This is a genomic window from Bacillus sp. PK6-013, from assembly GCF_054161445.1.
Map to the genome: position 1 here is coordinate 3,710,172 of NZ_CP096417.1, position 56,975 is coordinate 3,767,146.

59 protein-coding genes, 2 pseudogenes and 1 riboswitch (1 of these 62 only partly in view) are annotated in these 56,975 nt (G+C 46.9%); of the genes and pseudogenes, 18 read left to right on the forward strand and 43 right to left on the reverse strand.

The window, feature by feature from the left end; genetic code table 11:
- On the forward strand, positions 1-233 hold the end of the coding sequence (locus tag M1E03_RS18740; protein WP_020450267.1) for a TetR/AcrR family transcriptional regulator. Its footprint begins 325 nt before the window's first position; only the last 233 of its 558 coding nucleotides appear in the window; its start codon lies beyond the left edge, outside the window; the stop codon is at positions 231-233.
- Positions 234-274: 41 nt separating this feature from the next.
- Here the strand turns inward: M1E03_RS18740 and M1E03_RS18745 are convergent, their stop codons facing one another.
- From M1E03_RS18745 to M1E03_RS18805, 13 genes are all read right to left on the reverse strand, one after another.
- Positions 275-2,437, reverse strand: a complete 2,163-nt coding sequence (locus tag M1E03_RS18745; protein ID WP_026580592.1) for a Tex family protein — start codon at positions 2,435-2,437, stop codon at positions 275-277.
- A 77-nt stretch (positions 2,438-2,514) separates the two neighbouring features.
- Positions 2,515-3,114: a PP2C family serine/threonine-protein phosphatase gene (locus M1E03_RS18750; protein ID WP_023857857.1), complete on the reverse strand. Its 600-nt coding sequence runs from the start codon at positions 3,112-3,114 to the stop codon at positions 2,515-2,517.
- Positions 3,111-3,902, reverse strand: coding sequence for an RNA polymerase sigma factor SigB (gene sigB / locus M1E03_RS18755; RefSeq protein ID WP_026580590.1), 792 nt, complete (start codon positions 3,900-3,902; stop codon positions 3,111-3,113). Before sigB ends, M1E03_RS18750 begins: the two co-directional genes overlap by 4 nt.
- Positions 3,868-4,350, reverse strand: a complete 483-nt coding sequence (gene rsbW / locus M1E03_RS18760) for an anti-sigma B factor RsbW (RefSeq protein ID WP_020450263.1) — start codon at positions 4,348-4,350, stop codon at positions 3,868-3,870. Before rsbW ends, sigB begins: the two co-directional genes overlap by 35 nt.
- The gene (locus M1E03_RS18765) at positions 4,350-4,676 is read right to left on the reverse strand and encodes an anti-sigma factor antagonist (RefSeq protein WP_020450262.1); all 327 of its coding nucleotides are present in this window, start codon (positions 4,674-4,676) and stop codon (positions 4,350-4,352) included. The genes rsbW and M1E03_RS18765 overlap by 1 nt, the downstream gene beginning before the upstream one ends.
- 58 nt (positions 4,677-4,734) lie before the next feature.
- On the reverse strand, positions 4,735-5,742 hold the full coding sequence (locus tag M1E03_RS18770) for a PP2C family protein-serine/threonine phosphatase (RefSeq protein WP_020450261.1): 1,008 nt from the start codon (positions 5,740-5,742) through the stop codon (positions 4,735-4,737).
- Between the two features lie 10 nt (positions 5,743-5,752).
- Entirely contained in the window at positions 5,753-6,154 is a 402-nt protein-coding gene (locus M1E03_RS18775; RefSeq protein ID WP_023857861.1) for an anti-sigma regulatory factor, read from the reverse strand.
- 2 nt (positions 6,155-6,156) lie between these two features.
- Entirely contained in the window at positions 6,157-6,522 is a 366-nt protein-coding gene (locus tag M1E03_RS18780) for an STAS domain-containing protein (protein ID WP_031305225.1), read from the reverse strand.
- A 3-nt stretch (positions 6,523-6,525) separates the two neighbouring features.
- Complete coding sequence (locus tag M1E03_RS18785; RefSeq protein WP_095292561.1) at positions 6,526-7,353, reverse strand: RsbT co-antagonist protein RsbRA; 828 nt, start codon at positions 7,351-7,353, stop codon at positions 6,526-6,528.
- Positions 7,354-7,470: 117 nt separating this feature from the next.
- Positions 7,471-7,821 (reverse strand): type II toxin-antitoxin system endoribonuclease NdoA, encoded by a 351-nt coding sequence (gene ndoA / locus M1E03_RS18790; RefSeq protein WP_003179128.1) that lies wholly within the window; start codon positions 7,819-7,821, stop codon positions 7,471-7,473.
- Between the two features lie 4 nt (positions 7,822-7,825).
- The gene (locus M1E03_RS18795; protein WP_006638778.1) at positions 7,826-8,107 is read right to left on the reverse strand and encodes a CopG family ribbon-helix-helix protein; all 282 of its coding nucleotides are present in this window, start codon (positions 8,105-8,107) and stop codon (positions 7,826-7,828) included.
- Positions 8,108-8,218: 111 nt separating this feature from the next.
- Positions 8,219-9,388 carry an alanine racemase gene (alr, locus tag M1E03_RS18800; protein ID WP_048349920.1) on the reverse strand — a complete coding sequence of 390 codons (1,170 nt, stop codon included), beginning with the start codon at positions 9,386-9,388 and terminating at the stop codon, positions 8,219-8,221.
- 224 nt (positions 9,389-9,612) lie between these two features.
- Positions 9,613-10,572 (reverse strand): LolA family protein, encoded by a 960-nt coding sequence (locus M1E03_RS18805; protein WP_216921990.1) that lies wholly within the window; start codon positions 10,570-10,572, stop codon positions 9,613-9,615.
- Positions 10,573-10,915: 343 nt separating this feature from the next.
- Between M1E03_RS18805 and M1E03_RS18810 the strand changes: the two genes are divergently transcribed.
- Positions 10,916-11,515 carry a rhomboid family intramembrane serine protease gene (locus M1E03_RS18810; RefSeq protein WP_023857867.1) on the forward strand — a complete coding sequence of 200 codons (600 nt, stop codon included), beginning with the start codon at positions 10,916-10,918 and terminating at the stop codon, positions 11,513-11,515.
- Here the strand turns inward: M1E03_RS18810 and M1E03_RS18815 are convergent.
- The 6 genes from M1E03_RS18815 to M1E03_RS18840 form a co-directional block, all read right to left on the reverse strand.
- A complete protein-coding gene (locus tag M1E03_RS18815; protein ID WP_105979270.1) occupies positions 11,512-12,996 on the reverse strand; it encodes a PH domain-containing protein in 1,485 nt (494 codons plus the stop codon). The genes M1E03_RS18810 and M1E03_RS18815 overlap by 4 nt on opposite strands.
- Entirely contained in the window at positions 12,986-13,465 is a 480-nt protein-coding gene (locus tag M1E03_RS18820; RefSeq protein WP_328066487.1) for a PH domain-containing protein, read from the reverse strand. The genes M1E03_RS18815 and M1E03_RS18820 overlap by 11 nt, the downstream gene beginning before the upstream one ends.
- A 112-nt stretch (positions 13,466-13,577) precedes the next feature.
- Positions 13,578-15,041, reverse strand: coding sequence for a degradosome RNA helicase CshA (cshA, locus tag M1E03_RS18825; protein WP_023857870.1), 1,464 nt, complete (start codon positions 15,039-15,041; stop codon positions 13,578-13,580).
- Positions 15,042-15,387: 346 nt separating this feature from the next.
- Complete coding sequence (locus M1E03_RS18830) at positions 15,388-16,098, reverse strand: alpha/beta hydrolase (protein ID WP_023857871.1); 711 nt, start codon at positions 16,096-16,098, stop codon at positions 15,388-15,390.
- 65 nt (positions 16,099-16,163) lie between these two features.
- Positions 16,164-17,534 carry a UDP-N-acetylmuramoyl-tripeptide--D-alanyl-D-alanine ligase gene (locus tag M1E03_RS18835; protein ID WP_328038368.1) on the reverse strand — a complete coding sequence of 457 codons (1,371 nt, stop codon included), beginning with the start codon at positions 17,532-17,534 and terminating at the stop codon, positions 16,164-16,166.
- Between the two features lie 116 nt (positions 17,535-17,650).
- Positions 17,651-18,736, reverse strand: a complete 1,086-nt coding sequence (locus M1E03_RS18840; RefSeq protein ID WP_023857873.1) for a D-alanine--D-alanine ligase — start codon at positions 18,734-18,736, stop codon at positions 17,651-17,653.
- 160 nt (positions 18,737-18,896) lie between these two features.
- Here M1E03_RS18840 and M1E03_RS18845 point away from each other — a divergent pair, with 160 nt between their 5' ends.
- The 3 genes from M1E03_RS18845 (at position 18,897) to fbpB (ending at position 19,947) form a co-directional block, all read left to right on the forward strand.
- Complete coding sequence (locus tag M1E03_RS18845; protein WP_003179104.1) at positions 18,897-19,217, forward strand: thioredoxin family protein; 321 nt, start codon at positions 18,897-18,899, stop codon at positions 19,215-19,217.
- A gap of 413 nt (positions 19,218-19,630) precedes the next feature.
- Entirely contained in the window at positions 19,631-19,789 is a 159-nt protein-coding gene (fbpA, locus tag M1E03_RS18850; RefSeq protein ID WP_458110560.1) for a Fur-regulated basic protein FbpA, read from the forward strand.
- Between the two features lie 2 nt (positions 19,790-19,791).
- On the forward strand, positions 19,792-19,947 hold the full coding sequence (gene fbpB, locus M1E03_RS18855; protein ID WP_023857876.1) for a Fur-regulated basic protein FbpB: 156 nt from the start codon (positions 19,792-19,794) through the stop codon (positions 19,945-19,947).
- A gap of 36 nt (positions 19,948-19,983) precedes the next feature.
- Here fbpB and M1E03_RS18860 read toward each other — a convergent pair whose 3' ends face one another.
- The 9 genes and pseudogenes from M1E03_RS18860 to M1E03_RS18900 all read right to left on the reverse strand — a co-directional run.
- Complete coding sequence (locus M1E03_RS18860; RefSeq protein ID WP_023857877.1) at positions 19,984-21,132, reverse strand: acyl-CoA dehydrogenase family protein; 1,149 nt, start codon at positions 21,130-21,132, stop codon at positions 19,984-19,986.
- Between the two features lie 124 nt (positions 21,133-21,256).
- A complete protein-coding gene (locus tag M1E03_RS18865; protein ID WP_023857878.1) occupies positions 21,257-21,595 on the reverse strand; it encodes a hypothetical protein in 339 nt (112 codons plus the stop codon).
- 121 nt (positions 21,596-21,716) lie between these two features.
- Positions 21,717-22,484: an ABC transporter permease gene (locus M1E03_RS18870; RefSeq protein ID WP_023857879.1), complete on the reverse strand. Its 768-nt coding sequence runs from the start codon at positions 22,482-22,484 to the stop codon at positions 21,717-21,719.
- Positions 22,477-23,403, reverse strand: coding sequence for an ABC transporter ATP-binding protein (locus M1E03_RS18875; protein WP_023857880.1), 927 nt, complete (start codon positions 23,401-23,403; stop codon positions 22,477-22,479). The genes M1E03_RS18870 and M1E03_RS18875 overlap by 8 nt, the downstream gene beginning before the upstream one ends.
- A 69-nt stretch (positions 23,404-23,472) precedes the next feature.
- On the reverse strand, positions 23,473-24,717 hold the full coding sequence (locus tag M1E03_RS18880) for a dicarboxylate/amino acid:cation symporter (protein ID WP_023857881.1): 1,245 nt from the start codon (positions 24,715-24,717) through the stop codon (positions 23,473-23,475).
- A gap of 74 nt (positions 24,718-24,791) precedes the next feature.
- Positions 24,792-24,933: riboswitch (cyclic di-AMP (ydaO/yuaA leader) on the reverse strand.
- Positions 24,934-25,004: 71 nt separating this feature from the next.
- Positions 25,005-26,045, reverse strand: coding sequence for an AI-2E family transporter (locus tag M1E03_RS18885; protein WP_023857882.1), 1,041 nt, complete (start codon positions 26,043-26,045; stop codon positions 25,005-25,007).
- A 222-nt stretch (positions 26,046-26,267) separates the two neighbouring features.
- A complete protein-coding gene (gene gsiB, locus M1E03_RS18890) occupies positions 26,268-26,708 on the reverse strand; it encodes a glucose starvation-inducible protein GsiB (protein ID WP_023857883.1) in 441 nt (146 codons plus the stop codon).
- 101 nt (positions 26,709-26,809) lie between these two features.
- Positions 26,810-27,163: a YdbC family protein gene (locus M1E03_RS18895; RefSeq protein WP_306419670.1), complete on the reverse strand. Its 354-nt coding sequence runs from the start codon at positions 27,161-27,163 to the stop codon at positions 26,810-26,812.
- A gap of 6 nt (positions 27,164-27,169) precedes the next feature.
- A pseudogene (locus tag M1E03_RS18900) lies at positions 27,170-27,499 on the reverse strand (cupin domain-containing protein); the annotation flags it as partial.
- 128 nt (positions 27,500-27,627) lie between these two features.
- On the opposite strand from M1E03_RS18900, the gene M1E03_RS18905 reads away from it, so the two are divergent.
- Complete coding sequence (locus M1E03_RS18905) at positions 27,628-28,917, forward strand: Na+/H+ antiporter NhaC family protein (RefSeq protein WP_023857885.1); 1,290 nt, start codon at positions 27,628-27,630, stop codon at positions 28,915-28,917.
- Between the two features lie 43 nt (positions 28,918-28,960).
- Here M1E03_RS18905 and M1E03_RS18910 read toward each other — a convergent pair whose 3' ends face one another.
- Positions 28,961-29,782 (reverse strand): EcsC family protein, encoded by an 822-nt coding sequence (locus M1E03_RS18910; protein WP_161517536.1) that lies wholly within the window; start codon positions 29,780-29,782, stop codon positions 28,961-28,963.
- A 118-nt stretch (positions 29,783-29,900) separates the two neighbouring features.
- On the opposite strand from M1E03_RS18910, the gene M1E03_RS18915 reads away from it, so the two are divergent.
- A complete protein-coding gene (locus tag M1E03_RS18915; protein ID WP_020450238.1) occupies positions 29,901-30,347 on the forward strand; it encodes a DUF2188 domain-containing protein in 447 nt (148 codons plus the stop codon).
- On the opposite strand, the gene M1E03_RS18920 is transcribed toward M1E03_RS18915, so the two are convergent.
- The gene (locus tag M1E03_RS18920; RefSeq protein WP_224146453.1) at positions 30,344-31,558 is read right to left on the reverse strand and encodes a macrolide family glycosyltransferase; all 1,215 of its coding nucleotides are present in this window, start codon (positions 31,556-31,558) and stop codon (positions 30,344-30,346) included. The two genes, M1E03_RS18915 and M1E03_RS18920, sit on opposite strands and share 4 nt — an antisense overlap.
- A 306-nt stretch (positions 31,559-31,864) precedes the next feature.
- On the opposite strand from M1E03_RS18920, the gene aspA reads away from it, so the two are divergent.
- From aspA to M1E03_RS18945, 5 genes are all read left to right on the forward strand, one after another.
- A complete protein-coding gene (gene aspA / locus M1E03_RS18925) occupies positions 31,865-33,286 on the forward strand; it encodes an aspartate ammonia-lyase (protein WP_023857888.1) in 1,422 nt (473 codons plus the stop codon).
- Positions 33,287-33,380: 94 nt separating this feature from the next.
- Entirely contained in the window at positions 33,381-33,641 is a 261-nt protein-coding gene (locus tag M1E03_RS18930) for a GlsB/YeaQ/YmgE family stress response membrane protein (protein ID WP_020450235.1), read from the forward strand.
- A 182-nt stretch (positions 33,642-33,823) separates the two neighbouring features.
- Positions 33,824-35,104 (forward strand): Nramp family divalent metal transporter, encoded by a 1,281-nt coding sequence (locus M1E03_RS18935; protein ID WP_020450234.1) that lies wholly within the window; start codon positions 33,824-33,826, stop codon positions 35,102-35,104.
- Positions 35,105-35,157: 53 nt separating this feature from the next.
- Positions 35,158-35,709, forward strand: a complete 552-nt coding sequence (locus M1E03_RS18940; RefSeq protein ID WP_020450233.1) for a GNAT family N-acetyltransferase — start codon at positions 35,158-35,160, stop codon at positions 35,707-35,709.
- Between the two features lie 71 nt (positions 35,710-35,780).
- Positions 35,781-36,032 carry a hypothetical protein gene (locus M1E03_RS18945; RefSeq protein WP_020450232.1) on the forward strand — a complete coding sequence of 84 codons (252 nt, stop codon included), beginning with the start codon at positions 35,781-35,783 and terminating at the stop codon, positions 36,030-36,032.
- A gap of 119 nt (positions 36,033-36,151) precedes the next feature.
- Here M1E03_RS18945 and M1E03_RS18950 read toward each other — a convergent pair.
- A pseudogene (locus tag M1E03_RS18950) lies at positions 36,152-36,757 on the reverse strand (lytic polysaccharide monooxygenase auxiliary activity family 9 protein); the annotation flags it as partial.
- Positions 36,758-36,895: 138 nt separating this feature from the next.
- The gene (locus M1E03_RS18955; RefSeq protein WP_020450230.1) at positions 36,896-38,617 is read right to left on the reverse strand and encodes a pyruvate oxidase; all 1,722 of its coding nucleotides are present in this window, start codon (positions 38,615-38,617) and stop codon (positions 36,896-36,898) included.
- Positions 38,618-39,613: 996 nt separating this feature from the next.
- On the opposite strand from M1E03_RS18955, the gene M1E03_RS18960 reads away from it, so the two are divergent.
- Genes M1E03_RS18960 through M1E03_RS18970 form a run of 3 tightly spaced genes read left to right on the forward strand, consistent with a single transcriptional unit; the run spans position 39,614 to position 42,982 of the window.
- Positions 39,614-40,003: a chorismate mutase family protein gene (locus M1E03_RS18960; RefSeq protein WP_103750282.1), complete on the forward strand. Its 390-nt coding sequence runs from the start codon at positions 39,614-39,616 to the stop codon at positions 40,001-40,003.
- A complete protein-coding gene (gene pabB / locus M1E03_RS18965) occupies positions 39,972-42,068 on the forward strand; it encodes an aminodeoxychorismate synthase component I (RefSeq protein ID WP_105980727.1) in 2,097 nt (698 codons plus the stop codon). The genes M1E03_RS18960 and pabB overlap by 32 nt, the downstream gene beginning before the upstream one ends.
- On the forward strand, positions 42,065-42,982 hold the full coding sequence (locus M1E03_RS18970; protein ID WP_103750280.1) for a prephenate dehydrogenase dimerization domain-containing protein: 918 nt from the start codon (positions 42,065-42,067) through the stop codon (positions 42,980-42,982). Before pabB ends, M1E03_RS18970 begins: the two co-directional genes overlap by 4 nt.
- Positions 42,983-43,140: 158 nt before the next feature.
- Here the strand turns inward: M1E03_RS18970 and M1E03_RS18975 are convergent, their stop codons facing one another.
- Positions 43,141-45,324 (reverse strand): DNA topoisomerase III, encoded by a 2,184-nt coding sequence (locus tag M1E03_RS18975; RefSeq protein WP_023857894.1) that lies wholly within the window; start codon positions 45,322-45,324, stop codon positions 43,141-43,143.
- 70 nt (positions 45,325-45,394) lie between these two features.
- A complete protein-coding gene (locus M1E03_RS18980; RefSeq protein WP_023857895.1) occupies positions 45,395-45,823 on the reverse strand; it encodes an Lrp/AsnC family transcriptional regulator in 429 nt (142 codons plus the stop codon).
- A 117-nt stretch (positions 45,824-45,940) separates the two neighbouring features.
- Between M1E03_RS18980 and M1E03_RS18985 the strand changes: the two genes are divergently transcribed.
- Positions 45,941-46,351 (forward strand): carboxymuconolactone decarboxylase family protein, encoded by a 411-nt coding sequence (locus M1E03_RS18985; RefSeq protein WP_020450223.1) that lies wholly within the window; start codon positions 45,941-45,943, stop codon positions 46,349-46,351.
- An 84-nt stretch (positions 46,352-46,435) separates the two neighbouring features.
- Positions 46,436-46,729: a DUF3817 domain-containing protein gene (locus M1E03_RS18990; protein WP_031305229.1), complete on the forward strand. Its 294-nt coding sequence runs from the start codon at positions 46,436-46,438 to the stop codon at positions 46,727-46,729.
- A 31-nt stretch (positions 46,730-46,760) separates the two neighbouring features.
- On the opposite strand, the gene M1E03_RS18995 is transcribed toward M1E03_RS18990, so the two are convergent.
- The 3 genes from M1E03_RS18995 to M1E03_RS19005 all read right to left on the reverse strand — a co-directional run bounded on the left by M1E03_RS18995 (position 46,761) and on the right by M1E03_RS19005 (position 49,550).
- The gene (locus M1E03_RS18995) at positions 46,761-47,702 is read right to left on the reverse strand and encodes an LCP family protein (protein WP_023857897.1); all 942 of its coding nucleotides are present in this window, start codon (positions 47,700-47,702) and stop codon (positions 46,761-46,763) included.
- 164 nt (positions 47,703-47,866) lie between these two features.
- The gene (locus M1E03_RS19000) at positions 47,867-48,676 is read right to left on the reverse strand and encodes a lipid II flippase Amj family protein (RefSeq protein WP_023857898.1); all 810 of its coding nucleotides are present in this window, start codon (positions 48,674-48,676) and stop codon (positions 47,867-47,869) included.
- 451 nt (positions 48,677-49,127) lie between these two features.
- The gene (locus M1E03_RS19005) at positions 49,128-49,550 is read right to left on the reverse strand and encodes a pyridoxamine 5'-phosphate oxidase family protein (RefSeq protein ID WP_023857899.1); all 423 of its coding nucleotides are present in this window, start codon (positions 49,548-49,550) and stop codon (positions 49,128-49,130) included.
- An 84-nt stretch (positions 49,551-49,634) separates the two neighbouring features.
- Here M1E03_RS19005 and M1E03_RS19010 point away from each other — a divergent pair, with 84 nt between their 5' ends.
- Positions 49,635-50,018, forward strand: a complete 384-nt coding sequence (locus tag M1E03_RS19010; RefSeq protein ID WP_025810091.1) for a DUF2283 domain-containing protein — start codon at positions 49,635-49,637, stop codon at positions 50,016-50,018.
- A gap of 16 nt (positions 50,019-50,034) precedes the next feature.
- On the opposite strand, the gene M1E03_RS19015 is transcribed toward M1E03_RS19010, so the two are convergent.
- The 6 genes from M1E03_RS19015 to M1E03_RS19040 form a co-directional block, all read right to left on the reverse strand.
- Positions 50,035-50,538: a D-lyxose/D-mannose family sugar isomerase gene (locus tag M1E03_RS19015; RefSeq protein WP_020450216.1), complete on the reverse strand. Its 504-nt coding sequence runs from the start codon at positions 50,536-50,538 to the stop codon at positions 50,035-50,037.
- Between the two features lie 15 nt (positions 50,539-50,553).
- Positions 50,554-51,423, reverse strand: a complete 870-nt coding sequence (locus M1E03_RS19020; protein ID WP_023857901.1) for an SDR family oxidoreductase — start codon at positions 51,421-51,423, stop codon at positions 50,554-50,556.
- Between the two features lie 110 nt (positions 51,424-51,533).
- On the reverse strand, positions 51,534-53,612 hold the full coding sequence (locus M1E03_RS19025) for a BglG family transcription antiterminator (protein WP_039073225.1): 2,079 nt from the start codon (positions 53,610-53,612) through the stop codon (positions 51,534-51,536).
- 259 nt (positions 53,613-53,871) lie between these two features.
- On the reverse strand, positions 53,872-55,011 hold the full coding sequence (locus M1E03_RS19030; RefSeq protein WP_039073224.1) for a mannitol-1-phosphate 5-dehydrogenase: 1,140 nt from the start codon (positions 55,009-55,011) through the stop codon (positions 53,872-53,874).
- Complete coding sequence (locus M1E03_RS19035; protein ID WP_105980724.1) at positions 55,008-55,448, reverse strand: PTS sugar transporter subunit IIA; 441 nt, start codon at positions 55,446-55,448, stop codon at positions 55,008-55,010. Before M1E03_RS19035 ends, M1E03_RS19030 begins: the two co-directional genes overlap by 4 nt.
- A 66-nt stretch (positions 55,449-55,514) precedes the next feature.
- Positions 55,515-56,939: a PTS mannitol transporter subunit IICB gene (locus M1E03_RS19040; protein WP_095292536.1), complete on the reverse strand. Its 1,425-nt coding sequence runs from the start codon at positions 56,937-56,939 to the stop codon at positions 55,515-55,517.
- Between the last annotated feature and the right edge of the window lie 36 nt (positions 56,940-56,975).

The window sequence follows — 56,975 nt, forward strand, 5'->3', positions numbered from 1 at the left end:
GAAACATTTTGACCATCAATAAATTTAAAGACTTTTTCCAGAGGAAAATTTTTGAAGAATTGAGCATGATAGAGCAATCGGAAAACGAGGTTACATGCGATGAAATGGAAATATCATTTGTCGTCTCAGGAGTAGTCGGCGTTTTGGAGGAATGGATCAATGAAGGGATGGTTCAGACGCCGGCTCATGTGGCTGGCGTCATCCACCGCATTCTGTTAAAAATCGGAGTGTAAAAGATCAGCCCGCCGGAGAAACAAAGCTCCGGCAAGCTGGACTATCGATCCCTCACCATTGATAAGGATACCCTTCCTTTTGCAGCATCGACATCTTCCACCCATACGGTAACAATGTCCCCGACCGATACCACGTCAAGCGGATGCTTGACGAAGGAATGGCTGAGCTTGGAAATGTGGACGAGCCCGTCCTGTTTCACGCCGATGTCGACAAATGCCCCGAAGTCAACGACGTTCCGCACTGTCCCCTGCAGTTCCATCCCTTCTTTTAAGTCCTCCAATTGAAGCACATCGGTTTTTAAGAGCGGTTTAGGGACTTCATCCCTCGGATCGCGCTCAGGCCTTGTCAGCTGGGCGCAAATGTCTTTCAGAGTGATTTCCCCGATTCCAAGCTGTTCTGCTGCTTCGGAAATATTCAGTTCGTTGATTTTGTCCTGAAGCTCTCTTGTACCGATGTCGGCTGTTGATAGGCCGAGCTTTTTCAGAAGCTCTCTCGTCTCCTTATAGCTCTCAGGGTGGATGCCTGTGCGGTCGAGCGGTTCACCGCCGTCAGGCACCCTTAAAAAGCCGATGCATTGCTCATACGTTTTCGCGCCCAGGCGCGGAATGTCTTTCAGCTCTTTCCGGCTCGTGAATTTTCCGATTTCATCCCGCTTTTTGACGATGTTGGCCGCGACTGTTTTCGATAGTCCGGCTACATATTGCAAGAGCGCGGCTGACGCCGTATTCACGTTGACGCCGACTTGGTTGACGACGGTTTCCACCACGAAGCGGAGCGAGTCGTTTAGTTTTTTCTGGCTGACATCGTGCTGGTACTGGCCGACACCGACCGATTTGGGATCGATTTTGACAAGTTCGGCGAGCGGGTCCTGGAGTCTGCGTGCGATCGACACGGCGCTCCGTTCTTCAACCTGCAGATCCGGGAATTCTTCCCTCGCAAGCTCTGATGCCGAGTAGACGCTGGCTCCCGCTTCATTGACGATCAGATAGTACACCTTTCTGTCGATGTCCTTCAAAAGATCGGCGATAAATTGTTCCGTCTCTCTTGATGCCGTTCCGTTCCCGATGGCGATGACCTCAATTTGAAAATCTTCGATGATGCGTTTCACTTTTTCAATGGCCGCGCTTTTTTTATTGACGGGAGGGTGCGGATATATGACATCGATCTTGAGCATCTTTCCCGTCTCATCGACAACTGCAAGCTTGCAGCCTGTGCGGAATGCCGGATCGACGCCGAGAACGAGCTTTCCTTTCATCGGCGGCTGCAGCAGCAGCTTGCGCAGATTCTCGGCAAAAATGTGAATCGCTTGATCTTCCGCCTTTTCCGTCAATTCTTTTCTGATTTCTCTTTCGATGGACGGCTGAATGAGGCGCTTATAGCCGTCTTCGATTGCGCTTTTCAGCACATCTTGAGCACTTGTTTGCTTGTGTTGTAAAATTCGTTTTTCCAAGTAAGCTTGAATGCGGTCTGCCGGCGGCTCGACCGACACTCTCAAAATCTCCTCTTTTTCGCCGCGGTTAACCGCAAGCACGCGATGAGGAACGATTTTTTGAATCGGCTCTTCATATTCATAATACATTTCATAGATTTTCTTCTCATCGGCTTCGGCGTCTTTCACCGCGGATTTCAGCGTTCCTCTTTTAAAAGTCTCCTGCCGGATCCACTTTCTGTATTCCGGTTCGTCTGAGATCCGTTCAGCCAGTATGTTTTTTGCTCCTTCAAGCGCTTCTTCGGCGCTCATGACTTCCTTTTCTTCATTTATGTACTTGCGTGCTTCGGCTATTACGTCTTCGTTGCGCGGGAGCGCGATGATGAAATCAGCCAAAGGTTCAAGGCCTTTGCTTTTGGCGATCGTCGCCTTCGTTTTTCGTTTTTGTTTAAATGGTCTGTATAAGTCTTCAACTTCCTGGAGCTTGTCCGCTTTTTCGATATCGAGCTTCAGCTGTCCGGTCAGCTTACCCTGTTCGTCGATCAGCCGGATGACTTCGTCTTTCCGCTGATTTAAATGCTGGATGTATCCCCAGCGTTCGGAGATTGTTTGAATTTGGACTTCATCCATGGAGCCCGTTTGTTCTTTGCGGTATCTCGCGATAAAGGGAACGGTGTTTCCGTCCTCTAACAATTGAATGACACTCTCGACATGCTTTGACGCAAGCTCTGTTTCTTTTGCGATTTGTTTGACGATTAACGCTAAAGTATCCATTGTAGCCTCCAAAAGAATGTTGTCTTCTTAGTGTACCAAAACAAACAGAAAAACACCTATATCAAAGGGCAGCTTCTTTAAAAAAGCTGTCCGATGATATAGGTGAGATCGTCTTTTCCCATTAGTGTGTATGATTCAAGCTGATTCGATATATCTCCAGGTGTGTGGTGCTGTTTTAAATAAGACCGGAGAGCGGGTACTTCCAATCCGTCTGAATAAATGATGAATCTTGACCCTTTTTCATACGTGTAGGTGAATGTTTTGTATGTTTGCGGCTTTCCCGACATGTATCCCGTCACAGGGAGAGGGTGGATATATTTGTCCGAAGGAGCGTACAAGATAAAGCGGATATTGCCTACAGAGCTGTAAGCAATCGTTCTTGTTCGAAAGTCGGCTTTTAAAATCGCCACAGTTGCGCCGCGCTTATGTTTCAGCTCTTGATTGCACCGTTCCATCAAGCTTGCGACTTCTTCATGACCGTGCTCTTCGACAACTTCGCTGATAACCGCGGAGGATTCTTGTGCCATCGCACCGCTGCCAAGCCCGTCGGCCAGCGCGCACACCATAGTTTCGTCAGTCGCATGGAAATAAAAACTGTCTCCGCAGACGGCTTTTCCTTCTTTAGGAAGCTGATAAACAAGCGCTTGCATATGTTCATTCGACTCAGTCCAAATCATGGTTTAAGCTCCATAAACGGATCTTCAGCCAACGCTTCCCGCAGCTTTTTGACAGCTTTGCGCTGCAGACGTGAGACGTGCATTTGCGATATGCCCAGCATGTCACCGGTTTCTTTTTGGCTTTTGTTTTGAATGTAAGTCAGCTCAATGATTTGCTTTTCGCGGTCGGACAGTACGTGCAATACGCTTTCAAGCATCAGCTTTTGGTTCACCTTTTCATAGCCTTCCTCCTGCGAGCCGACGATGTCGAGGATCGTCACCGTGCTGCCGTCTGCATCCGCTTCAATGCTGTGGTCGACGGAAAGCGCCTGATAGCTTTTGCCCATCTCCATTGTTTCCAGCACTTCTTCTTCTGTGACGTCAAGAAACTCGGCAATCTCATCGACTTTTGGGGACCTTTGCGTTTCATTCGTTAAATGATCCACCGCCATTTTAATTCTCGGCCCGAGCTCCTTGATCCTTCTCGGGACGTGGACGCTCCAGGTTTTATCACGGAGAAACCGTTTGATTTCTCCGATAATGGTCGGAATCGCAAACGCTTCAAACGATTTTCCAACATCGGGATCATAGCGTTTGATGGCTCCAAGCAATCCGAGCATCCCAACCTGGCATAAATCTTCATGAAAGCTTTTTCCTTTTGAGTATTTTTTGGCGAGTGTTTCCACCAGATTTTTATATGTCTGAACAAGGGTCAGCTGAGCGTCTTCATCCTGGCGATCCTGATATTTTTTGATCAGCGTGTCGACTTCGGTTTTAGTTAGTTTCGTAGTTTTGGACGGTTGTGCCATCATCAACTCGCTCCCTGTTTAAGAACTTTGTCATCGAGACGGTTACGCCTGAGTCAATCTGGACACGCACTTCATCCATGAGCGTCTCCATTAAATATAAACCGAGCCCTCCTTCTGACAATTGATCTACCGTATGTTCAGGGGAATATGGCCCCAGCCCTTTCTGTTTATCGTGAATGTCAAAACTGTCTCCCTGATCTGCGACGATGATTTCGAGGCGGTCTTCAAACACGCCGAATCTGACGGAGACCTCTCCAGTTTTGTCTGCTTTATAAGCATGCTGCACAGCGTTTGTGCACGCTTCGCTGACCGCAATTTTCAAATCTTCGATGTCATCATAAGAATACCCCATCTTGCTTGCAATCCCCGACAGGGTTAAACGAATGATTCCTACGTATTCAGGTTTGGCAGGTGACTTCATTTCAATGTAATCAGCTGCTCTCTTCATTATAATCCACCCTCTGACTTTCCAGAAATATCAATGATGTCCTTTAAGCCTGTAATATCAAACAAACGGATCAAACGCTCTGACAGATTTTCAAGCACTAAAGAACCCCCAGTTCTGTTTACCGCTTTGTAAATGCCGACAAATACACCCAGCCCTGTACTGTCCATATATGAAACGTCTTTCAGAGAAACTTTGAGATCTTTTCCTTCTTCCGCGAGCGGCATCAGCTCATCCCGCAATGCCGGAGCCGTATGCACATCAATTTCGCCCGCCACTTTTACTTCTATCACATGATCATTTTTTTTCGTATCAACTGCCAAATTCACAATATCACCTCTGGTTCTCTTAATGAGCTACTGGTTTATTACCCAGCGAAGAGAAACTTTAAACCTTTCTTTTGAAAACAATGAGAGTAAAATCGTCATGAAGCTGAAAATCCTGAAGCTTGAGCAGATGTTCGTATATACAGTCAACCATTTGCTGAGCCGGTTTCTCCATATGTACAGTGATCAGGTTCTGCAAGTCAGACCGCTCCAAAAATCCGCTGTCTGTCCGGCATTCGGTTACACCATCTGAAAAAAGAACGATCATATCGCCAATATCCAGTTTTTGCTCGTACTGCTCATAGTCGTATTGTGATGAAATGCCAAGAACGAGGCCTTTTGCGTTTAAATCGTAAAATTTATTTTCCCTGCAAGAATAATAAAAGCCAGGTTCATGACCGGCAGATGAAAACGTAAATAGGTGTTTTTGGAGATGATAATTGCCATAAAACATTGTAATAAACATGCTAGGGTCCACATTTTGTTCGACGACCCTGTTCAGGTTTTTCAGCACCTGTGAAGGAGACGTGCCCGAATCCGGAAGAGAGTCCATCGCATATTTGATCATCGACATGCATAACGCGGCCGGTATTCCTTTTCCGATCACATCTGCAATGGCGATGTTAATCGATTCCTTGTCCCGTACAAAATGATAATAATCACCGCTCATTTGCTTAGCCGGAACACTGACCGCTCCGATTTCAAGCGCTTCAACTTTCGGGATCTTCGTCTCGAGCAGCGTTTGCTGGACATTTGCGGCAATTTCGATTTCCGATTTAATTTCCTGCTGAATTCCTCTTAATGTCTGATGTTCTTGATAGGCCAAACCGTATCCAATCATCACTTCAATTAAAAAATCGAGAGAATGGAACACATGGTCCGGAAGATCCGGATATAATTCAGACAGAACTTTTCGGTGTATGCTGATAATCTCTTCCGGCGGCACTTGATGTTCAATCGTTTTTCTGCTGAATTTCTGCCCCTGATAAAGGGATGTCTCTGTTAATTCAGATATATAACGGCTAAGCAGCTGTCGATAGCGCTGCTCAATCACTTCCCTGAAATCCATTCCTTCCCTCCTACCGCAGCCACTTTATGGCTTGTATATCCGTTCCATTTTCCGCGTCCGAATGCAATTCAAATTGGTCCATCAGACGCTTTACCCCCGGCAGGCCCGCTCCGAGGCCGCCTGAGGTTGAAAAACCGTCTTCCATCACTTTTTTGATGTCAGCGATTCCCGGCCCCTCATCCTCCGCTATGACTTTCAACCCCTTTTTACCTTCTTCCTGAACCTGTTCGATGCAGATTCGGCCTTTTCCGGCATACAAATAAATATTACGCGCCAGCTCTGAGATGGCTGTTGTGATTCTGGCCTGGTCCACTGTGCCGAACCCCAGTTCTTTGGCGACATTTCGCCCGAGCTGTCTGGCGGCCACTATGTCCCATTCTGTCAAAATCTTCACACAGGATTGGTCTGCCATATTTATTCCCCCAATTCCCGCTGCAATGTCTCGAGCCCCTTTTCGAGATCGAGCGCCGTCTCGATCTCGTCCAAAGAAATGCCGAGTTCAATCAATGTCACCGCAACAGCCGGCTGGATGCCAGTCAGAACGACTTTGGCGCCCATCAGTTTTGACATTGTAATAACATCGCCAAGTACTTTGGCGATGAATGAATCGATGATGTCCACCGAAGTCAGATCGATCACCACTCCGTTCGAACCGGTTTCATATATTTTGTTCAGCAGGTCCTCTTGAAATTTCAGAGCGGTTTGGTCATCGAGCTCCACTTGAATGGATACCAATAAACAGTTATATAGCTTCAAAATTGGAATGTTAGGTATCCTCAAAACTTATTCCTCCAATGAAACAATTTTTCTGTCTGTCATTTCTAATGCGGTTTGAATTCCTTTTTGCAGGGTATTTTTTGTAATAACCTGAGTTAAATCGATTCCCAAATTCACAATCGTCTGCGCGATTTCCGGGCGGATTCCAACGAGCAGGCATTTTGCGCCGACCAGTCTGACAGCTTCGGAAGCCTGCATGATGTGGTGTGCGACCATCGTATCGACGACAGGCACGCCCGTAATGTCAATGAGGACGACTTCGGACCGGTGTTTGACGACGCCGCTCAACAGGTTTTCCATAATCTTTTTGGCCCGCTCCGTGTCGATCGTGCCGACGAGAGGCATCACCGTAATATTTTCAAAAACCGGGATCAGCGGCGCCGAGAGCTCCTGTAATGCGACCTTTTGAAGAGCGACGGTTTTCTCCCAGGAGATCGCATACTGATTCAAGATTTCGCTGTTGATCGGTTCGATAAATTTATCGATTTCCCATATCAGATCATAGCATTGCTGATCTTCCGGGACGTCCTTGTTCATTTCATAGTACAGGTGCTTCCAAAAAGCTGATAATCCCGACGACAGAAGCTTCAGCGGAACGCCGAGCTGTACGGCTTTTGAAGAAAACTGGTAGATGGTGTCGATCGATTTTTCATTCCCGTCCCCGGACTCATTCATAAGGATATGAATGTATTCATTGCTGATCGTCTCATACATGTGTTCAGTCAGCTTCACGTTTGTCATGTTGCTGTTTAGTTCTTTCAGAATATCCGCCAAATTCACGGCGAGTACATTTTGGTTCTCCGAGATAAATTTTAACACTGCTTGATTCGACATGTTCATCCCCCTAACTACATCTGATAACATTTTTTGGACTAACAGTTCCATTATATCGTTTGTTATTTTTGAACACAAAAAAAGTTGCTCTTTCGCCTCGAGCAACTTTCATCAATATTAAAAATCAATGAGTGCCAAACTGATTTGTAAGGCTTCGTTGACCTTTTCCATCATTTCATCATCGAGATGGGTGATTTTGTCCGTTAATCTTTGCTTGTCAATCGTCCGAATTTGTTCGAGCAATATAACGGAATCTCTTTCAAAACCGTAGCGTTTCGCATCAATTTCGACGTGGGTAGGTAATTTTGCTTTCTGTATTTGGGCTGTTATGGCTGCAACAATAGCAGTTGGGCTGAAGCGATTGCCGATGTTGTTTTGAATCACTAAAACCGGGCGCACCCCGCCTTGTTCTGAGCCAACAACAGGAGATAGGTCAGCAAAATAAACATCGCCGCGTTTAACAATCAAATGATTATCCTCCGCTTACTAAGCGCTCTACTGTGTTTTCAGCCTCATACTCTGCAAATTGAGCCTCAGAAGAGATGTTCAAATTAATCTTGGCCATCTCCATATAACCGCGTCTCATCGATTCCCGAATTTGTCGATTTTTGCGCTCGCGCAAATACATTTTTGTGGCTTGGTAAATCAGTTCATTTCTGCTCCCGTTATCTTGCATGACGACACCATCCAGTTCTGATACTAAAGCTTCTGGCAAGCGAATCAATATTTCAGTTGTTGCGCTGGATTCAGACAAAAACATACACCTCCACCAAACTTACGGATACAACACTCTATCCATTCCATCCATAATGATATCATTATTCTTTTCGCAAGCAAAGTTGTTTTTCCGCTAATTCATCAATTTTCAGGATTGATCAGGCAAGATCGGATTCCTTATTTCCATTATACTCCCATTTTCCAAAAACATACGGGGCACCCTTGAACTTATCATACAGGTAATTTCATAATTGATCGTCTGCAAATGTTGGGCGATTTCGTCGACTGAAATCCATTCGTCTTTTTGCTTCCCGATCAAGGTAACCTTTGTGCCGACAGGGTATTCTTCGGCGAGGGAAATCATGAACTGGTCCATGCAGATTCTCCCTGCTATTTTTTGGCGTTTTCCGTCGATCAGCACTTCCGTCCCGGCCAGGCGCCTCAGCCATCCATCAGCATACCCGACGGGAACTGTCCCGATCCATTCGTCGCGTTTGGCCGTATATGTCGCCCCGTAGCTGACGCTCTCGCCTTTTTTAATTTTTTTCACATGGGTGAGTTCGGTATGAAGCGAAAACACTTCCCGCAGACGAAACGGCAGCTCGTCTTTTATTTCGGTTGACGGCGCCAAACCGTACATGCCGATGCCGAAGCGGACGGCATTAAAGAGCTGTTCCCTGAAGCGCAGACCCGCGGCGCTGTTTGACGAATGCACCATTAAACGGTCAAGCGGGAGAGGGCTGATCAATTCTTTAAAGCGGTCAAGCTGCATGTCGAAATAATCGGTGTCCTTTTCGTCCGCCGTCGCGAAATGAGTGAACACGCCCGTACAATTGAGTTTATCGCTCGATTCGGTCATCTCCATCATTTCTTTGATCTCTTCTTCCGTTTTGCAGCCAAGGCGGCCCATGCCCGTGTCGATCTTCAAATGATATTCAAGAGAAGCTTCGGTCTCACCGAGAAAACCGAGCACGTCTTTCAGCCAGCCGGCTGAGTAGCCCGTCACGGTAATGCGCTTTTCCGCGGCAATGCCGGCATATTCGGGCGGCACTGCGCCGAGGACAAGAATCGGTTCTTCAATCCCCTGCGCTCTCAGCGAAAGCGCTTCATCCAGTAAAGCCACAGCAAGAATGGACGCCCCTTCTGCAAGAGCCGCCTTCGCTACCTGTGCATCCCCGTGTCCGTAGGCATTCGCTTTAACGACGGCCATCAAGTGGACATGCTCGCCGATGTGCCGCTTCATATTGCGCACGTTTTCTTTTAAAGCCGTTAAATCGATTTCGGCCCATGTCTTTCTATAGAATGGTTTTAAGCTCATCATGACACTTCCTGTTCCTTGTTTCAATCGTCCTTCCCATCATACTAAAAAGTTCGGAGAAAGGGAAATTTTGTACGGGAACAACTGCCCAGAACAAGAGAAAAATTGCTGGCACGCTATACATTTTACGGAAAAACTGTCGAAAACATACGCTTGCGCCGGAAATATAAAAACAGCCTGCTTTCCGCTTCAGGGCGGAAAACAGGCTGCTGGATAGGCACAGTCTATTTTGAAGACTGGCCTTGCATGCTTTTGGCAACCATCAGAAGTTCATCTTGAGAAAGGTCTTCTGATGAGATGAAATAGTCGACTCCGTCATAAGTCCATGACAACGATTTATCCGTCAGTGCGCCGACCGTGAAGCCGAGGTCAACCGGCTCTCCGTTCATGGACACAGAAGTAGATGTTTTGGCGACGTGGGCTTTTTCCTGAATCAATGTAAAGGACTTTTCACCGCCGTATGTGATGACGATTCGTTTGCCGTCTTCAGTCGCCATTTCTTTCTCCTCAAGCTTTTTCACGCCCTGAGGCACATCGAGCGGCGTTTTGACGGCGAAAGAGTCTGACACGTCCGCGCTTGTCGCTACGTCAATTTGAGACAGCGTCATATTTTTCTTTTCATCAAATGCGTCTTTATCGAGCGGCTTATCGAATTCAAAGCTTGTAAACTCAACCTTTACCATCGGTTTGCGGTCCGTGTCCATCACCTTAACCGATGAAGGAGCCATGTTTTTTTTATGGAAAACGATTTCCTGGGTCGGCAGCATCTGATTATGCTGATAATTCGTCTTCGTTTCAAAAATGTATTTTGAATCCTTTGCGGAAAAAGAAGCTTCCCCATCATTTTTGACATCTTTTACGAGCGATTCGAATAAGTATACTTGGCTGCTGTTATTAGGCCAGTCGCTGTGGAAGCGGAAGCTTTTATTCAGCGACGGAGTCAAAACAAACACGCCGTTTTCATTGCGCAAGATCACCTGGCTCTGGTCTTTTTTCGGGTTTTCCAAATAGACCCGGTAAAGAGAAGGTTTTTTATGCCAGATTTCCACATTGTACTCCTGCGGTTCATTTCCCGTTTCAATCGTCATTTTCGCTTTTGCCTTATAGGACGTGTATTCTTTTGCCTTCTTGTCGAGCCCCGTCACAACATCTTCTTGCGATTTTTGGCCGCAGGCAGAAAGCATAAGGATTACAAGCAGCCCCGTTAAAAGCAAAACAAAGCTTTTTCTCACCTTTTTTCAACCCCTTTTTAATCATTGATGTAAAAAGGAAGAAACCGCTTGTTCGACTTTAACGGTACGCCATAAGAACAGGGCCGGCTGTATCGGCGTGCGTACCATAAAAGCCTGCAACGACTCGTCTCCCTTATTGCACTACCCAATATATGAGCGTGTCTCAGACAATATGCAGACTAGCATGACAACCTTTCAAAATCATTTTTCTCCTCCGTACTAATCGCCGCTGCCTGTTCATAAACGTGTTACTATATATGTACGAGATCATTGTAAAGGGGCTTAAATCATAAGCATGTTTATCAGAACAGAAAATTTTCAGACGTTTATCAGGCTCTATCCGGTCACATCAGCCATACTGGCCCTGCAGCTTGCCATCTGGATTCTTTTTTTACTTCCGTTGACGGCCGTACAGATGTGGTCTGATTTATTGATTGGATTTAACTGGGGGATAGCGAATGGAGAATGGTGGAGGTTTGTGACACCGATCTTTATTCACGCCGGGTTCGGCCACCTGCTCTTTAATTCGATGTCGATCTTTTTATTTGCCCCCGGGCTGGAACGAATGCTCGGGAAACTCAAGTTTCTCATCGTTTATATTGGGACAGGAGTGATCGGCAATATCGGCACGTATTTCATCGAACCGCTGGAGTATATGCATGTCGGTGCTTCAGGAGCGATATTCGGATTGTTCGGTGTGTACCTGTACATCGTGCTGTTTAGAAAAGAGCTGATGGGAAGCGCCAATTCCCAAATCATCGTCACCATCCTCGCCATTTCGGTTTTGATGACGTTTGTCAACCAAAATATCAATATCATGGCGCACATCTTCGGACTGCTGGGCGGACTCGCTCTGGCTCCTCCGTTGTTAAATAAAAGAGTGAACGGCTTTTAACCGTTCACTCTTTTTTCATAAGAATACCATGCAAAAATATCGTCCGAATCTTTCTCCTCGACATCAGCCACCGAAAACTTCTCCATTAAAGCAGATGATTTTGTTGATGTATGGATCGAAACAAGCTGTCTTCTGCGCTGGAAATACGAGCGGCTGACTTCGAACACCTGCATGCGCCTGCGCTGAATGACAGCGGTTGTTCTGCCGATGAAGCGCGATGACATGATGATTTTGCTGCCGCTGATCTTCCAGCCGGCATCGCGGTATGATAAGTAGCCGATGATCCAGTAAAAAGGAATCAATACAGCGGACAAATAGCCCCACGGCGGAAACAGAATAGAAAGCGGAACGACGGCGAGAACCGGCCAGGATGCGCGCAGGATATAACGGCGCAGTGCGCGTTTCGGCAAGCGGTTCAAATCGTCTTCCGGCGCATAATCCGGAATGAGTTCTCCGAGGCGCTGTTTGATCATTTTTTTGCTGATAATCGGAAATAGGACGGCAGATTTATCTTCTTCCAAAACGTTTCCGCCTGCGCTGACGATCGTGACGGCTGCAAGTCCAAAAGGCTGCCTGATCAGACTCTCCTTAATTTTAATCGCTTGAATCCGCTGCAGCGGAATCGTGATTTGATGCTTTTCAATCAGCCCTCTAGAAATGACGATTTCTTTCTCTTTACGCACGACTGTAAAATTCGCGTATTTCAAAAGCATCCCGACAATGCTGAGAAGCCATGCGATGAAAAGGGCAACAAAAGCGGCTAAGGCGATGACAGTCGCTCCAGCGCTATTCAAAAAAGCAAAACGGTCATACAGCCAGTCCAAATCAAAGAAGTCGTCGACTTGAGTGAAAAAAGCGAATACCCCTGAAATAATGACGCCGATCCCGCTTGATGTTGACGCTGCAGTTAAAAGCTCCTGCCCGGTCATTTTGTACATCATTTGCGGTTCTTCCGCTGTTTCCTCCGCCTCTGCAGCAGTCTCTTCCTGCGGATCCGTGACATCGGCTCCAGTGCTTTCCGCCGCTTTTTTCCTTTCGAAAAGCGCTTGCTGAATACGTTCGGCTTCTGCCTGGGTAATGGCGACCAAGGAAACTTCCGCTTCCGTTCCTCCGCTTGCCGTTTCGACTTGAAGCTTCACCAGCTTGAATATTTGCTGAATGAGGCCAGCGCTCGTGTTGATCGTTTGAATCCGTTCGATCGGAATATACCTTTTTTTCTTATTAATCAGGCCTTCCTCAATTCGCAATTCATCCTCTTCGATACGGTATGTAAATTTGCTCCACTTGATGATGCTCGTCACGACCAAAGCAATGAAAAACAGCACGGCCGCGGCGATCGCCAGCATTTTGACTGTGTGCGACTGATTTAAAAAAAGCACTACGCCAAATGGAATGATAAAGTTTTTAACGGTCTCAACAAGGCCTTTGATAAAGTTGAGAATGACGGCGGCGGGGTGCATGCGTCTCGGTTCAGACATCATCTTCAGTCACCCTTGCCAGCCTGGAAATGGAGTCCCTGAGATGATCCGCCTCTTCAACATCCAGAGCGGGAATGGAATGGGTCGTCGCGGCTGTTGAAATTTGCACGGAGGCGAGATTATATTTTCTGAGGATGGGGCCCTGCGATGTATCAACATGCTGGACTCTGACCATCGGAACGATCACGCGGGTCACCACAAAGATGCCGTGCTGAATATCGATTTCGTTCTCATGGACTTCGTAGCGCCATATTCTGTGGCGGATATTCGGAATAATAATAATGATGACAAATGAAATCACCAGCCAAACGGCTGCTGACAAAATGCCGATCCATACCGGCCATTTAAATATCAACCCTGCGGCAACAAGGCCTGCTGCAGCCAGCATTAAAACGAATGATGTGATACAAGCTGTAATTCTCCAGACTTTTACGCCATCGCGGCTTATTTGATTTTTCGGCTCGCTTCTCAAAACTCGATTCCCCCAATCTAGTTCTATTTACGGTCTTAGGCTGAAAATGTTTCGGATAAAGACTTTCGTTTTTAAAAAAAGGCGAATCCGTAAAAAAGGATCCGCCTTTTGATTATGAATTATATGATTTTTTTTGGCGTCTGTCATTCGAAGAACGCTTTTTATCATAAGATGAACGATTGTTCTTTCCTCTGTAGCCGCCGCCGTCTCTGCGTTTTGATGAACGGGGGTGGTGACTTTTATTTCGCTTCGTTCTGAGCGGAGCCTCTTCCGTCAAACGGACAGGCGTGTTGTCCGGCTCTTTGGTCATCATTTTAATGGCAGCCGCAACAACTGTCACAGAATCATGGTCTTCCAATAATTCCGCTGCAGCCGTCATATAGAAGTTCAGGTTATTTTCCTCGATGATCGTCCGGAGGCGGTCAACCGTCACCTGCTGCTGTCCTTCAATCGCCTCATCTAGAGTCGGTGCTTTCATGCGGTCCATTTTGCGTTTTGTCGTCTGCTCGATGGCGCGGAGCATGTCTTTTTCGCGCGGTGTAATGAAGGTCATCGCCATTCCTGTTTTGCCTGCGCGTCCCGTTCTTCCGATGCGGTGAACATAGCTTTCAGGATCTTGCGGCACATCGAAGTTGTAGACGTGCGTTACCCCTGAAATATCAAGGCCACGCGCCGCAACGTCTGTCGCAACGAGCACTTCAATTGCGCCTTGCTTAAATTTCCGGAGTGCCACCATCCGCTTCGCCTGAGTCAAATCGCCGTGGATTCCTTCAGCTGTATAACCGCGCAGATTAAGCGCTTCTGTCAGTTCATCGACGCGGCGCTTTGTCCGGCCGAATACAATCGCCAGTTCAGGAGACTGGATGTCAAGAAGACGTGTCAGCGTATCAAACTTTTTGCGTTCATGTACTTCAAGGTAGAACTGCTGAATGTTTGATACTGTCATTTCCTTCGCTTTCACTTTCACGTGCTCCGGGTTGGTCATGAAACGTTCTGCAATCCGTTTAATCGGAGCAGGCATTGTTGCAGAAAACAGCAATGTTTGATGCTCAGCGGGCACATTGGAAAGGATGGATTCGATATCTTCGATGAATCCCATGTTCAGCATTTCATCCGCTTCATCAAGCACAACGGTGTTCACTGTTTGAAGACGCATTGTGCGGCGGTTGATATGGTCAAGCAAACGGCCAGGTGTTCCGACGATAATATGAGGATTTTTCTTAAGCGCGCGAATCTGGCGTCCGATATCCTGTCCACCGTAAATCGGCAGCACGCGAGCGCGTTTATCCTGTCCAATTTTATATAGCTCTTCAGAAACTTGAATGGCTAATTCACGAGTAGGTGCGATAACAATGGCTTGAATGTTAGGAGACTCGGGGTTGATTTTCTCAACAAGGGGGATGCCAAATGCAGCCGTTTTTCCTGTTCCCGTTTGCGCTTGTCCGATCACATCTTTATTTGCAAGGCCGAGCGGAATCGTTTGTGCCTGAATCGGTGTTGCCTCTTCAAATCCCATACGCTTGATCGCTTTTGTGAGATCAGAACTTAATTGAAAATCTTGAAACGTTATTGTCAATGTATTCAAACTCCTTCTGCTTACTGTTTCAGTAATCGTGTTTTATCAATAAAAACTGCCCTTTGTGCAAAGGACAGGTCCATACTTATGCAAAGCCCGAATTACTTTACATGTTATATTACCATTCCGTTATACGTTTTTCAACAAGATGAAAATGAGCAGTGTGCTCTCTCGCCGGTTCGGCAGCCATCTATAGACCTCTGGGACAACCGTCCGCGAAACGTCAAGCCCGCCTGTTGACGTCTTTTACACATTGTAACACAGGCTTGTGCGGCTTTCGACAGCATACACTCATTTTTCTCTGCCCGCATCCCCGATTATTTTTTGCAGATTGCCGTTCAATTATTTATTTTTTTATGGATTCAATCGGCGTTTTTTTGAGAAACGCCTCAACGGTTTGAAAGAGGACAGCGGAGTTTTCTTCAAGGCAGACATGGTGCTTGGATTCCGGCAAGAGGCACAGCTCTTTCTCTTCGGAAGGTATGGTTTCATAAAGATAATACGCGCTTGACAGCGGCACGATTGAATCGCATTCCCCCTGAACAATGAGCACAGGGATGCGGAGGTTTTTCAAAGCAGGCTTTGTCATCTTAACGAGCTTGCGAAACTGAAATGCTGAAGACACCGGGGTGCTTGTCAGCTTTTGTTTGTACCTTTTGTAAAGCAGATTATCCTCAAGCTTGCCTTGCAAAGAATCTTTGATCACATTCTTCAAATCCTGGATCAGCTGTCCCGGGCTGATGTACTGGGCAGCCGCGCTCAACAGGACAAGGCGGCTGACCGGATATTTTCCGGCTAAATAGGCGGCAATCATCCCGCCCATTGAAAATCCGATTAAAAATACCGTATCACACGTTTTCAACAAACGGACAAGCTCCACTTCTGCGCAAGCGATCCATTCCTGAAAACAGACGCCTTTTAAAACCGGCATCTCCCCGTGCCCGGGCAGCGTGATCATTTCGACTCGCCAATCGGCCGTTTGTTTTAAATGAGAAGCCAGCGGTTCCAATTCATACGGTGCTCCGGTAAATCCGTGAATGCATAAACATCCTATCATGACCATTCACCCGTTTTCTTTTACTGATGATCACATAAAAAACGACTTTATGATTCAATGTTCCCTTACAAATCTTTTATAACATCCTCAAGACGCATGCCTCTGGACGCTTTGACAAGGATCAGATCCCCTGTATTCGCTTTTTCTTTCAATGTCTTTTTCAAACCGTCTTTGTTTTCCGGGTTGAAATGAAGGACGCGGTGTTCTGGAAAATGTTTAAGCGCCCCTTTTGCAATATATGCACCGAGATCCCCGTACGTAAATAAAAAGTCGATTGAGTCCGGATTGACTGCCTGCCCGATGTCTTCATGAAACCCTTTCTCTCCTTCGCCGAGCTCCAGCATATCGCCGAGAACGAGCATTTTCTTGCCGTATCCCTTCATCTGGTCGACAAGCTCGATCGCCGCTTTCATGGATGTCGGACTTGCATTATAGGCGTCATTAATGATCGCAACGCCGGCCCGTGTCTTTACAAGCTCAAGCCGCATACCGGTCACTTTCAGTTTCGTCAGCCCTTCTGCAATATGAGTCCTGCTGACATTCAGAAGGTCTCCGGCCGCAATCGCAGCTAAAGCGTTTTTCACATTATGCTTTCCGAGCACCGGGATGAAGAACCGGTTTTCGATCCCTCTGACGCGGAATGCCGTGCCCTCTTCCGTCTGCGTCATATCCTTAAGCTGATAGTCGAAAGCCGGATCCTCTCCAAACGTCTTTGTCTCGTAAAGCGGCTGGTTCAGCCTTTCGGCGAGCAGCGGTTCATCTCCGATATAAATGAGTGTGCCCTCTTTTGAAAGCCCATTGACAATTTCGAGCTTTGCCTCTGCAATTCCTTCTCTTGATCCGAGTTCAAGGAGGTGCGATTCGCCGATGTTTGTGATGACGGCGATATCAGGACGCGCCAGACGTGTCAGAAAATCAATTTCCCCTTTGGCGCTCATCCCCATCTCCAAAATGGCGATTTCCGTATCTTCCGGCATCGCCAGAATCGTCAGGGGCAGGCCGATGTGGTTATTATAGTTTCCTTCTGTCTTATGCACTTTATACTCGGTGCCCAACACAGCATGAATCATGTCTTTTGTCGTCGTTTTCCCATTTGAACCGGTCACGCCGACGATTTTCACGTCCAGCTGATGCCTGTATGCCTTCGCAAGCTTCTGCAGCGCTTCCAGCGTATCGTCAACTAAAATGACCGGCTTCCCTTCCGGAGGATTCGGTTCGCTCCGGTTCCACAGCACGGCTGCGACGCCTTCCTGAAAAGCCTGCTCTGCAAAAACGTGACCATTGAACCGCTCGCCTGCAAGCGGAATAAACAGTTGGTCTTTCGCCAGTTTTCTCGAATCGGTTGAGACGCCTTTGACGAGACGCCCTTCAAAAGCTTCATTCGTCAAAACGCCTTCCGACATTTCAGCAATTTCTTTTACCGTTCTCGTTATCATGTATGTCCCTCTCTTTCTCCAGCAAGGAAAAGAGACACTACCACAAATAAGGATAGTGTCTGCAGCTGTATATAAGGGCGAACCGCTTTCCCCCGGATTCGGTCCGCTCCGTCCCGTTAAAATGTATGTTTGATCTGCTGTTTTTCTTCGTGCCGATCGATTGCCAAAGCGACAAGTTTTTCAATCAGTTCAGCATACTCAACCCCTGATTGCTTCCAGAGAAGCGGGAACATGCTGAACGGTGTGAATCCCGGCATCGTATTGACTTCATTGATCAGGACCCTGCCTTCGTTTGTAAGGAAAAAGTCCGCTCTCACAAGGCCTGAGCCGTCAATCGCCTGAAACGCTTTGACCGCCATGCTGCGCATTGTTTCGTATTCGTCCTCTGTCAGGGAAGCCGGAATAATCAAATCAGTGTCGCCGTCTTCATATTTTGCTTTATAGTCATAAAAATCTTTCTTCGGAGCGATTTCCCCCGCGACTGAGCAGACAGGTTCATCATTCCCCAGAACGCCGAGTTCTATTTCGCGTCCGATGACGCCCTCTTCAACGACAATTTTCCGGTCATATTGAAATGCAAGCTCAAAGGCTTGGTCAAGCTCTTCACGGTTTCTGCATTTGCTGATCCCGACGCTTGATCCAAGGTTAGCCGGTTTTACGAAGCACGGATAACCAAGCTCAGCTTCCACTTGATCATAGCTTTCTTCTTTGGAGTGACTCCATGTTTTTTTCACAAATGAAACGTATTTCGCCTGGTCAAGCCCTGCCTGTGCAAACAGATGCTTCATGACCACTTTATCCATGCCCGCAGAGGAAGCTAAGACTCCGTTGCCCACATATGGCACGTTCAATAGTTCAAGCATGCCTTGAATGGTGCCGTCTTCCCCATTCGGTCCGTGCAAAAGCGGGAAAACAACATCAATCGAGTCTTCTTTTACATCAGCTTCGCCCGGAAACATATCGCGGTTCAGCAATGCCGGAGAAAATGTCTGGCCCGTCTGTTCAAACTGAAGCATTTTCACATTTGAAACCGGTTCTGTCAGTTGCGGCCCTCTCACCCACTCGCCTTTTTCTGTTATATAAATCGGGTGTATATCAAATTTTTCAGTATCTAATGCTTTCGTGACGGCCAGCGCGGTTTGCAGAGAAACGTTATGCTCCGCTGATTTTCCGCCGTATACCAATCCTAATCTTGTCTTCAATTCGTACTCCCCCCACTGGATTCATCTTTACTATCTTATCACTTTCCCGGGAAAATGATCTAATTATTTTAATACGGTCTAAAAACAGCATATAAAAAGCATTTGTATGTAAATCCTTTTCATTTTATATTAAAATGGCATTGAAAAGGAGAGGTTGCAATTGAAAAAAATCACAACAGAAGCACAATTTAATGAACTGATCCAATCCGATAAAGAAATCATCGTCAAATTTTATGCTGACTGGTGCCCGGACTGTACACGCATGAACATGTTCATTGGAGACATTCTTGAGGCTTATCAGGAAAATGACTGGTATGAGCTGAATAAAGACGATCTTCCTGAACTTGCCGATAAGTATCAGGTCATGGGCATTCCAAGCCTGTTGATTTTCAAAAACGGCGAAAAAACGGGTCACCTTCACAGTGCAAATGCCAAAACACCTGAAGAAGTGAACGAGTTCCTGGCTGAACATATTAGCTAATTCGTTTAAAGTTCTGATTTTTTGTCTGAACCGCAGGACATGGGAACGCCCATGTCCTTTTTATACAAGACGGGACAGCAGCAATATTTGTTTCATAAAAGTGAGCTTTCATTAATAATTCGACACGAGTATTTCCCGGGAAACGAAAATGTCGAAATTTCGCAAAAAGTTCTTGATTCGTTTTTTATATTCAGGTAGAATGTTTTTTGTTCCTATTTTGCAATTATTTTTTCTAGTTGTGAAGCCCTTGTCGGCTTCTTTTTTTATATGTGTTTTTGGATAATAATTCATATTTTTCGATTTTATTCAATATTATTTTAAGGATGTCTCTTTACATTCGGGGATACTATTTAGTATAATACCCTTAATTGATAATGATTATCAATATCACTAACGGTTGACGAGGTGATCACATGGCCCCTCAATTAAAGAAAGCAGTGGAAATGAGAAAGAAACAACTCATTCAGCGGCTTATCCAGATTGGCATATATAAAAAAGAAGAGCGCCACCTTTACGAATTGTCTTTAAGCGAACTTGAAAGCGAATACCAATCCAACAAGAAAGGCGGATAATCATGTCAAAACGGAAGATTAAAACCTTTCATCAGCTTGTCGAAGAATATAAGAAAGAAATCGCCAAGAACCCGAAAGAAATGGAAGTCATTTATGACAAGATCGACCGCAGACACGAGAACCGCCTTTTGGCAATGTCTAAAGCAAAACAAACTTAAAAAAGAAGCCGCTCATTTTGAACGGCTTCTTTTTTACTATTCACTGAATGCAATGCCAGCAAGCTTGCCGATTGTCGCATCATCCATCGGCGGATTGTGGAGGCCCGCCCGGACATCGCGATAGAATCTTTGGAGCGGGTTCGTTCTCGCCAGGCTCTTCGCTCCGACGACTCTCATCGCCCTGTCTACGACAGCAATGGCCGTATTCGTTACTGTATGTTTAACCGCTCCAAGCTCACCTGTTAAAAAGGCGCGGCGCTCCGGGTCATCATAAAGCTCTGCGACATGATACATAAAGTGGCGGGCTTTCATGAGTTCCAAATCGATTTCGCCGATATGACGCTGAACAGCAGGCACTTCTTTAATCGGACCTTTCAAACTGTTCGGCTGATAGTCTTTTGCAAATTGGACGGCATAATCTCTCGCTGCTTGCGCGATACCTAGATAAACAGCCGGTATATGAAGCAGCCAGCCGTTGACTTTATCCGTTCTTTTACCCGCCAACAGCTCGACAAGCATGGATTCGTCGAGACGGACATCGGTCAGCACCAAATCGTGGCTTCCCGTACCCCTCATCGCCGCCATATCCCACGTTTCTTCTATTGCCAAGCCTTCCGCATCTTTATGGATCAAGAAAACGCCAATCGTTTGCTTCTCTTCAATCCAAGCGGTGACAAGAAAGTAGTCGAGAACCGGAGACATCGTTGTAAATGTTTTACGTCCGTTTACAATCCATCCGCCATTCTTTTTAACCGCATGGGTTCCGGGACGTCCTCCTCTTGTCGGGCTTCCCGTCTGCGCTTCACTTGCAGCTCTGTTGATCAGCGCGCCCTTTAATGCTTCCTGTGAAATCGATGAAAACACATGCCGGTCCCAGCTGTTTCCTTCCGCCAGTTCTCCCATCACGCTCAAGTGCCAGCCGATGCTGAGAGCTGTCGGTCCGTCTCCTTTGGCAAGCCGTTCCTGAAACAAAAGCATATCGTAGAGTGAAATGCCTTCTCCCCCGTATTCTTTTCCGACCGTCAGCGCTGTGTAGCCTGAATCCCGCAGCTTTTGAATATGTTCTGCGGGAAATTGGGCATGTTCGTCATAATACGCTGCTGTTTTCTCAAATTCATCCGCCAGTTTCCCGATTTTACCGAGCCATTCCTGCTGCCTTTCCGTTTTCACAAATATTGAACACACACCGGCATCCTCCTGACCAAATTCCGATAGATTTAATAAGTATTATAGTTCGTTCACGGCTTGTTGTGCAAATGATACCCTTGGCAAAACAAAAAAGCGCACCTTCAGCGAGGTGCGCTTTTGACTAAACGGCTTGACCGCCGCGACGGTCAACCTTCATACCGAGATAAATCAGCATGTAGGTTAAGTAGCCCATCGTGATCGTGAGACCGCCGAAGAAGAAATCGGAAAAAAGCGGTTCTTCATATGCGGCGATTCCGGCCAGCACGACCCAGCTTCCATAAAGATACGCCATAAAGAAGCGGACGCCGTTTTTCAATTTATATAACAGAAACAAACCTGCGAGCGAAAAGAGCCCGAGCGCAAGTCTAAAATAGACAAGATGATCGAAATTAAAGGCAAAAGAAACAAATGAAAATGACAACAGCAATACAATCGGCAATGCCGTAATAAATTTTTTCATGGATGTCTCATCCCCCATTCCCTTATCCTAAAATTATAATTTAGGATAGGAAATTCACACGGTAATTACGACATATTTCACAAAAATGTCATTCCTTTTGTCACACTTTAGACAAAATATTTTATACTTTCATATCGCGTTTACAAAAGGCCCACCACGCCGTTCCGAGAAAAAACACGAGATGGAGAAAGACGATGACGAGTGAAAACAAAGGCGTCATCCCGCTAAAAAGCGGCTTGGCCTCACCGGCGTATTGCGTTAAATCAGTATTAGCGAACAACAAAAATTTACCGAGCGGTTTTTCCAAATAAGACATGATCGTCACAAGCATTTTGGCGCCGTACAACACGACGATCGACACCATGATGCTGAGCGCGCTGCTTTTAAACAATGCAGAGCATAAAAACGCAAAGGAAACCATCATCCATACTTCAAACCACTGCGTACCGATCATTGTCACCGTATTGATAAAGAGCGGCTCCGCTTTTTCGTCGAGCTTCACGCCGAAAAAGAGCAGACCGAACAATAAAGAAAATCCGTAGTAAATGATAAAGAGCCAAATGCTTGCGAGCACGCTCGTCACGTATTTTGAAACAAGAATTTTTTCTCTTCTGACAGGGCGGATCAGCAAAAATTTAATCGTCTTTTTATCATATTCAAAAGATATAATTGAAGCCGCCACCACAATCGAAAGCCCCTGCAAGAGGATATTCAGGTTTGGGGTGAATGAAAAATAGCCGATAAAATGATCCTCTGTCCCGGCGCTCATCAGGATTCTTTTCGTTATGAGCGCGAGGAGAAATTGAAAGACTGCGATCAGCGCCAGCGATACAAATGTTACTTTTCGCTTCAGCAATTTAACATGCTCGTTTTGAATCAGTTTAAACATCAGTATTCCTCTCTTCCGTTCCATTCGTCCGCGCCATATATTCATCCTCGAGAGACTGCTTAAACGGAGCGATCGAATAGACGTCAATCTCATTGGCGACAAGCTGTTGATTTAAAGCAGGAATTTGCGCTTTCGCCACCTTTACGGCGAGGAGACCTTTTTCGGCGCGGGCTTCGTATCCCTGGTCTTTCAGCCACTGAAGCGCTTTGTCATAGGGCTGTACCTCCAGCATCGCCTTTTCCTGCTTTTCATCCGCATCATTGAGGACGACGGTTGATTTGATTTTCCCTTGTTGAAGAATGACGACCCGATCGCACAAATCTTCCACTTCCTTCAGCAAGTGGGTCGCAAACAGGATCGCCGTTCCTTCTTCTTCGGCAAGCTCACGCAAGTGTTCGCGGAAATCTTTCATTCCCGCCGGGTCCAATCCGTTTGTCGGCTCGTCCAAAATCAGCAGCTTCGGCCGGTGAAGAATCGCCTGGGCAATACCGAGGCGCTGTTTCATTCCGAGCGAGTATGTTTTGACCTTGTCTTCTGCGGCATCTTCTAGCCCGACCCTGCTGATCACTTCCGCCAGTCTATCCCGACCGATTCCAGCGTGCATATTTGCATAGTGTTTCAGATTTTCATAGCCTGTCAGATACGGATAAAATTCTGGATTTTCAACGATGGCTCCGACCGACCGGATCGCTTTTTCAAATTGGCGGTCAATCGGAAAGCCGTTTATGACAATTGATCCGCTCTTCATTTTAATTAACCCGGTAATCAATTTGATGAGGGTCGTTTTTCCTGATCCGTTCGGTCCAAGCAGGCCGATGATCTCCCCTTCATCCGCCGTTAAGCGGATATCCTTCAATATCGTTTTGCCGTCTATGATTTTATCAACATTTTCTATATGTAAAACAGGCTGCTTTGTCATAGCCCCCTCCTCTTTCCCAAAAAAATAAACAGTGCCGAAAAGGCACTGTTTGATTATATCATTTTTGAGTTACACGGACACTTCACTATGAGGGGCTTCGATTTTGCCGTGTTTCTTTTCCGTTTCGGTGACGATGACTGCGCATGCTGCATCACCTGTTGTATTGACAGCCGTCCGAATCATGTCCAGAAGTCGGTCAATTCCCAATATTAGCGCAATTCCTTCAACTGGAAGGCCAACTGTTTGAAGAACCATGGCGAGCATAATCAGTCCGACACCCGGAACACCCGCTGTTCCAATGCTGGCAAGCACTGCGGTGAGAACAACCATCAACAGCTGTGTCAGTGACAGGTCATTGCCGTACACCTGAGCGATAAAGACCGTCGCTACCCCTTGCATAATTGCCGTGCCATCCATGTTGATCGTAGCTCCAAGCGGCTGAACAAAGCTTGAGATCGGCTCTGGCACTTTCAGCTTTCTTTGAGCGACATCCATCGAAACCGGAAGCGTCGCGTTGCTGCTTGACGTACTGAAGGCAACAAGCATAACCTCTGAAAAATCTTTAAAGAATGTGAGCGGGTTCCGCTTTGCCAAAAACGCAATCGCTGAGCCGTATGTGACGATGGTGTGGATGAACAGCGCCAGAATGACGACGATCATATAAAGCCCCATTGCTTTAATGGCGTCCCAGCCTTGACTTCCGATTGCCCCGGCAATCAAGCCGAACGTACCGTACGGTGCGAACTTCATGACGAGATTGACGAGATACATCATTAGATCGTTACCTTGTTCAACCACTTTGAGAAGAGCGTCCGCTTTTTTGCCGAGCATCGTAATTCCGAGACCGACCAAAATGGAGAAAGCAATGATTTGCAGCATATTTCCTTCAGCCATTGCCTGAACCGGGTTTGTCGGAATGATATTCAAAAGCGTTTCGGCAATGCTTGGCGCTTTCTGTGCTGAATATTCCGCTGCGCTTGTATCATACGTTCCGATGGTTCCCGGTTTGATGACCAACGCTAAAATAAGTCCGATAATAATGGCAATTGCCGTTGTAACTAAAAAGAAAGAAATCGTTTTGGCACCGATTCTGCCCAGTTTCTTTGGATCTCCAAGTCCTGCTACCCCTAAAGTGAGAGAAAAGAAAACAATCGGTACAACGAGCATTTTAATTAAGTTGAGGAAGATCGTGCCGAGCGGCCCGAATAAAAATGTATTAAGCTTGCTAAATACATCCGGCGAAGTGACGTTCAGTATAATACCGACGGCTGCACCGAGTAATAGAGCGATAATAATTTTTGTTGCTAACTTCATATAACATATCTCCCCTTTCCAAAAAAAGCCCATGAGAGATCTCCCATGGGCTTTTACCATTAAAATTGGTTCCACATGACTCTCTTCACGTTGATGAGGTTAGCTGACGGGTTCGGACGAAGAGATGTCCGTCTTTCAGTTCGCACGGGAACAGAAAAATTCACCCCAAATGATCGGGTCCCCCACTCCTACTAAAGGATTAAACGTGTGGCGCTATTTCGTTATATAACAGTTATACCTGAAAATTCGAAATATGTAAACCAAATTTTCCGATTTACAAATATATGCTATTTTCGGGTGCCCGCTGTTCGGCTTTTCTCTTGACTTGTGACATCAAGGATATCAAGCAGGAAAACAAATATCGGAATACCGATAATTAAACCCCAAATCCCTATGAAATGTTCAGAAAAAATCAGCACGATAAACGTGAAGAAAATCGGCAGCTCCGTCTTGGCGGACATCAGTTTCGGATTGAGGAAATAGGCCTCTATCGCATGGACGATCATGATAACCAATACCAGTGATACGATATAAGCGATTCCGCCGATACTGTAGGCGATAATGCTTAACGGAATAAGGGAGAGCACAACACCTGCGACCGGAACCAGCCCGAGGAAAAACACCATGACGGCAAGGCCGAATAGCTGAGGAAAACCCATAATCGCGAGGGCAATGGTCGTCAATGCGCAATTGATGGAGGCGATAATAAACTGAGCCTCAAGCACCTTTCCGAACGTTCTCGTGAATTTTTTACCAAAGTAAGCAATTTCCTCGTAGAAAATAGCTATTTTGCTCGTCTTAAATTTATCCATTAAGCTCAAGACCTTGTCTTTTTCGATCAATAAGAACATGCTGAGAACCAATGACATAACCACCTGCAGGCCAAACGCGCTAATATCTGTGATATATGTATAGATAAAGTTAAGACCTTTTTCCAAATAGGATGTCAAATTGATATCGCCGAACATACCGGTGATCATATCGAGAAAAGGAATGCTGTCAGGGTGAGAAGCAATATACTTTCCTTGTTTGATCAGCTGCTGAATCTGGGTGACGATCACGGGGTAATAGACCACACCGCCGATCGAAAGCGCGATGGCAAGAGCCGCATACAAACAGGAAATAATCAGTCTCTGGCTGACTTTAATAAAGCGGTTTAAAAAACCGCGGATCACATTTTCCAGACGGTTCATCAAAAACGTAAAGATAAATGTGAGCAATATGAGATTCATCATGCTGCGGAACAGATATAAAACTCCCGCCAATACAACAAAAACTGAAAAACGCCTGACCCCAGGATGCTGAAAAAATTTAATCAACGCTGCCATTCGGTACACTCCCACCAGTACTTTAGTCCTTAACTTTTAGCATTCAAACTTTTATAATTACAATTTGATGCATCATCTGTAAATTATATAACAAAACAGACCGGAAATCTCTTCAGAAGATCAATAATTAATAATATTTTAATATGAGCGCTCGTGCGGCAGCGGCAGGCATCTTCCATAAAAAAGGAGGGGCTGATGTTCAGCCCCTCTCTTCACCGTACATTAACCGCTTCTTCTTTGGCGTCCGCCTTTTTCACCGTTTTCTTGATAGAACTCCTTGTCATGGTTTCGGCTTGTGGCTTCTCCGCCTTTTTGACCGATCTCCTGGTAGAATTCTTTGTCATGGTTTTTGCTTGTGGCTTCTCCGCCCTTTTCACCGATTTCCTGGTAGAATTCTTTATCATGGTTTCGGCTTGTGGCTTCTCCGCCTTTTTCACCGATTTCCTGGTAGAATTCTTTGTCATGATTACGGCTTGTGGCTTCCCCGCCTTTTTCGCCGATTTCCTGGTAGAATTCTTTGTCATGATTTTTGCTTGTGGCTTCTCCGCCTTTTTGACCGATCTCTTGGTAGAATTCTTTATCATGGTTTTGGCTTGTTTTTTCTCCGCCTTTTCTGCCTGCTTCTTCCCTGCTCATTTTGTTGTTGTCATTATTGTTTGCCATTTTCGATTCCTCCTTTTGAAGTGTTATGGTTTTTACATTCCACATTTCAAAAAGAGTAAACACAAATAGCACATTCACGAAAGAGTCCGGGAATCATGCAATCATCCGCTGCCTTTTACCGTCCATTCCGGTACCGGAGCCGGCGTATTGTTCTGCAGCGTCTTAGATATCTCGGCAGGCTCTTCAAACAGGGTAATGTTGATGGATTCGAACGTACCTTTCTGATTCGTTCTTTCATATATTGCATCATGATGATCGGCCATAAAGTTCAAATAATCGCGCTTTGATTTCCAAAGCACGAGGACAAGGGCTTCCGGCCCGTTTTCTGTTTCCATCCATCCGCCCCACTGTCTGATGAATCCGCTGACGTTTTGCAGCGGAGCCCATTTGGCCTGCGCCTCGCTGAATGCATGAAGCTGTTGTCCGGCTGGTTTGCACCGTATCAGCTTCAGCACATTCCCTTCCGCGAACGGGACGGTTTCCGCATTAGTTTTTTCTATACAAAGGTTAACCGACCTTACATCAGCGCGCGTCCGGTGAATGACGCCTTTCGGAATCAGCAGGGAATCGTTCGCTTTCAGGACTTCTGTGGGACGGTCCTGAAAGTCGATCAACAGCTCTCCTTCCAAAACAATAAACAGCTCATCTGAGCCGGGATGGAAATGCCATACGTATTCGCCCTCCAAAACAGCAATTCGCATACAATGGTCGTTCACTTCCGAAACGGAAAAATTGGCGTGCTTTTCTGTGACTTTCTTTGTCAATTCAAGAAGACTCGTTTTGCGATCCATCAGCTTCACTCCTCTTTCATTTGATTTTCTCCCGAACTTATTTTACCATTTGACTTTTGAGCGTTCGCCTTTTAAAGTGTTGGATATTGGTGAAAAAACGGTTTGAACCTATAGAAGAGGTGTACATCATGCAAAATCAAAACGGAAAAGCTTCAGGGCTTTTGCCGCTGTTTTTATTTGTTTGTTTATTCGTTGGATCAGGCTTGATCACAGGCGATTTTTACAGCCTGCCAATCGTGGCCGCGGCGCTTGCGGCATCGGTTGTCTCACTGGCGATGAACCGTAAGGAGAAGCTCAGCCAAAAGACGGAGTGGTTTGCGAAAGGCGCCGGACACCCCGATATTATGATCATGGTGATGATCTTTATTTTGGCCGGCGCGTTTTCATCAGCCGCAAAGGCGATGGGGGCCGTTGAATCAACCGTTAATCTTGCGCTTTCGTTTGTACCGGGGCAGTTTATGGTTGCCGGTTTATTTATCATCGCTGCGTTTATCTCTGTGTCGATGGGCACGTCAACCGGAACGATTGCTGCGCTCGCTCCGATCGCAGCAGGGATCAGCGCCGAAATCGGCGTTCCGGCGGCCTATTCGGTTGCTGCGGTTGTGGGGGGCGCGATGTTCGGTGATAACTTATCATTTATTTCCGATACGACCATTGCCGCTGTCCGCACACAAAAGACGAAAATGTCGGACAAGTTTAAAACGAATTTCCTGATCGTCCTGCCTGCCGCGGTTGCCACGGTCATCCTGCTGATGGTGTTTTCAGCCGGAGGGCATCCTGCCGCACAAGCCGGGACTTACAGCTGGGTAAAGGTGCTGCCGTATCTCGGTGTTCTGATATTCGCCCTTCTCGGATTTAATGTTATGGCCGTTATTTTCGGCGGCATCGTGTTAGCCGGAGTAATCGGTATTTCCGACGGCAGCCTGACGCTTCATACGTATTTAACCGCGATCACCGAAGGCATCGGCGGGATGTCCGAACTGATCATTTTATCGCTTCTGATTGGCGGAATGGCGGAAATGATGAAGCGAAACGGCGGGATCGCATTTCTCCTTCAATTTGTATCGCGGAGAATCCGTTCAAAAAAAGGAGCGGAAGCGGGCATTGCCGGCCTTGTCAGCGCGGCAAACCTGGCGACCGCCAACAATACGATTGCCATTATTACAGCGGGGCCGCTGGCAAAAGATTTATCCGACCGGTACGGAATCGACAATAGGAAATCGGCGAGCATCCTCGATATCTTTTCCTGTGTGGTACAAGGATTGATTCCTTACGGCGCGCAAATGCTGTCAGCTGCACAAATCGCGAAAATATCGCCTGTCAGCATTCTTCCTTATTCTTTTTATCCGATTTTGATCGGCGTCTGCGGCATATGCGCGATTATCTTCAGACTGCCTCGCTTTACGGAAAAAGCGTAACTCTATGAAAAAGGCTGCCATTATCGAAACGGCAGCCTTTTTATCACTCTGTTTCTGCGGCGTCCAGCTCCGCAAGCCTTTCCATGATCCTCCGTTTTTTATACATCATCATCCCTGTTTCGGCAACGCCGTTCACCATTGAACGGTTTGAGATTGCGCCAAAGAGGATGCCTGCGACGGGCACCATTTGAAACATCTTTTTCCATCCGAAAGAATCGCGGTATGTATAAACAACCTCCCGCCAGCCTTGAATTTGCGAAATCATATTTTCCCGTGAGCCTGACTGTAGATGGTATCGGCTGAGTTCCTGAATGATCGCCCTTTTCCCGACAATATCAGCGGCGCTGAGCTGCAGGCATTTAATAATGAACATCCGCTCCGTTTTTTCTTTAGGATCGTAGCCGTAAGACACCGCGATGTCCTGTAATGTCTTCAATGAAAGGCCGAGGATGGCGGGAATATCGACGGCAAGCGTGAATAAGCCGCCGACACCTGTTGTCGCTCCTTGGACAGCCGCGGTATTCGCCCTGTTTTTTCCGAGGTTTTCACACATTTGATCCATCACTTCCAAAGGAGCCCTTTGAATATCTTCGACCGTTTCGATCGTTTCATCCGGCAGCTTTTTTTGAAACTGGCGGATCAGATGTTTTTCGGACGTCAAATATTGGCCGCCGTTTTGAATAAAGCCGCCGATTTCGTCGAGCAAGAGACCGATTTTATCTTGAATGAATGCCGGTGTAAGCTTGTCCAGAACCTTGAACGGCAGCCGCCCGATCCTTTCCCAAAACCACGCTTTCTGCTGCTCTTTTTCCCATTTTTCAATTTTTTTCAGTTCGTTTTCCAAATCTGTTTTATCGTTGCGCACAGAAGGTTCGCCCTCTCAATCGTGTTTTTTTATAGTATACAATGATTCACTTTATGAATCCGTGTTTTTTAATCGGCAGCCGGAGGGTAAACCTTTATGTAAAAGGAGGAATGATCAAATGCCATGGTCAATGGAAGACTATCCCGCTTCATTGAAGCATTTGGACAAACCGGTAAAAAAGAAAGCCATTGAAATTGCGAATGCAATGGTAGACGAAGGATACGACGAAAGCCGGGCGATTCCGATCGCGACGAGTCAGGCGAAGGAATGGGCGGATAACAGGAGCAAAAGCGAACTCAAATCCTATGCGGAGGAAGCTGATGAAACGGTACGCGGTGACAGCGGTTCGAGCAGCAGGCCGGAGCTTGCGGAAAAGTGCGAGCATGTCATTAAACACGAAAAAGGCTGGGCAGTCAAAGCCGAAGACGCCAAGCGGGCCAGCGAAGTAAAGGATACAAAAGCAGAAGCCGTCGAACGGGCGAAAGAAATCGCCGAAAACAAAGGCACTGCCGTCATCGTCCATAAAAAAGACGGCAGTGTGGAGCGGAAGATCAGGATGAATTAACGGGGCGCTCCGTTTTTGGAGCGTCTTACTTTTTTCCCCGCCAACTCCAATACAGCATCAGCTGCTTTTTGATAGCCGCCGGCATCGCGGAGCGAGCGGCCGATTTTGGCGGCTCCGTCTTTATAGGAGCGGTTTTCAAGCATATCTTTAATCGTTTTTTGTAAAACAGCCGGAGAAAGTTCATTTTTATCAAGCTTGATCCCGGCCCCTGTCCGTTCCACCTGAGCTGCGACGAAAAACTGGTCAGCACCCATCGGAATGACGATGAGCGGCGTATCAAAATACAGGCCTTCATTTGTACTGTTCATGCCGCCGTGGGTGACAAATACATCGGCTTTTTTCAAAACCTCCAATTGCGGGATATACGGCCTCACGATAAAATGATCCGGTATGGTGCCGAGATCCGCGGGGTCCGTTGATTTCCCAACAGCCATAACCACCTTGCCGTCAAAGTCTTTCAACGCTTCGATACACATATGATACAGCTCTTTTTGCTGATTAAAGATCGTGCCCATCGAGATCACGATGACGGTTTCCCCCTCCAGCTCAGTGAACGGGAAGCTGCCTGGATCCTGTCTGCTCGTAATCGACGGCCCGACAAACAAATAGTCATTTCCAAATCGCTCGGCATGAGGCTGAAACTCCCTGGAGGTAAAGACAATCGTAATGTCCCCCGGACAGGAGAATACGTCAAACGGCTTGTCGAGACTGACGGGGTACCGCTCACTTAATTCGCCAAGGGATTGCTTCAATTTTTCAAAATACGGCGAGCTTTCAAGGTCGCCTTGCAGGGTAAACGTTTTTGCGAACGTCTCGTCCATTGCAAATGTCGTACATAACGAAACGCTCGGCAGCCCAAGCATTTCAGCAATGATTTTCCCCGCCAAAAAGTGATGGTCATATATCACATAATCATAAGACTCGTCCCTGACTTCCTGGCAGATGAGCTGAACGATCTCATCGACTTTACCTGACATATTGTATACCAACTCGGCAAAGTCCATCTTTTCTCTTTCTTTCCCGGGTGATAAAGCCTCTCTGAGATCCGGGTATAAACGGACTTCCGCCCCTGTTTTTTTAATTTTTTCAGCGTATTCCTCAACTGCATAATAGACGATGCTTTCTCCTCGTCTTTGCAGCTCCTTTGTGACGCCAAGAGAGGGATTGATGTGCCCCTCCCCCGGGAAATTGATCATCAGTACATGTCCCATCACAGCTCTTCCTTTCTCATACGAAAATTTATATAAGGAAATTTACTACAAAAAGACAAATGAAGTAAAGAAATTTAATTAAGTTAATAATACATAAACATAACTATATAACCATTTGTCTGTTTCTGCATATCTTTCCTTTAAATTTTTTTGCCATGCAAATGAGCGTATATTATTAGAGAAAACAGGCTCTTTATTACTTGACAGCCCCAATCAGAAGACGATTTTCCTTTTTTTAAAAGCAAATTAAAACACGGCCGATCGAGGCACAATACATCATAAGAAACAACCTACGGAGGTTTTGCCATGGATACGAAAGCAACCAGGATCGAAAAGGATTTTCTAGGCGAAAAAGAAGTTCCGGCTGACGCCTATTACGGCGTACAAACCATGAGGGCCGTGGAGAACTTTCCGATTACAGGCTACCGGATTGATGAAGAGCTGATTAAAGCTTTGGCAATGGTCAAAAAAGCGGCGGCTCTCGCCAATATGGATATTAAACGTTTATATAAAGAGCTCGGCGAAGTCATTGTAAAAGCGGCCGGCGAAATAGCGGAAGGGCTCTGGCACGATCATTTTATTGTCGACCCCATTCAAGGCGGCGCCGGCACTTCAATGAATATGAATACAAATGAAGTTATCGCAAACAGAGGTTTGGAGCTTTTAGGAAAAGAAAAAGGTGATTACTTCCATTTAAGCCCGAACACACATGTCAATATGGCCCAATCAACGAATGATGTGTTTCCGACAGCCATTCATCTGGCCACATTGAATCACTTAAGACAGCTTATATCGACGATGGAACATATGCTGGATGCCTTCCGCCAAAAAGCGGAGGAGTTCGATTCCGTTATCAAAATGGGCCGCACTCATCTTCAGGATGCCGTTCCGATCAGGCTCGGTCAGGAATTCGAAGCCTATTCCCGGGTCATCGAACGCGATATTCAGCGGATCAAGCAGTCTCAGCATCATCTCTATGAAGTCAATATGGGAGCAACCGCAGTCGGCACAGGTTTAAACGCTGATCCGAGATATATTCAAAGCGTTGTCGAACACCTATCAGATATCAGCGGCTATCAGCTGAAAGGCGCTGACCATCTTGTCGATGCCACACAAAACACGGATGCCTACACAGAAGTATCGGCTGCATTGAAAGTCGGCATGATGAACATGTCCAAAATCGCCAACGATTTGCGTTTAATGGCGTCAGGCCCGAGGGCAGGGCTTGCCGAGATCCGGCTGCCCCCCCGCCAGCCCGGCTCCTCCATCATGCCCGGCAAGGTGAATCCGGTGATGCCTGAACTGATGAACCAGATCGCATTTCAGGTGATCGGCAACGATCATACCATCTGCCTTGCATCAGAGGCGGGGCAGCTTGAGTTAAACGTGATGGAGCCCGTACTCGTCTTTAATTTGCTGCAGTCGATTAAAATCATGAACAACGGATTTCGCGTATTTACCGATTACTGCATCACCGGGATTGAAGCGAATGAGATCAGGCTGAAAGAATTCGTCGAAAAAAGCGTAGGAACGATTACGGCCGTCAATCCGCACCTCGGCTATGAAGCTGCCGCACGAATTGCAAAAGAAGCGATCGCCACAGGACAATCCGTGCGCGAGCTGTGTTTGCTCCATGATGTTTTGACAGAGGAAGAATTGGATCTCATTCTGGACCCGTATGAAATGACACACCCGGGCATCGCAGGCGCTTCGCTTCTCGAGGATTAGCCATCCGTCTTTCTCAATATGCTTTCAAGCGTTTATAGACGCCCGAGACGGGCTAAACATGTAATATAAATCAATTGAAAGAGGTGGAAAGACAATGTTAGGATTTCTCGTTTCTTTAATCGTAGCCATTGTCATCGGTTTAATAGGAGGCGCAATCGGAGGCCACGGTGCACCAGGAGGTATTATCGGCTCCATGGTTGTCGGCTTTATCGGAGCCTGGATCGGCCACGGGCTGCTTGGAACGTGGGGGCCTGATATTGCGGGATTCGCCATCTTTCCGGCGATAATCGGAGCCGCAATTCTCGTCTTCATTTTAAACCTAATCTTCCGCGGGAGAATGGGTTCTCAGGCATAATATCCGGCCAGCATCGCCCAAAAGCGGTGCTGGTTTTTTGTTTGGGCGAAACCGTTCGCGCATATACTATAACATCTTATGGTTGACAATTGATCATCGTGGGCATATGATGATGATATAATTTTTGCACTAAGGAAACTTTTATGTACAAGGAAAAACAACTGAGAATCTAGGTGAATCAAATGGTCAGTCACGATTTGTCCAAACACTCGCAAATATCAAAAGAAGCTCAAGATGCACTGGACGGAAAAAGCAAAGGCTTCAAAAGGCTGCTCCCTTTTTTGGGTCCGGCGTTTATCGCGGCTATAGCTTATATTGATCCCGGCAATTTCGCCACAAATATCGCGGCTGGTTCGAAATACGGCTACTTGCTTTTATGGGTGATTCTTTTTTCAAATATTATGGCTTTGCTGATTCAGTCGCTGTCTGCCAAGCTCGGAATTGCAACGGGTAAAAATCTGCCCGAAGTCGCCAGGGAAGAATTCCCTAAACCGGTCTCCATCGGCTTGTGGATTCAGGGAGAGCTTGTCGTGATCGCGACCGACTTGGCTGAATTTATCGGAGCTGCTCTCGGTCTCTACTTGCTGTTCGGCATACCGATGCTTGAAGCATCGATTATTGCAGCCGCCGGATCTTTCGCGATTTTGGAACTGCAAAGGCGCGGCGTCAGGCCGCTAGAAGCGGCGATAACAGGAATGCTGTTCATCGTCGTGATCGCTTTTGCCTTTCAAACCTTTTTTGCAAAACCTGATATCGGTTCGGTTTTGGAGGGCATGTTTGTTCCCCGCTTCGATGGTGCAGACAGCATCCTGCTGGCGGCGGGAATCTTGGGAGCGACCGTGATGCCGCATGCCATCTATCTCCATTCCGCTCTCACCCAGCGGAGAGTGATCGGAAAAACGGAAGCGGAAAAGAAGAAGATATTCCGGTTTGAGTTCATCGACATTTTAATCGCCATGCTGATTGCCGGAGCAATCAATGCGAGCATGCTGATCGTCGCCGCTGCACTGTTTTATAAGAACGGCATTTTTGTCGAAGACCTTGATGTGGCCTTCAGCCACTTCAGCAGCATGGTCAGTCCGCTTTCCGCCGTACTGTTCGGCGTCGGCCTGTTAATCGCCGGTTTATCAAGTTCGTCTGTCGGAACGCTTTCAGGAGATATTATCATGCAGGGCTTCATTAATTTCAGGATTCCGCTTTATCTAAGACGGTTCATTACGATGTTGCCGCCTATCGCTATTATTGCTTCAGGGGTAAATCCGACAACCGCTCTTGTCTTGAGCCAGGTCGTCCTGTCATTCGGGATCGCCTTTGCCCTTATCCCGCTTATCTTATTTACGAGCAATAAACGCATTATGGGGAGCCTGAAAAATGCGAAGTGGATAACAGCCGTCTCCTGGCTGATCGCCGCCTTAATCGTCGCCCTTAATATTTTCTTGATTTACGATACATTTTCTGGTTAAAGCCGACCTTGGTCGGCTTTTTTATATTATACTGAAGAAAAGGGGGATTCTGGATGTTTAAATTAATGGTGCGTGATGATCTTTATTTAAAAATGCTCGAACCAAAAGATGCCAAAGCAGTTTATATGCAGATCCAGCAGTCTAAAGATGTGTTGCGGAAATGGCTGTTTTGGGTGGACGGCACAAAGCAGCTGGAGGATACCGAAGCTTTTATCGAAGAATGCATGAAACAGGCCGCTGCGAACAACGGGTTTCAAGCGGGAATATGGCATCAAGGCCATTTTGCCGGAATCATCGGACTCCATTATATCAATTGGATCAACCGTACGACTTCGATCGGCTATTGGCTGGGGGAGCCTTTTCAAGGAAAAGGGCTGATGACTGATGCCTGCCGGGCGCTGATCGACACGCTTTTCAGCGAATACGATTTAAACAGAATTGAAATTAGAGCCGCTGTTCAAAACGTAAAAAGCCAGGCTATTCCGGAAAGGCTCGGCTTCACGAAAGAAGGCTGCCTCAGGCAATGCGAGTGGCTCCACGACCACTTCGCCGACCATTTCGTATACGGGCTCCTGAAGGAGGAATACCTCGCCCGCAGCAAATGAGTCCGGGATTTGTCACACGCATTTTACACTGCAATCTGGTATGATAGATAAAAAAATATGGAGTTTTGATTATGAAAGTATTTATACTGTTTTACCTATGGATTGTCCCGCTCGTCATCGGGCTGATATTTTTCCGGGTGACCCAGCGGACAAGCTTTAAAAAAAGGTTTTATCCAGGCTATATCATGATCGGTCTTGCTGCGGCTGTATTTGCCGTCTGTTACCTGATCGGACAGCCTTACCTCGGGAATTTCTTCGGCGGCACAATGCTGTTCGGCACCCTGCTGCCGTTCATGGCTGCCGCCATGAAGAAAAAGAAATAACGAATACCAAAAACCCCGGCTTTCCCAAAACATGCCGGGGTTTTTGATTACTTATTTTCTCTGTTTGCACCAAAACCCGCTGATTCACAAATCGGTTTTCAGACGACTGGGCTTTATTTGTTCACTAGATCAACGTCGATCACCTGATAGAAAGCGTTTTCAGTATCAGCCACATCCCAAACGGCCAATATCACATGATACCCGGAGCGGTCTTCTGGAATGTAAATTTGGTGAGATAAATGGCGGGATGCAGGGGAACCATCATGCGGAACGGTTCCAATCCGTTCGAAATCTGCACGCTTTAGCGGTTTGTCAGGATCCCAGCCTTTTTTGGTGATATAGTAGTGCCATTGGCTGGTGTTGTGGGGGGCGGTATATGTCCAGGTAAAGGTGTGTTCTCCGCCGGTCATGATATGTTTAAACCAGCGATTTTCCGACTGCTGATCAAGAATCCCGCCGAACAGTCCGCCCGCGGATGCTATTTGTCCGTCTGCCGGGCCGTCATGCGGAAACCCTTTTTTCGCTTCCAGGCTTTGCGGCTCATACATCACGCTTCCGCAGTTCAGATTGAGAAGTCCGTAAGCCTCACTGCACAGAGCCGCTCTGCTCCCTGGTTTTTCGACAAAACCATGAGCGAAGGCGTGCTGAGGAATGATTGACATCAACAGCAATCCGGCTGATAGTATGAAAGCTGTACTGAAGGTACTTTTCTTAAAATAATCCACGTTTCAATCCCCTCTCTTTTTATTGTGTTGAGACGGGTTTTGATGCAAAAAGAAAAAACGCGGATATCCCAATACTATCCATCAAATTTTAACATCTGAACATGATAAAGCCAAGGGACGATCTCCCTTGGCATCATACTAAAAAATCCTTTTTAAACTTTTTTTCAGCGGCGGCAAGTCGAGCTCTTTTTTCTCAACCAGTTTTTTGATCATATATTTGCTGTAGTTGACAGCTTGTGTATAAGATATTTTTCCCGGAAGCGGCGGTTCATCTGCTATTGCCACATCGATAATCGACGGCTTTTGTGATTGAAAGGCATTTTTCAAAGCCGGAATGAGCTCTTCGTGCTTTGTCACGCTGAAGCCCTTCCCGCCGCAGGCCTCGGCAAACTTGGCATAATCGACGTTTTCAAGCGCTGTTGCATAATTAACATGCCCTTTTTCCTGCTGTTCATATTGAATCATTCCCAAGTTCTGATTATTTAAAATCACGACAACAATGGGCAGGTCATATTTGACAGCAGTCGGAAAATCGTGCATGGACATGCTGAAGCCGCCGTCTCCGCACACGGCTACAGCTTGGCGCTCCGGATTGGAAAGCTTTGCGGAAATCGCGCCTGGAAGACCGCATCCCATCGTGCCAAGCCAGCTTGAAATCAGAAAATCCTGATTGGTCATATTAAAATGGCGCGCCGTCCAAACCGTCACATTTCCGACGTCAACAGACAGGACCGCATCATCGGCGACTGCGTCCTCAAGCCTTGCAATCACCTGCTGAGGCTTGAGCGGTTCTGTCGCCACCTGTTCGTCTTTTTCAATTTCATAGCGCCACTTCCTCATATGTTGTATACAGCTTTCCAAAAATGCGCGGTTCGATTTCCGTTCAATGGTTTTCGTCAGTTCCATAAGCCCTTTTTTCGCATCGCAGACAAGGCCGGCGGTGACAGGATACCGTTTGCCGATTTTCGCCGGGTTGTTATCAAGCTGAATAGCCGGCGCATCTTCCGGAAGATAATCGCGGTACGGAAAAGAAGTCCCCAGCATGATCAACAGATCGCTTTCCTCCATCGCTTCATATGCGGGTTTTGTACCGATGTGTCCGAGATTCCCGAGCATGTGCGGGTGCCGATCGGGTACGACTCCTTTCCCGGGGAGCGTAACGATGATCGGTGCGGCCGCTTTATCGGCAAACTCGAGCAGCTCATCTCTTGCCGATTTCATTCCCTTTCCGGCTAAAATCACCGGCTTTTTCGCATGATTAATCAATTGTGCACACTGCATCAGCTGGCTTTGCTTCGGTTGAAGATCGCCTTCAATATAAAGCGCAGACGTATAAACCGGCTTCCGCTTAATCTTTTCCGCAAACAGATCATCGGATACGCTCAGTACGGCGACCCCTTTTTGGCTGTAGGCGGTACGGATCGCCTGATTTAAAAGGTCAGGCAGGGCTTCGGCCGAATGAACCTGCTGATTAAAGACAGCCACATCCTCAAACATTCGTTCAAGACCGATCTCCTGAAAGTAATCTCTTCCGATTTCATTCGAAGACACCTGCCCTGTAATCGCCAGCACAGGCGCCCCGTCAGCTTTCGCGTCATACAATCCGTTCAGCAGATGAACGGCACCCGGGCCCGCTATCGAAAGGCAGACGCCGATTTTGCCTGTCAGCTTCGCATCAGCTGCGGCAGCGAGAGCAGCGGTTTCTTCATGGCGTACTTGAATGAAGCGGAGGCTGTTTTCTTCATGCCGCAATTCATCGATAAATTCGTTGACGCTGTCCCCCGGCATGCCGTAAACATGATCAATATTCCATTCCTTCAGCAGTTCTGCAGCTACTTTTCCTGCGGTTTTGTTTGCCATATCACGTCCTCCTTTGTTTCTTCCATACCACTTTTTCGCTGCCGGGAAACGTGATCCGGCATGCTGACGAAAGTGAAGGAAACCACGACAGCGGCTGTTTCATGCTTTGTGTTCCCAGCCGTACTCATCTCGCATAAAGATCTCTCCGCCACACTGCTGAACTTGAAGCCATGCCCGGTAAATCCGGCGGCACCTATCCTAAGCACCACTCCATGTATACATGATCAAATCTACTAAAAGGCTGCCGCTCATTTTGATATGCCCCAGCGAAGTTAGACAATAAAATGTCATGAAGCGGTTAGACTGGCATGAGTCCGGAATTGTATGGCACTCATGCCTTTTCATTTGGTCTTCATCCTTTAGAGCAATTGCGGCGCAGTTCATTCACACAAGTGTTGAAACTTTTTTTAATATTTAAATTGTTATAATTTAGGTTCAGAGTTATAATTTAACAGAAATAAACCGAATTTGCATAGCATCGATGAAAGTTAAGATTGTTAAATCCTTCGTCAAACACAGGGGTGGTCGTGGCGGCAACTATTATAATCTGCTTTTGTAAAATTTTTAGCATTTGATACTGGATTGTTTATCCAATCATCCTGATCTGTTGGGTCAGCAGTGCTCGTACGTATGTGAATCCACCTGTCATGCGGCATTGTATCAAGGTTACTCCATTTTAGAAGGACAACCTGGTCTATTCTATTAATGCAGATACCACGACAATTTCAATCCGCTTGTTAAGTCTCCTCGGCACGTTAGGTATTCATAATGCTGCAGATTATCAGTTTCAAGTGCTGTGGAAGCCATCTGTCTTCGAGATTCGGTTGTTGCGATCTGAAGGTAATTTCACTGAAACTATAGTCGAAACACTCAAATCTTCTTATCTTATTAACCGTATACTTCATAGTCTAAGTTTCGGGTGAAAAGGAGAGACGCGGATCGTCAAGGTAAAGTCCCTCTCTTTTATCAAAAGAATTTAGAATTGGAGGCATTTACATGTTATCAGAAATAGAAAAGGGGCTTGAGGGCCTGCGTGTAAAACTTGATCGTATTGATGAACAACTGTTGGATACATTGAAAGATCGTTTAGAATGCTGCATTAAGATTGGATTATACAAACGCGAGTATAATATTCCGATGATGCAGCCGCACCGAATTAACTTTGTCCAGGAACGGGCAGCTCGATACGCTGACGAGAATGGTTTAAGTCAAGAGTTTTTGCGTAACCTTTATGAGCTCATTATTTCTGAAACGTGCAGGGTTGAGGATATCGTAATTGACCATTCAGAAAATCGGAGACAGGACATTTCTTCAAGCCTGGCCGGCCAAAAAAGAAAAAGGGAGGAATTGTTTAATGGGGGCAGGGATACAAACACTTCTAATTGACAACTATGATTCATTTACTTACAACCTGTATCAATTGATCGGCGAAGTAAATGGCCGACCGCCAATAGTTGTCCGTAATGATGTGGACTGGTCACAAGTGCCGATTGATGAGATTGACAACATCGTGATCTCCCCAGGCCCCGGTCGACCGGAACGGGTTGAGGACTTTGGTATTAATGCAACTATTATTCAAGAAGCTAAGCTGCCAGTCCTCGGAGTCTGTCTTGGACATCAAGGCATAGCTCATTTGTTTGGCGGGAAGGTGAACCACGCTTCTGAGCCTATGCATGGACGAACATCAGTCATTCACCATTCAGGGGTTGATATCTTTGACGGGCTTCCTCCTGAGTTCTCTGTCGTACGCTATCACTCCCTTGTCGTTACTGATCTGGGTGATGATGTGGAAGCAATTGCGTGGACAAAAGATGAGTTGATTATGGGGCTTCGACACCGCAATCTGCCGATTTGGGGTGTGCAATTCCACCCCGAGTCAATCTGCAGTCATTATGGGCACGAGTTGCTTGCCAACTTTAGAGACCTGACTCCGAAGCGCACTGAACGATCCAGACCGTCTCCCAAATTAAAGGAGCCTTCCCATTCTAAAAGCGATTTCTACCGGATTCATTTTCGAAAATTATTGGGATTTCCTGACGCTCAGTTAAGTTACCAGACACTATTTGCTGATGCACCTCATGGATTCTGGCTTGACAGCAGCAGTGTCATCGAAGGCTTGTCACGATTTTCCTATCTTGGCGATGGTGCGGGAGAGAATGCTGAATATTTGACCTATAGAGTAGCAGAGGGTGTTGTAAAAGTACAACGTTCGGGTCAAGAGACGGAGTTCATTCAACAGTCATTTTATGATTATCTTGATGAGCAAATCCGCCGTCGGGCAACATCTACTCCGGAAGGCCTTCCCTTTGACTTCAATCTCGGCTATGTGGGCTACATTGGCTATGAGCTAAAAGCTGAAACTTGCGGGAGCAGCCGGTATCAATCTGAGATTCCTGATGCAGCCCTGCTTTTCGTTGACCGCATGCTTGTTTTTGATCATCTTGAACAGGAAGCCTATCTGTTGTGTCTTTCGACTGGGGATGAGGATAAGCAAGCACTCAACTGGCTAAATACGGCAGAGCGAATCTTGAATGACATTCCTGCTGCAGCAAACGATTCGGACAAGGATTCAGTCCTTACATCCGTGCCAGACCACAATATCCCAATCGAGTTTCGGCATAACCGGCCTTCTTATCTTCAACTGATCAACAATTGCTTAGAAGAAATCCGCAATGGTGAATCCTATGAGATATGTTTGACTAATTCCGCAACTGTTTATACCCCTATAGATCCTTGGATTACGTATACGCATCTGAGAAGAATCAGTCCGGTTCCCTATGGGGCATTTTTAAACTTTGCGGATGCAGCAGTACTAAGTGCCTCTCCGGAACGGTTCCTCTCAATCGGTGCTGATCGTATCGTTGAGTCCAAACCGATCAAGGGTACCCGGATGAGAGGCAGGACTTCTGCTGAAGATCACCAATTACGAAATGAGTTGCTAAGTGATGAAAAAGATCTCGCAGAGAACTTAATGATCGTTGACTTAGTCAGAAATGACCTTAACACTGTTTGTGAAATAGGATCTGTTCATGTACCTAAGCTTTTCGATGTAGAAACATATGCACCAGTTCACCAGTTGATCTCGACGATTCGCGGCACTATACGTCCGGACAAATCAACGGTTGATTGCGTCCGCGCTGCTTTTCCAGGCGGTTCGATGACCGGTGCTCCGAAAATTCGGACGATGGAAATCATAGACCGACTCGAGAAGGGCCCCCGCGGTGTCTACTCGGGCAGCCTCGGCTGGTTTGGACTGAGTGGAGCTGCGGATCTTAGTATTGTTATCCGCACAGTTGTTGTGACCGATGACAAGGCGACTTTTGGTGTCGGAGGAGCGATCGTAGCATTGTCAGATCCAGAAGAGGAATTCAAAGAAACTCAGGTTAAAGCGCGAGCTATGGTCTCAGCTATCGCAGCAGCGGAAGTCTCTGCAGTGGGAGGTTCAAGATGAGTCAGGAAATAAGGCAGTGTGTGATTGCGGGAGGAGCCGGCGGCGTTGGCGGGATGTTTGCAGACCTTCTTGAAGAATCGGGTGTTGAAGTATGTATTATCGATATGAATCCTCCTTCCGTTCGTCGACAATTCATGAAATGTGACATCACTGTTCCGACTCCACAGGCCAAAGATAAGATCCAAAAGGCCGACATGGTGATGCTCGCTTTACCAGAGACCGCGGCTCTTCAAGCAGTAAAAGTTGTCGGGGCGTTAATGAAGCCTGATTCTCTCTTGGCGCACACTCTTTCTGTACAATCACCCATATTTAACAAAATACACGCTTTGGGTTTGCCTTTCGAAAGCATAGGTCTTAACCCTATGTTTGCTCCCAGCCTTAGTATCGTGGGTAGACCGGTAGCTGTCATCGTTCAAAACGATGGGCCTAAAGGAAGTCATTTGATTCAGATGATTTTAGATTGGAAAGGTCGTCCGGTGCTATTAGAAGCTGAGGAGCATGATCAATTGGCCGCGGCTTTGCAGGCACTCACTCATGCAGCGATACTCACCTTTGGATTGGCGCTCGCAGAATTAGATGTTGACATTGCAAAACTTGGTTCTCTTGCACCCCCTCCGCATGCAACTATGCTTGCGCTACTGGCACGGATTAGTTCTGGAACACCGGATGTGTATTGGGACGTCCAATCCGTGAACCACCAAGCAACGACGGCTCGTGCTGCACTGGCTGAAGCAGTTGCATCGTTGAATGAATCGGTGAGGGATCAGTCCGTATTCACCGAACTGATGCGTAAATCCCGAGAGGTATTTGGATCTGAAATAGCCCATTACCAAGATCTCTGTACTAGTATCTTTGAAGGTCCAATCGCACCAAAGGAGGGAAAGCACAGCCAAACCAATCCCCCGGTTAATTGAATTTTATAAACAACTGATTCCTTTGAACAGCTTTCCGGGACAAATAGAAGTATGAAAATGTCGTGTAGATTCGCGACTTTTCCACTGACAAGTTCACTAGTTTTGTGATATTTGGTCACATTAAAACAGCCTGCCGTTTCCGGCAGGCTGTTTGATGATTATTGATCAAGCTTCAGCTTCTTCAGCTGTTCGGCGAGCGCGTTGTTGATTGGCTCATCTTTGTTTTGCTTTTTCATGTAGGAGTGTACATCGCGTTTTGATGCTTTTGAATTTTTGTCTTTTGCCCTGCGCTTTTCGAAAACGGAGAGTTTTTCTCTGTGGCCGCAGACGCAGGCGAATGTCTGGCCTTCTCCGTGTCCTCGCAGTTCCATGCGCTTATGGCAGTTCGGGCAGCGGGCGTTCGTCTGTTTGGCGACTGTTTTGCGGTGGCCGCACTCCCTGTCCTGGCAGACGAGCATTGTGCCGCGTTTGCCGTTTACTTTCAGCATCAGTTTTCCGCAGTCAGGGCAATGGGTCCCTGTGATATTGTCATGCTTAAACGTTTGATTGCTGCTTTTGATTTCTCTGATCGTCTGCTTTGCGTACTCCTTCATTTCTTTGATAAAGGCGGAGGATTTCAGTTTTCCTTTCGCAATGCCTGACAGCTTCTGCTCCCATTCAGCGGTGAGGGCAGGAGATTTTAAATCTGACGGAACAAGCTCAAGGAGCTGTTTTCCTTTTGAGGTGATATAGATATCTTTTCCTTTTTTCTCGATCAGGAACGTGTTGAACAGCTTTTCGATAATGTCGGCGCGTGTTGCCACCGTCCCGAGTCCGCCCGTCTCTCCGAGAGTTTTCACAAGGTTTTTTTCTTCTCCCTGCATAAATGCGGCCGGATTTTCCATCGCAGACAGTAATGTTCCTTCATTAAACCGCGCCGGCGGTTTTGTTTCACCCTTCGTCTCTGTCAAAGACCGGACGGACAGCGTGTCGCCTTTTGCGAGTTTAGGAAGGGTTTGATCCTTTTCTTCCTCGTCATCATCTTCGTCTGCGAAATCGTACACCGCTTTCCAGCCTTGCGACTGAACGGTTTTCCCTTTTGCCGTAAAGGTTTCTCCGCCGATTTCGGCAAACACTTTAGTTTCTTCATATTCAAACGGCGGCATTAAAACGGCGAGAAAGCGCTTCGCGATCAAATCGTAAAGCTTTCTTTCCTTTTCGCTTAACGCACCGAGCGCAAGCGGCTCTTCCGTCGGAATAATCGCGTGGTGATCGGATACTTTCGCATCGTTAACAAAGCTTTTATTGGCTTTAACGCCATGCTTTAAGATCCGGGTCACATGCTGAGCATAAGGCTTCACCTGCATGCCTTCCAAACGGTCTTTCAGCGTAGGGACGATGTCATTAGAAAGAAATCTTGAGTCCGTCCGCGGATAGGTGACGAGCTTATGCTGCTCATAGAGCTTCTGCAAAACGGACAGCGTTTCTTTTGCGGAAAATCCGTAGCGTTTATGGGCGTCCCTCTGCAGCTCGGTCAGATCATAAAGTCCGGGGGCAAAGCTTTTTTTCGCCGTTTTTTTCAAGTCGACGATAGCGGCCGGTTTGCCTTGCAGCGCTCCTGCAAGCTGTGACGTCACAGACGCGTTGAAAGTGCGGGTCTGCTTCGTTTTCTTGTCCTGCCACGTCAGCGTCATACCGTCAACCGCTGCACGCAAGCCGAAATAAGGGACGGGTTTAAAGTTCTTGATATCTTCCTCTCTTTTCGCGATCATCGCCAATGTCGGCGTCTGTACGCGTCCGCAGGAAAGCTGGGCGTTGAATTTCGTTGTCAGCGCCCTCGTCGCGTTGATGCCGACGATCCAATCGGCTTCAGCTCGAGCCACGGCTGAATGGTAAAGGTTTTCAAAGTCTTTGCCGTTCTTTAAGTTTTTAAATCCGTCTTTAATCGCTTTGTCTGTGACCGATGAAATCCACAGGCGCTTCAATGGCTTCGTAATCTTTGCTTTTTCGATAATCCAGCGGGCGACAAGCTCGCCTTCCCGGCCGGCATCGGTTGCTATGACGATGTCTTTGACGTCTTTTCTGATCAGCTGCGATTTAACCGCCTGAAACTGCTTTCCGGTCTTTTTAATGACGACGAGCTTTAAAGGCTCGGGGATGATTGGCAGATCTTCAAGCCGCCAAGACTGGAATTCCTTTCCGTATCCTTCAGGGTCCGCCAATGTGACCAGATGGCCGAGCGCCCATGTCACGATATAGCGGTCGCCTTCAAGATATCCGTTTCCTTTTTTATGACACTTCAGCACGCGGGCCAAGTCACGGCCGACTGAAGGTTTTTCTGCTAAAACGACTGTTTTAGACAAGTCCATCACATCACTTTCTTGTTCATGCATCCTTTTATTATAACAGATGATACAGATGCAGCTCTAATGTTCATGATTCCTTTATTTCAATTTCAGAAAAAATGACGTGTGTCACGGTTTGGGCATATGGTGATGTTTCATTGATAAATGCTTCGATCTGCGCCAGGCTCTCTGCATTGATTTTCAGCATATAGCAGGCGGCTCCCGCGATCCGGTAGCAGAATTCAATATTCGGGAGGCGTTCGATATATGCTTTAAACCTTTCGTATTCCCCGTTTTTCACCGTTGCTTCAATGATGCAGGATACGGGAAGGCCGACCTTTTGGTAATCGATGTCCAGCGTATATTTTTTAATGACGCCGAACGATTCGAGCCGCCTGACCCTTTCGGTCACAGACGGCGCGGAAAGGCTGATCTTCCTGCCCAGCTCCCGCATCGATAAACGGCTGTCTTTCTTTAATTCGGCTATGATTTTAAAATCGAGGTCATCAATTTTCATATGTAACTTTATTCCCTTCATTCTATTTCATCATTTTAATATTATCATGAAAATTCTTTCGTTCGAAATTCATTTTTCACTTCTGCTTATATATGATTATGAAGAGGTGATCATCATATGACAAGAATCAATTTTTCAGACAGAGGAGAGACGCCGTTTCAGCGGCTGCTCGGACACTCCGAAAGCCTGATGTCAAACTGGACGGCTTTAGCTGAGGAGCTGTCAGGAGACGGCTTTTTATCAAAGGAACTGAAGGAGCAGGTGCGCCGCGTGCTGGCTCAGGGAAACGGATGCGAATATTGCAAGGCAAAGGGGAAACCCGAGATCCCGAATCAGCAGAAAACGAGCTTTGCAATGGGGTTTGCAGAGGTCTTTTTGGCGCAGAGGGAGCGCGTTTCAGACAGGCAGTTTGATGTTTTAAAAGAAGTGTTTTCAGAAGAAGAAATAACGGAATTGACCGCATTTATTTGTTTTACGACTGCCCAGCAATATTTCGGCGCTTTAATGAAGCTTCCGGCAGACGCATAAATCCAACGGAGAAAAAACCTGTCATATTTGTCCCCTTTTGGTTTATAGTATAAAGGTAGACTATCACTCCACAGGAGGTATACTATGCTGCAAACGCCGATTGGCCGCCTTCGGTTGATGGGTTTTATTGAAGGCATTTCGCTTTTAATCCTGCTGTTTATCGCCATGCCGCTTAAATATTGGGCGGATTATCCGATGGCCGTTACGATTGTCGGATCGCTTCACGGCGGATTGTTTATTTTGTATTTGTTTGTTCTGTTGTATGCGACTTTTGTGCTGAGGTGGTCTGTGAAATGGCCGGCTGCCGGTCTTGTGGCCGCATTTGTTCCGTTCGGCAATTTCCTTTATGACCGGGGACTAAAAAAATATGATCAGTAAAAACCGCCGGGAAACCCGGCGGTTTTTTTGATCACTCATTTAAAAAGCGTTTCAGCTCTTCCTTGTTTTGTTCAAGGTCTAAATCGAGGACCGCCCCGTATGTTGGATCGTCTTTGTTCGTGAATGATCCGTCAACCGGGAGCCTGAAGCTTTTGGTTTCTTTTACGCTTCCGAGCAAAAAGTCTTTGCCGAGGGAGAAGATGACGCCGTTCGGAATGTTTGTTTCAATATACGGATCGACGAGCCCCCACAGCTTCGGAAGCTGGGCGATATTTCCGATGCTCATCGCTTCTTTTTGAAGCTCTGAAAAGATTTCCTGCTGTCTTCTGACCCGTCCAAAATCGCTTTCTCTGTCATGCCTGAACCGGACATAGCCCAGCAGCCTATCACCGTGAAGAATTTGTTTTCCCGGCTGCAGTGTCATGCCGATTCCGTACGACATTTTTTTCGGAACGTCGACTTCGATGCCGTCAGGCGCCACCGCATCAACGATTTTGGCAAAACCTTTAAAATCGATGATGGCATAATAGTTAATGTCCAAATCAAAGGATTCTTTTAATGTTTTTCTGACGAGTTCCGGGCCTCCGTATGCATAAGCCGCATTGACTTTTTGCTTGTCATATCCCGGTATGTCGACATAGCTGTCCCTCATAATCGAAATCAATTTAGGCTGTTTCTGCTTTTTATTATAATGGATCACCATCATCGAGTCAGACCTTGAATGGTCTTCCCCTCTTGAATCGATCCCTAGAACGAGGATGTTCACTTCATCAAGATCAGAGCCTTCCCCGTTAAATTCAAACTGACCGTCTTCTTTAAAATCCCCGTCAGATTCGGATAAGCCTTTTTTGTATTCAAAGTAGGTATAACCCGCTGCTGCTATGATAACCAGCAACATTAAGGTAAACAGGCGCTTTATGATTTTTCGCCTTTTTCTTTTCGGTTTTCTTACTCTTACTCTAACCCTCTCCACTTTTATCACCGCCACACATAAGACTATCACAGGATTAAACAGCGGGCAATTAATAAAAGAAAGATCAAGCCGTCTAATCGTGTCGAAAAAGATAATCTTTTGTTTTCATTTGTTTCATTTTGAAAGAAAAATGATCGAATTTTGATCTTTTCGTCAAAAATCGACTACATCCACTTCGTCATCCATGCGATATAGTAAGAAGCCGGGATAAACAGAACTTGGGCAAAAATCGTCCCGGCCACCCTCGATGTTGCCATCGTGATCGAAGCCCATTTCAAATAGGTGTAGCTCCGCCTCCCTTTTGCTACGTCATCTGCAAGTACCGAAACCTTCGGATCGACAAACAGCGCCAGCAGCATCGTCGCCACCCCGTTGACAAGGCCGGAAGCCATCACCGCGGTCGTATGCCTTTCGGGCACGAGGACGCCCGCATAAAGAGCGGCAAGAACGCCGATTGTATAAATCGCCGTGATGGCCATGTTCAAGACAAACAGCCGCTTCGGTATGTAGCAGAACCGAAAGTCTTTCACATATTCCAGACTCGGTCTTCTCGCATAATGCTTGGCATGCTTGAAGATATTTTTTGAGAACGCCTTGCGAAACACTTGCAAAACGGAGCCGTTTTCCCCTGCCAAGTGAACAATCGCTCTCGAAAATACGGCGACAAACGTCGGCAGAAGCAGCATTCCGAAAATTGTACCGACGGTTGAACCAAAGATTAAAAACCGAAATTGGCTGCCGACGAGGGAAAGTGCGTCCGCACCCGCAACATCGACAAGCTTCCCCGTCACAGGCTGCTGAACCATATTTGACATTCTTGAGACGATGACCATCACATTAAATAATGACAGCGCCGATGCGATAAATCCGACTCTCGCGCCTGACAGACGAGCGGCGTATGCGAGCGTTTCGATGGAATGGATCAGCAACAGAAAACAAAAAATCAATAGTACCTTAGATGTTAAAAAGTCCATTTCTCTTCCTCCAGTCTATAGGTAAGACTGTTTTCAAAACGCAAACGTTTCGGCAAATCAAAAACCGCCCCGGCAAAAGCCGAAGCGGTCTCAATTATCATATTTATTCGAGCAAATAATTTATCCGCTGCCAAAGGCGGTCATTTGAATTTCGTAAAAGATCAGCATCTATCGTTCCGAGTTGAAAGTAAACACCATGGAATTTCTGATACAAGACAACGAAAGCCCTACCTCTCATTCGTCCTTGCGGCTCCGAAGCCGCGCCAGTGTGAATTGTGAAACAAAAAGTCTTTTTTCCCTCTATCCTGTTAGGGGCGGGTCAGAGGAAGAAATCAGTATCTTCTAAGAAAGAAAAAAGAAGTCTACTTTCCATTTATTTGCTCTTTTGCGTGTTCCTGTTTTTTATTATACTACAGTTCGTCCTTGATGACAAACTGTTAAGCACAGCGCGCTACAGATCCAGCGTGACCGGGGTGCTTTCACCTTCATTCATCAGTCTGATTTCCGAAGGCTCAATCTCAAGCACGGTCAAGTTCGGATCGTCCTTTCCGTCAAACCAGCGCTCAAGCTTTTCATCCCAGATTTTGTCCTTTAAATCTTTTGAATGGTTGAGCTTTGCCGTACCTGTGATTTCAAGGTATGCATCGCCTAATCCTTCGCCGTTATAACCCAACAGCACGTGGACGTTCGGATTGTTATCAATTTCTTCTGCCTTGTGCGTCTCATCGCTTGTCGGTGTATAAAGCGTCAGCCCGTCGTGGAAAAAGGTCATGTAGCGGGAATGAGGTTTGCCGCTTTCGACCGTTGCAAGCGAACCGATTTTATGATGATCGAGAATGTCGAGCACTTTGTTCTTCAATTGCTGCTGATCCATTTTAAGTTCCCTCCTTTGTATCGTCTCCACTGTTACTTTTCCACAATGTCTTGTATATTAAACAATTGAGCGGAGGTTTTTGACGTGAATATTTTCATATCGTTTGATGCTGAGGCTGATATGGGCTACATTGCTTTGACGGAAAACCGTGCCGGGTCTGCCGCAGCAACCGATGATATCGGCAATACGGCTTTGGCTGCAGACTTTGACCGCCATCAGCGGATGATCGGTGTCGAATTTCCGGGGAAGGCGGCTCCGGAAATAGCGCGGCTTGGAACGCTGACCGGCAGAAAACACAAACTTGAACCGGCTTTCCTAAACGGCGCCCGCGTTCATCGGTTTCGACCGACGTCACAGGAAGCGGTCAAAACACTTTGTGTGAACGGTGTTCAATTTTATTTTGCCGATCATGACGGACAACGCTTCATCGGCTTTGATGTGTTTGATCGGACGGAAAAAAGCGAATGAGATTGGCTCCCATTCGCTAAATTCTCGGGTCTGTAAACACATCGTGATCATCGGTGCTTGTTGAAGAAAACTCCGTAACCACAGCACCTTCACTCCCCGCTTTGAACCAATGTTTCGTATCCGGCGGAATCGTGTACTGTTCGCCGGGTGTGAGCTGAATTTCGTGCCAAACGGTGAAATGCTCGATATCCTCGTGCGGCGGCAGAACGGCCGGGACTTCCGTTTTTTCTCCTTCTACATACAAATACACTTTTCCGTATCTGCACCTGAATGTCTCTTCTTTCCCTTCCTGCCCGTCTACGGGAGGATGCCGGTGTTCGGGGCATGTTTGTTCAGGGAATAATACAAGCTCTTTGGCACAGTAGCGGTCTGTGTTGACATAGACGAACAGCTGAAGTCCCAGCTTATTCAGCTTATTTAAACCGTAGTCCATGATTTGGATGTTTTCTTTATCATCGTCGCTCAGCGCGATGCCCGCTTTCTCGTAGTATTCGATTACGTCTTCCTTTGTCACCTTCACACGAGCTTCCCCCTTTTATGTCGTGATAAAGTCTCCGCCGTTGACGTGGAGGGTCTGCCCTGTCATATACGAAGAATCGTCAGATGCTAAAAGCACATAGCAGCCCACATGATCCACCGGCTGACCTGGACGGCCCATCGGTGTATTTGTACCGAACTTCGCCACTTCCTCACCTGAAAATGTGGACGGGATCAGCGGCGTCCAAATCGGTCCCGGTGCAACGGCATTGACGCGGATGCCGTCTTTGACGAGCGCCTGTGACATCGAACGTGTAAATGCATTGATCGCACCTTTTGTTGCCGTGTAGTCAATCAGCTGCGGATTGCCCCGGTAAGGGTTGATCGATGTTGTATTGATGATCGCGCTGCCCGGCTCCAAATAATCGATCGCTTTTTTTGTAAAGTAGAAATAAGAGAAGAAATTTGTTTTAAATGTTTTCTCAAGCTGTTCACTGGAAATCTCTTTAATGCTGTCTTTTGGATGCTGTTCGGCCGCATTATTGACAAGAATATCAAGACGGCCGAGCTCCTTTACAGTCTGTTCAACCGCGTCATTGCAAAATGCTTCGTCTCTGACGTCTCCGGGAAGCAGCATGCATTTGACGCCTTCTTTTTCAACCCGCGCTTTCGTCTCCTGAGCGTCCTCATGTTCATTTAAGTAGACGATCGAGATGTCCGCGCCTTCTTTAGCATAGGCAACGGCAACTGCCCTGCCGATTCCGCTGTCGCCCCCTGTAATGAGTGCGACCTTTCCTTTCAATTTATCCGTCCCTTTGTAATTTTCATCTTCATAGATCGGACGCGGGTTCATGACGCTTTCGATGCCGGGCTGACGGTCTTGCGTCTGTGCCGGCTGTCCGTTTGTCTGCTGATTGCGCAAATCCATTTGTGATTCCTCCCTTTAGCTGATATTACTAGACTTTTAACCGGAGAAATTTTTGTTTAAACATGACCGTGTGCGCGAAAAATGAAGAAAGCCCCGGGTGACCGGGGCTTTTACCACTCTTTATCCTGTATAAATCGGTGAAACAAAACGTTCAGCCTTCCGTACAGCTGCTCGCGGTCTCCGGTCTGGTACGCTTTTATACTTTCGTCACTTTCAATCATCGAAGAGCTGATCAAGCTCAAAATCTCGGAACCTTCCGGAGACAGATCGGCCGGCGCCAGCATGATAAGCATCCGTGTCATCTTCATGACGCTTCCGTCCATCCCTTTGATCTCGAACGGTTTGGACAGATCATAAGCTTTAAAGAGGGGAATCACGGCCGCTTCGCTTTTTAAATGGAACAGTGCGAAGGTGGTTCCGGGAATGCCGAGGCCCCCCTGTGCTTCTCTTGTCATCAGCCCGCCGGCCATCTGCCCTGCATCCGTAACCAGACCTTGATCTTCAAGGGTGCTGCAAAGGCGTTTGACCGTATGTTCCAGGCTTGATTCAGCTTCCAGCGTTTCAACTGTAAAATGGCTCAGTAAATGTTGAATGCCGGCTGCGTAATGGCCGATTTTCCGCGCAATCTGAAGCATATCAGGAAACGGCTCCGGTTTTTTGGGAGCCATCCGCTTTTTCCGAAGGATGAGCGGGATTTTCCGGGTGAGCTGGTGTTTGATCTGTTTCACATCTTCTGTGTCAAGGAGCGGACTGACGGTGACGCAGTCAATGTTTTCATATGGGATCGGCACGGTTGAAACGATGATGTCATAGGCACCGGTATTTTTCGATTTCAGCTCCATCAGCGAGGATATCTCAAAGGAAGCGATTTCAGGAAGCTCTTTTTTCAGCCGCGAGGCCAGCATCTTTGATGAACCGATTCCGCTCGAACAAATCACGAGCGCGCTGATGTCTACTTTTTGTTTGCTCATCTCAAGCGCCGATCCAAAGTGAAGGACGATAAAAGCAATTTCTTCATCTGGAAACCGGATTTCCGGAAAAAATGTTTCGACGCCTTCCTCTATGGCCATATATAAGAGAAAATAATCTTTTTTGACCTGTTCTGTTAACGGATTATGCACCGACATCTTTTCTTTGATCCGGATGATCGCCGGTTCAAGGTGGGCGATTAATCCTTCATAAAGCGAATGGTTGCCTGTTAAATTCGTGCCCGTTTTTTGCGAGATGAAATCGATCAGCTTTTTCGTCCTGAGGGCGGTATCCAGCTCGATATCTTCCGCTCTGTAGTCGATTTTGAAGCTTTTGTTGGCGCTTCTTAAATGCATCGTTATATAACCCGCCTCAGCTTCGGGGATCTTCACGTGAAACGCATTTTCAAGCTCCTTTGCAAGCGCAAGCGCCAGTTCAAACTCTTTCGTACGCTTCAGGTCCGTCAATTCTTCTTCATTCATATTAATCATTTCACCGAGCTGTATCCGCTCGATCGCAAACGTCAAGTGGACGACGAGAGCGATGTATGCACTGTCGGAAAGGGAAAGCCCATACTTTTCTTTCATCTGAAACAGCACTTTTTCCGCTTTCAGCAATTTCCCCCTGCTGACGACACCGAATATTTTCTCCGGCGCTTCGTTCTTGCCTTTAATATTCATTTCGATTGTTTCCAGAAACTGCTGAACATCGAGCTTGTCGGCCATCAAGTTTCCGACGATTTTTCGCTTGGCATCCTCCGGCCCCCTCAGCTCTATGCCGTAGCCTCTTTTTCTGATCAGCGACAGGCCGAACGGAGCGATCCACTTCTCCAGCTCGTCAAGATCGTTGCTGATCGTTGCCGTCGTCACCTGCAAGTCATTGGCGATTGTATAAAGCTTGATCGGTTCTCCCGCTTCAAGCATCGCGCATAAAATCAAAAGCTTTCGTTCATCGGCACTGTATTCGACATGGCTGTCCCGGGACAGATCTTCAAGAAGCCGCTGTTTGTCTCTATAGACACCGACCAGTTTCAAGCCTTTTCCCGGCTGCTTATCAAGCTGAAGACTGTACTTGTCCAGAACGGATTTAACCGCTTTGAGCTCGCGGTGGACCGTTCTTGTGCTGACTTCAATATAGTCGGCAATTTCATTGACTTTGACATAGCGGTTTTGATGCAAAAGGTATTTCATCAATTTTTGTTCCCTTGCTGTCATATACATAAAACGCCGCCTCCGGTGTTGTCGTTTTTGCGGGAGTGAAAGGGGGTCCGGCGGTTGAAACGGTATCCCTATCATAAAACGCTGTTAAGAAATCTTCAATTCGAACTAATTAATTTTTTATTAAAATCTTCAAGAAGTGAAGAAACATCAGCCCACAGCTGATGTTTCCAGGTTAGGTTGCATCTGCGCCGCCCTGTTCATACATTCTGTTTCGGCAGCCCCCGCCCGGCTGCCGAACTTTTCCCGATTCTATCTGAAACTATGCTTTCAAATGGCTGATCACCAGTTTGAATAAAGAATGATCCTCTTTTAGTCCGCATACATCTCGAAGCACGCCTTCATAGCCTTTTTCAGCGATCATGCTTTGAAGCTCAACGGCTTCCGGATCATCGGCACAATCAAACTGCAGCGCCAAGGCAATACCTTCTGCAAGGCGGACAGGTTCAAAGCCGAGGTCGCAAAGCTTTCTGGCCGGGCCGACAAGACGGTCATCCCTGCCAAGCTTGCGAAGCGGCGACCTGGCCACACGGGTGACATCGTCTGATAGGCATTCATTTTCAAAGCGCCCGATAATTTTTGTCATATATGCCCGGTGCTCTTCCTGTGTAAAATCGTATGTCTGAACAAGGTACCGGCCTGTTTCTTCAAGCGCGCCTGCTACCGTTTGACGGACCTCCGGGTGGTGAATGGCGGCTTTTATCGTCTTCAAACCTTTCTTATAGCCGGCATACGCCGCCATGGCATGTCCGGTATTGACCGTAAACAGCTTTCTTTCGATGAATGGCGCGAGATCCGGTACATATGTCACACCTTCAATATCCGGCACTTTTCCCGCGAATTCCGTTTGATCGACGGCCCATTCGAAAAAAGGCTCCACCGTTACTTTCAACAGATCATCATGATGCTGGATCGGCACAATTCTATCGACTGCCGAGTTCGGAAAACCGACTGAATCGCTGATTGCGGCGCGCTCTGTTTCAGTTAAGCGGGCAAAAATCTCCTCGCGAAGATGAGCGCTGCCTCCGATCATATTCTCGCAAGCTATGATGTTTAAAGGCTGTGTATTTAGTTTTATCCGGCGCTTCAAACCTTCTGCAATCGGCTCTGCGATCAGCTTAAGAACCGCAGGGCCCACCGCAGTGGTGACAAGGTCGGCTTTCGCTATGAAATCATACAATTCGTCAAGCTGGGTCGCACTGTTGATCGCCCGAACCGGGCCAATCGTTTCCTGCTTCCTTCCGGCATCGGCCAATTCGACGATATAGCGGCCCTTGTCGTTCAGTTCCTTGATCACGGCATCGTTTACATCGGCGAACACGACATCATACCCCGATTTGCAGAGCAAGGCTCCGATAAATCCCCGGCCGATGTTCCCCGCACCGAAATGCAGTGCAATCATATTTGGTCACCTTCTTCAAAAACCGCCATTAACTCGTCTTCATTTTTCGCATTGATGATCCGTTCGACCTTGTCCGCTTCTGAGCAGACGATCGCAATCTTTGACAAAATCTCCAAATGCTCATCATTTTTCCCGGCAATGCCAAAGATCACTTTAGCGATATTGCCATCGCCGTATTCGACACCTTCCGGAAGCTGGATCACGGATATTCCGGAGTGAAGAACATCCCGCTTGCTGTCTTCCGTACCATGCGGAATAGCGATTGCGTTCCCCATGTAAGTGGAAGTGAGGCCTTCCCTCTCCAACATTTTCTCGATATAATCCGCGGTCACATAGCCGGCGTCAACCAGCGCCTTTCCGGCCAGCCTGATCGCTTCTTCCTGCGTTGCGGCAGATTGATTGAGATGAATGTTTTCTTTTGCAAGTACTGGTTTCATTGGGAAATCACTCTCTTTCATACATGTTGTGTGAGCCTGATTGACAGGCTCACGGATTCTCAAACTTTACTTTTTAAGCTGATTGATCAGTTCATCGTATTTTGGACTGTTAAGGAAATTTTCCACTGATATGTGTCTAGCGTTTGGAAGCTTCGCTTTTGCGCGTTCCGTTAAGTCTTTATGTGTGATGACGATGTCGGCATCTCCAGGCAGATTATTGATCGATGTATTGGATACGTCGATATCGAGTTCTGCTTTTTTGACTTTGTTTTTCAAAATCGATGCCCCCATCGCACTGGAGCCCATTCCGGCATCACACGCGAAAATGATCTTGCCGACATTTTCGTAAGTTGCCTCTGATTCTTCCGCTTCATCAGCCGAAGTCAATGCAGAAACGGCTTGGCTCTTCTTACCTTTCATTTGCTGCATTTTTTCCGCTGCGGCTGTTAAGTCTTCTTCGCCGGCTTTAGACGTTTTCAAAATCAAAGAAGCTACAATGAATGAAACGACTGCCGCGACGAGAACACCAAGGATCACACCGATGTGGTTGCCTTTCGGCGTCATCGCCAGCACCGCAATAATGCTTCCCGGTGAAGGAACAGCCGCCAGCCCCGCATTAAAGATGGAGAATGTCAGCACACCGCTCGCTCCGCCCGCTATTGCAGCCAGGATTAACAGCGGTTTCATCAGAATGTAAGGGAAATAAATTTCGTGAATCCCGCCAAGGAAGTGAATCACTGCAGCGCCCGGGGCGGTCTGCTTTGATGTGCCTTTTCCAAAAATCATGTAAGCTAAAAGAATCCCGAGACCCGGACCTGGGTTCGCCTCCAAAAGGAATAAAATCGATTTTCCTGTCTGGGCGGCCTGTTCAATACCAATCGGGCTCAAAATACCGTGATTAATCGCATTGTTAAGGAAAAGAACTTTCGCAGGCTCTACAAAAATACTTGCCAATGGAAGCAGATTCGCATTGACGATCACTTCCACGCCGGCCGCCAATGTTTTGTTCAAGCCGAGCACCACCGGACCGATCGCAAAAAAGCCGAGCACTGCCAAAATGAAACCGAGAATTCCGGCTGTAAAGTTGTTGATCAGCATTTCAAATCCGGAACGAACCTTATCTTTGAAAAGCCTGTCCGTCAATTTCATCAGGAAGCCGCCCAGCGGCCCCATGATCATCGCACCGAGGAACATCGGAATGTCCGCACCGACAATAACACCCATCGCTGCAGTCGCACCGACGACGCCTCCGCGGTGGTCGTACACCATCTTACCGCCCGTGTATCCGATCAAGAGCGGCAGCAGAAATTTGATCATCGGATCAACCAATGAAGCAAGCGCCTCATTCGGCATCCATCCCGTCGGAATAAACAGGGCGGTAATGATCCCCCATGCGATAAATGCACCGATATTCGGCATGATCATTCCGCTCAAATAGCTTCCGAAACGTTGAATCTTTACTTTGAAATCTGGATTTTGTCTTTCTTCCATTTCATAACCCTCCTTTGTTGTCCTTTAAAGCCTGTG

Bases quoted from the DNA above. Each gene is read 5' to 3' on its own strand.
- M1E03_RS18745 (WP_026580592.1), bottom strand. From the start codon at position 2,437: ATGGATACTTTAGCGTTAATCGTCAAACAAATCGCAAAAGAAACAGAG.
- M1E03_RS18750 (WP_023857857.1), bottom strand. From the start codon at position 3,114: ATGATTTGGACTGAGTCGAATGAACATATGCAAGCGCTTGTTTATCAG.
- sigB (WP_026580590.1), bottom strand. From the start codon at position 3,902: ATGGCACAACCGTCCAAAACTACGAAACTAACTAAAACCGAAGTCGAC.
- rsbW (WP_020450263.1), bottom strand. From the start codon at position 4,350: ATGAAGAGAGCAGCTGATTACATTGAAATGAAGTCACCTGCCAAACCT.
- M1E03_RS18770 (WP_020450261.1), bottom strand. From the start codon at position 5,742: ATGGATTTCAGGGAAGTGATTGAGCAGCGCTATCGACAGCTGCTTAGC.
- M1E03_RS18775 (WP_023857861.1), bottom strand. From the start codon at position 6,154: ATGGCAGACCAATCCTGTGTGAAGATTTTGACAGAATGGGACATAGTG.
- M1E03_RS18785 (WP_095292561.1), bottom strand. From the start codon at position 7,353: ATGTCGAATCAAGCAGTGTTAAAATTTATCTCGGAGAACCAAAATGTA.
- alr (WP_048349920.1), bottom strand. From the start codon at position 9,388: ATGAGCTTAAAACCATTCTATAGAAAGACATGGGCCGAAATCGATTTA.
- M1E03_RS18805 (WP_216921990.1), bottom strand. From the start codon at position 10,572: ATGCTTTCTGCCTGCGGCCAAAAATCGCAAGAAGATGTTGTGACGGGG.
- M1E03_RS18810 (WP_023857867.1), top strand. From the start codon at position 10,916: ATGTTTATCAGAACAGAAAATTTTCAGACGTTTATCAGGCTCTATCCG.
- M1E03_RS18815 (WP_105979270.1), bottom strand. From the start codon at position 12,996: ATGATGTCTGAACCGAGACGCATGCACCCCGCCGCCGTCATTCTCAAC.
- M1E03_RS18830 (WP_023857871.1), bottom strand. From the start codon at position 16,098: ATGATAGGATGTTTATGCATTCACGGATTTACCGGAGCACCGTATGAA.
- M1E03_RS18835 (WP_328038368.1), bottom strand. From the start codon at position 17,534: ATGATAACGAGAACGGTAAAAGAAATTGCTGAAATGTCGGAAGGCGTT.
- fbpA (WP_458110560.1), top strand. From the start codon at position 19,631: ATGGCCCCTCAATTAAAGAAAGCAGTGGAAATGAGAAAGAAACAACTC.
- fbpB (WP_023857876.1), top strand. From the start codon at position 19,792: ATGTCAAAACGGAAGATTAAAACCTTTCATCAGCTTGTCGAAGAATAT.
- M1E03_RS18865 (WP_023857878.1), bottom strand. From the start codon at position 21,595: ATGAAAAAATTTATTACGGCATTGCCGATTGTATTGCTGTTGTCATTT.
- M1E03_RS18870 (WP_023857879.1), bottom strand. From the start codon at position 22,484: ATGTTTAAACTGATTCAAAACGAGCATGTTAAATTGCTGAAGCGAAAA.
- M1E03_RS18875 (WP_023857880.1), bottom strand. From the start codon at position 23,403: ATGACAAAGCAGCCTGTTTTACATATAGAAAATGTTGATAAAATCATA.
- M1E03_RS18880 (WP_023857881.1), bottom strand. From the start codon at position 24,717: ATGAAGTTAGCAACAAAAATTATTATCGCTCTATTACTCGGTGCAGCC.
- M1E03_RS18885 (WP_023857882.1), bottom strand. From the start codon at position 26,045: ATGGCAGCGTTGATTAAATTTTTTCAGCATCCTGGGGTCAGGCGTTTT.
- gsiB (WP_023857883.1), bottom strand. From the start codon at position 26,708: ATGGCAAACAATAATGACAACAACAAAATGAGCAGGGAAGAAGCAGGC.
- M1E03_RS18905 (WP_023857885.1), top strand. From the start codon at position 27,628: ATGCAAAATCAAAACGGAAAAGCTTCAGGGCTTTTGCCGCTGTTTTTA.
- M1E03_RS18915 (WP_020450238.1), top strand. From the start codon at position 29,901: ATGCCATGGTCAATGGAAGACTATCCCGCTTCATTGAAGCATTTGGAC.
- M1E03_RS18920 (WP_224146453.1), bottom strand. From the start codon at position 31,558: ATGGGACATGTACTGATGATCAATTTCCCGGGGGAGGGGCACATCAAT.
- aspA (WP_023857888.1), top strand. From the start codon at position 31,865: ATGGATACGAAAGCAACCAGGATCGAAAAGGATTTTCTAGGCGAAAAA.
- M1E03_RS18930 (WP_020450235.1), top strand. From the start codon at position 33,381: ATGTTAGGATTTCTCGTTTCTTTAATCGTAGCCATTGTCATCGGTTTA.
- M1E03_RS18935 (WP_020450234.1), top strand. From the start codon at position 33,824: ATGGTCAGTCACGATTTGTCCAAACACTCGCAAATATCAAAAGAAGCT.
- M1E03_RS18940 (WP_020450233.1), top strand. From the start codon at position 35,158: ATGTTTAAATTAATGGTGCGTGATGATCTTTATTTAAAAATGCTCGAA.
- M1E03_RS18945 (WP_020450232.1), top strand. From the start codon at position 35,781: ATGAAAGTATTTATACTGTTTTACCTATGGATTGTCCCGCTCGTCATC.
- M1E03_RS18955 (WP_020450230.1), bottom strand. From the start codon at position 38,617: ATGGCAAACAAAACCGCAGGAAAAGTAGCTGCAGAACTGCTGAAGGAA.
- M1E03_RS18960 (WP_103750282.1), top strand. From the start codon at position 39,614: ATGTTATCAGAAATAGAAAAGGGGCTTGAGGGCCTGCGTGTAAAACTT.
- pabB (WP_105980727.1), top strand. From the start codon at position 39,972: ATGGGGGCAGGGATACAAACACTTCTAATTGACAACTATGATTCATTT.
- M1E03_RS18970 (WP_103750280.1), top strand. From the start codon at position 42,065: ATGAGTCAGGAAATAAGGCAGTGTGTGATTGCGGGAGGAGCCGGCGGC.
- M1E03_RS18980 (WP_023857895.1), bottom strand. From the start codon at position 45,823: ATGAAAATTGATGACCTCGATTTTAAAATCATAGCCGAATTAAAGAAA.
- M1E03_RS18985 (WP_020450223.1), top strand. From the start codon at position 45,941: ATGACAAGAATCAATTTTTCAGACAGAGGAGAGACGCCGTTTCAGCGG.
- M1E03_RS18990 (WP_031305229.1), top strand. From the start codon at position 46,436: ATGCTGCAAACGCCGATTGGCCGCCTTCGGTTGATGGGTTTTATTGAA.
- M1E03_RS19000 (WP_023857898.1), bottom strand. From the start codon at position 48,676: ATGGACTTTTTAACATCTAAGGTACTATTGATTTTTTGTTTTCTGTTG.
- M1E03_RS19005 (WP_023857899.1), bottom strand. From the start codon at position 49,550: ATGGATCAGCAGCAATTGAAGAACAAAGTGCTCGACATTCTCGATCAT.
- M1E03_RS19020 (WP_023857901.1), bottom strand. From the start codon at position 51,423: ATGGATTTGCGCAATCAGCAGACAAACGGACAGCCGGCACAGACGCAA.
- M1E03_RS19025 (WP_039073225.1), bottom strand. From the start codon at position 53,612: ATGTATATGACAGCAAGGGAACAAAAATTGATGAAATACCTTTTGCAT.
- M1E03_RS19030 (WP_039073224.1), bottom strand. From the start codon at position 55,011: ATGATTGCACTGCATTTCGGTGCGGGGAACATCGGCCGGGGATTTATC.
- M1E03_RS19035 (WP_105980724.1), bottom strand. From the start codon at position 55,448: ATGAAACCAGTACTTGCAAAAGAAAACATTCATCTCAATCAATCTGCC.
- M1E03_RS19040 (WP_095292536.1), bottom strand. From the start codon at position 56,939: ATGGAAGAAAGACAAAATCCAGATTTCAAAGTAAAGATTCAACGTTTC.